General features: G+C 69.3%; 53 protein-coding genes and 1 pseudogene (2 of these 54 cut by a window edge). 29 read left to right on the forward strand and 25 right to left on the reverse strand.

Annotation, left to right across the window (positions count from 1 at the left end):
• Positions 1-508 carry the 5' portion of a CaiB/BaiF CoA transferase family protein gene (locus B141_RS0100510; protein WP_020573205.1) on the reverse strand. 743 nt of this gene lie to the left of the window's left edge, so the window shows 508 of its 1,251 coding nt (coding positions 1-508); it begins with the start codon at positions 506-508; its stop codon lies beyond the left edge, outside the window.
• A gap of 83 nt (positions 509-591) precedes the next feature.
• On the opposite strand from B141_RS0100510, the gene B141_RS0100515 reads away from it, so the two are divergent.
• The 3 genes from B141_RS0100515 (at position 592) to B141_RS0100525 (ending at position 3,718) form a co-directional block, all read left to right on the forward strand.
• Positions 592-1,485 carry an IclR family transcriptional regulator gene (locus B141_RS0100515; RefSeq protein WP_020573206.1) on the forward strand — a complete coding sequence of 298 codons (894 nt, stop codon included), beginning with the start codon at positions 592-594 and terminating at the stop codon, positions 1,483-1,485.
• Positions 1,486-1,868: 383 nt separating this feature from the next.
• Positions 1,869-2,084, forward strand: a complete 216-nt coding sequence (locus B141_RS0100520; protein ID WP_020573207.1) for a hypothetical protein — start codon at positions 1,869-1,871, stop codon at positions 2,082-2,084.
• Complete coding sequence (locus B141_RS0100525; RefSeq protein ID WP_202805604.1) at positions 2,081-3,718, forward strand: carboxylesterase/lipase family protein; 1,638 nt, start codon at positions 2,081-2,083, stop codon at positions 3,716-3,718. The genes B141_RS0100520 and B141_RS0100525 overlap by 4 nt, the downstream gene beginning before the upstream one ends.
• A gap of 104 nt (positions 3,719-3,822) precedes the next feature.
• On the opposite strand, the gene B141_RS0100530 is transcribed toward B141_RS0100525, so the two are convergent.
• Positions 3,823-6,084 (reverse strand): MMPL family transporter, encoded by a 2,262-nt coding sequence (locus B141_RS0100530; RefSeq protein ID WP_020573209.1) that lies wholly within the window; start codon positions 6,082-6,084, stop codon positions 3,823-3,825.
• A 163-nt stretch (positions 6,085-6,247) separates the two neighbouring features.
• Between B141_RS0100530 and B141_RS0100535 the strand changes: the two genes are divergently transcribed.
• Complete coding sequence (locus B141_RS0100535; RefSeq protein WP_020573210.1) at positions 6,248-6,880, forward strand: TetR/AcrR family transcriptional regulator; 633 nt, start codon at positions 6,248-6,250, stop codon at positions 6,878-6,880.
• 46 nt (positions 6,881-6,926) lie between these two features.
• Here the strand turns inward: B141_RS0100535 and B141_RS0100540 are convergent, their stop codons facing one another.
• Complete coding sequence (locus B141_RS0100540; RefSeq protein ID WP_020573211.1) at positions 6,927-8,408, reverse strand: MFS transporter; 1,482 nt, start codon at positions 8,406-8,408, stop codon at positions 6,927-6,929.
• Positions 8,409-8,511: 103 nt separating this feature from the next.
• Here B141_RS0100540 and B141_RS0100545 point away from each other — a divergent pair, with 103 nt between their 5' ends.
• Positions 8,512-9,381: a helix-turn-helix transcriptional regulator gene (locus tag B141_RS0100545; protein WP_020573212.1), complete on the forward strand. Its 870-nt coding sequence runs from the start codon at positions 8,512-8,514 to the stop codon at positions 9,379-9,381.
• A 118-nt stretch (positions 9,382-9,499) separates the two neighbouring features.
• Here the strand turns inward: B141_RS0100545 and B141_RS0100550 are convergent, their stop codons facing one another.
• The 5 genes from B141_RS0100550 to B141_RS38255 form a co-directional block, all read right to left on the reverse strand.
• On the reverse strand, positions 9,500-10,123 hold the full coding sequence (locus tag B141_RS0100550; RefSeq protein WP_020573213.1) for an energy-coupling factor transporter transmembrane component T family protein: 624 nt from the start codon (positions 10,121-10,123) through the stop codon (positions 9,500-9,502).
• Complete coding sequence (locus B141_RS0100555) at positions 10,120-10,776, reverse strand: energy-coupling factor ABC transporter ATP-binding protein (RefSeq protein ID WP_237742584.1); 657 nt, start codon at positions 10,774-10,776, stop codon at positions 10,120-10,122. Before B141_RS0100555 ends, B141_RS0100550 begins: the two co-directional genes overlap by 4 nt.
• 14 nt (positions 10,777-10,790) lie before the next feature.
• Positions 10,791-12,014 carry a thiolase family protein gene (locus tag B141_RS0100560; RefSeq protein WP_084678024.1) on the reverse strand — a complete coding sequence of 408 codons (1,224 nt, stop codon included), beginning with the start codon at positions 12,012-12,014 and terminating at the stop codon, positions 10,791-10,793.
• The gene (locus B141_RS38250) at positions 12,011-13,303 is read right to left on the reverse strand and encodes a class I adenylate-forming enzyme family protein (protein WP_020573216.1); all 1,293 of its coding nucleotides are present in this window, start codon (positions 13,301-13,303) and stop codon (positions 12,011-12,013) included. The genes B141_RS0100560 and B141_RS38250 overlap by 4 nt, the downstream gene beginning before the upstream one ends.
• A 90-nt stretch (positions 13,304-13,393) precedes the next feature.
• The gene (locus B141_RS38255) at positions 13,394-14,044 is read right to left on the reverse strand and encodes a biotin transporter BioY (protein ID WP_084678049.1); all 651 of its coding nucleotides are present in this window, start codon (positions 14,042-14,044) and stop codon (positions 13,394-13,396) included.
• Between the two features lie 487 nt (positions 14,045-14,531).
• Between B141_RS38255 and B141_RS0100575 the strand changes: the two genes are divergently transcribed.
• The 3 genes from B141_RS0100575 (at position 14,532) to B141_RS0100585 (ending at position 18,826) form a co-directional block, all read left to right on the forward strand.
• On the forward strand, positions 14,532-16,130 hold the full coding sequence (locus B141_RS0100575) for an ABC-F family ATP-binding cassette domain-containing protein (RefSeq protein ID WP_020573218.1): 1,599 nt from the start codon (positions 14,532-14,534) through the stop codon (positions 16,128-16,130).
• A gap of 338 nt (positions 16,131-16,468) precedes the next feature.
• Complete coding sequence (locus B141_RS0100580; RefSeq protein ID WP_020573219.1) at positions 16,469-16,687, forward strand: helix-turn-helix domain-containing protein; 219 nt, start codon at positions 16,469-16,471, stop codon at positions 16,685-16,687.
• A gap of 234 nt (positions 16,688-16,921) precedes the next feature.
• Positions 16,922-18,826: an ABC transporter ATP-binding protein gene (locus B141_RS0100585; protein WP_020573220.1), complete on the forward strand. Its 1,905-nt coding sequence runs from the start codon at positions 16,922-16,924 to the stop codon at positions 18,824-18,826.
• A 177-nt stretch (positions 18,827-19,003) separates the two neighbouring features.
• On the opposite strand, the gene B141_RS0100590 is transcribed toward B141_RS0100585, so the two are convergent.
• Positions 19,004-19,750 carry an SDR family oxidoreductase gene (locus B141_RS0100590; RefSeq protein ID WP_237742585.1) on the reverse strand — a complete coding sequence of 249 codons (747 nt, stop codon included), beginning with the start codon at positions 19,748-19,750 and terminating at the stop codon, positions 19,004-19,006.
• 182 nt (positions 19,751-19,932) lie between these two features.
• On the opposite strand from B141_RS0100590, the gene B141_RS0100595 reads away from it, so the two are divergent.
• The 5 genes from B141_RS0100595 (at position 19,933) to B141_RS0100615 (ending at position 28,221) form a co-directional block, all read left to right on the forward strand.
• Positions 19,933-20,745 (forward strand): SIR2 family NAD-dependent protein deacylase, encoded by an 813-nt coding sequence (locus B141_RS0100595; RefSeq protein WP_237742586.1) that lies wholly within the window; start codon positions 19,933-19,935, stop codon positions 20,743-20,745.
• A gap of 58 nt (positions 20,746-20,803) precedes the next feature.
• Positions 20,804-22,072: an alpha-L-fucosidase gene (locus B141_RS38260; protein WP_020573223.1), complete on the forward strand. Its 1,269-nt coding sequence runs from the start codon at positions 20,804-20,806 to the stop codon at positions 22,070-22,072.
• Between the two features lie 151 nt (positions 22,073-22,223).
• Positions 22,224-24,131 (forward strand): discoidin domain-containing protein, encoded by a 1,908-nt coding sequence (locus B141_RS0100605; protein WP_020573224.1) that lies wholly within the window; start codon positions 22,224-22,226, stop codon positions 24,129-24,131.
• Between the two features lie 255 nt (positions 24,132-24,386).
• Complete coding sequence (gene alaS, locus B141_RS0100610; RefSeq protein ID WP_020573225.1) at positions 24,387-27,137, forward strand: alanine--tRNA ligase; 2,751 nt, start codon at positions 24,387-24,389, stop codon at positions 27,135-27,137.
• Between the two features lie 361 nt (positions 27,138-27,498).
• Positions 27,499-28,221 carry a DJ-1/PfpI family protein gene (locus B141_RS0100615; protein ID WP_020573226.1) on the forward strand — a complete coding sequence of 241 codons (723 nt, stop codon included), beginning with the start codon at positions 27,499-27,501 and terminating at the stop codon, positions 28,219-28,221.
• Positions 28,222-28,244: 23 nt separating this feature from the next.
• Here the strand turns inward: B141_RS0100615 and B141_RS0100620 are convergent, their stop codons facing one another.
• Both B141_RS0100620 and B141_RS38265 read right to left on the reverse strand, forming a co-directional pair.
• Positions 28,245-30,044 (reverse strand): glycoside hydrolase family 15 protein, encoded by a 1,800-nt coding sequence (locus B141_RS0100620; protein WP_020573227.1) that lies wholly within the window; start codon positions 30,042-30,044, stop codon positions 28,245-28,247.
• A gap of 120 nt (positions 30,045-30,164) precedes the next feature.
• Entirely contained in the window at positions 30,165-30,992 is an 828-nt protein-coding gene (locus tag B141_RS38265) for an SURF1 family cytochrome oxidase biogenesis protein (RefSeq protein ID WP_063828550.1), read from the reverse strand.
• Positions 30,993-31,110: 118 nt separating this feature from the next.
• Between B141_RS38265 and moaA the strand changes: the two genes are divergently transcribed.
• The gene (gene moaA, locus B141_RS0100630) at positions 31,111-32,109 is read left to right on the forward strand and encodes a GTP 3',8-cyclase MoaA (protein ID WP_020573229.1); all 999 of its coding nucleotides are present in this window, start codon (positions 31,111-31,113) and stop codon (positions 32,107-32,109) included.
• Positions 32,110-32,125: 16 nt separating this feature from the next.
• Here the strand turns inward: moaA and B141_RS0100635 are convergent, their stop codons facing one another.
• Together B141_RS0100635 and B141_RS0100640 are read right to left on the reverse strand one after the other, a co-directional pair.
• Positions 32,126-32,356, reverse strand: coding sequence for a hypothetical protein (locus tag B141_RS0100635; RefSeq protein WP_020573230.1), 231 nt, complete (start codon positions 32,354-32,356; stop codon positions 32,126-32,128).
• Positions 32,357-32,643: 287 nt separating this feature from the next.
• On the reverse strand, positions 32,644-32,973 hold the full coding sequence (locus B141_RS0100640; protein ID WP_020573231.1) for a DUF3099 domain-containing protein: 330 nt from the start codon (positions 32,971-32,973) through the stop codon (positions 32,644-32,646).
• Between the two features lie 140 nt (positions 32,974-33,113).
• On the opposite strand from B141_RS0100640, the gene B141_RS38270 reads away from it, so the two are divergent.
• The 4 genes and pseudogenes from B141_RS38270 (at position 33,114) to B141_RS38285 (ending at position 35,276) form a co-directional block, all read left to right on the forward strand.
• Complete coding sequence (locus tag B141_RS38270) at positions 33,114-33,734, forward strand: ABC transporter ATP-binding protein (RefSeq protein ID WP_084678025.1); 621 nt, start codon at positions 33,114-33,116, stop codon at positions 33,732-33,734.
• Positions 33,635-34,060 carry an ABC transporter permease gene (locus B141_RS38275; RefSeq protein ID WP_084678026.1) on the forward strand — a complete coding sequence of 142 codons (426 nt, stop codon included), beginning with the start codon at positions 33,635-33,637 and terminating at the stop codon, positions 34,058-34,060. Before B141_RS38270 ends, B141_RS38275 begins: the two co-directional genes overlap by 100 nt.
• 33 nt (positions 34,061-34,093) lie before the next feature.
• Positions 34,094-34,678, forward strand: a complete 585-nt coding sequence (locus B141_RS38280) for a sensor histidine kinase (protein WP_020573233.1) — start codon at positions 34,094-34,096, stop codon at positions 34,676-34,678.
• Positions 34,675-35,276, forward strand: a pseudogene (locus B141_RS38285) (response regulator). Before B141_RS38280 ends, B141_RS38285 begins: the two are co-directional and overlap by 4 nt.
• Before the next feature lie 217 nt (positions 35,277-35,493).
• On the opposite strand, the gene B141_RS38290 reads toward B141_RS38285, so the two are convergent.
• Positions 35,494-37,077 (reverse strand): CocE/NonD family hydrolase, encoded by a 1,584-nt coding sequence (locus tag B141_RS38290; RefSeq protein WP_157180714.1) that lies wholly within the window; start codon positions 37,075-37,077, stop codon positions 35,494-35,496.
• 206 nt (positions 37,078-37,283) lie between these two features.
• On the opposite strand from B141_RS38290, the gene B141_RS38295 reads away from it, so the two are divergent.
• Together B141_RS38295 and B141_RS0100675 are read left to right on the forward strand one after the other, a co-directional pair.
• Positions 37,284-39,203 carry an ABC transporter ATP-binding protein gene (locus B141_RS38295; RefSeq protein WP_157180715.1) on the forward strand — a complete coding sequence of 640 codons (1,920 nt, stop codon included), beginning with the start codon at positions 37,284-37,286 and terminating at the stop codon, positions 39,201-39,203.
• Entirely contained in the window at positions 39,203-40,990 is a 1,788-nt protein-coding gene (locus B141_RS0100675) for an ABC transporter ATP-binding protein (protein ID WP_020573237.1), read from the forward strand. Before B141_RS38295 ends, B141_RS0100675 begins: the two co-directional genes overlap by 1 nt.
• A 118-nt stretch (positions 40,991-41,108) precedes the next feature.
• Here B141_RS0100675 and B141_RS0100680 read toward each other — a convergent pair whose 3' ends face one another.
• Complete coding sequence (locus tag B141_RS0100680; RefSeq protein ID WP_020573238.1) at positions 41,109-42,143, reverse strand: alpha-hydroxy acid oxidase; 1,035 nt, start codon at positions 42,141-42,143, stop codon at positions 41,109-41,111.
• A 237-nt stretch (positions 42,144-42,380) separates the two neighbouring features.
• On the opposite strand from B141_RS0100680, the gene B141_RS0100685 reads away from it, so the two are divergent.
• Positions 42,381-43,085, forward strand: coding sequence for a beta-ketoacyl-ACP reductase (locus B141_RS0100685; protein WP_026256771.1), 705 nt, complete (start codon positions 42,381-42,383; stop codon positions 43,083-43,085).
• Positions 43,086-43,088: 3 nt separating this feature from the next.
• A complete protein-coding gene (fabI, locus tag B141_RS0100690; protein ID WP_020573240.1) occupies positions 43,089-43,859 on the forward strand; it encodes an enoyl-ACP reductase FabI in 771 nt (256 codons plus the stop codon).
• 161 nt (positions 43,860-44,020) lie between these two features.
• On the opposite strand, the gene B141_RS0100695 is transcribed toward fabI, so the two are convergent.
• From B141_RS0100695 to B141_RS0100730, 8 genes are all read right to left on the reverse strand, one after another.
• Positions 44,021-45,181 (reverse strand): RtcB family protein, encoded by a 1,161-nt coding sequence (locus B141_RS0100695; RefSeq protein ID WP_020573241.1) that lies wholly within the window; start codon positions 45,179-45,181, stop codon positions 44,021-44,023.
• 86 nt (positions 45,182-45,267) lie between these two features.
• Positions 45,268-45,897, reverse strand: a complete 630-nt coding sequence (locus B141_RS0100700) for an SGNH/GDSL hydrolase family protein (protein WP_026256772.1) — start codon at positions 45,895-45,897, stop codon at positions 45,268-45,270.
• A gap of 99 nt (positions 45,898-45,996) precedes the next feature.
• A complete protein-coding gene (locus tag B141_RS0100705) occupies positions 45,997-46,776 on the reverse strand; it encodes a Stf0 family sulfotransferase (RefSeq protein WP_020573243.1) in 780 nt (259 codons plus the stop codon).
• Between the two features lie 118 nt (positions 46,777-46,894).
• Entirely contained in the window at positions 46,895-47,167 is a 273-nt protein-coding gene (locus B141_RS0100710) for a type II toxin-antitoxin system RelE family toxin (RefSeq protein ID WP_026256773.1), read from the reverse strand.
• Positions 47,164-47,457, reverse strand: coding sequence for a type II toxin-antitoxin system Phd/YefM family antitoxin (locus B141_RS0100715; protein WP_026256774.1), 294 nt, complete (start codon positions 47,455-47,457; stop codon positions 47,164-47,166). The genes B141_RS0100710 and B141_RS0100715 overlap by 4 nt, the downstream gene beginning before the upstream one ends.
• Positions 47,458-47,476: 19 nt before the next feature.
• Positions 47,477-48,580, reverse strand: a complete 1,104-nt coding sequence (locus B141_RS0100720; RefSeq protein ID WP_020573246.1) for an S-adenosylmethionine:tRNA ribosyltransferase-isomerase — start codon at positions 48,578-48,580, stop codon at positions 47,477-47,479.
• A 67-nt stretch (positions 48,581-48,647) separates the two neighbouring features.
• Entirely contained in the window at positions 48,648-49,370 is a 723-nt protein-coding gene (locus tag B141_RS0100725) for an SDR family NAD(P)-dependent oxidoreductase (protein ID WP_020573247.1), read from the reverse strand.
• A 23-nt stretch (positions 49,371-49,393) separates the two neighbouring features.
• A complete protein-coding gene (locus tag B141_RS0100730) occupies positions 49,394-49,648 on the reverse strand; it encodes a hypothetical protein (protein WP_157180716.1) in 255 nt (84 codons plus the stop codon).
• A 123-nt stretch (positions 49,649-49,771) separates the two neighbouring features.
• Between B141_RS0100730 and B141_RS0100735 the strand changes: the two genes are divergently transcribed.
• From B141_RS0100735 to B141_RS0100755, 5 genes are all read left to right on the forward strand, one after another.
• Complete coding sequence (locus B141_RS0100735) at positions 49,772-50,923, forward strand: GAF domain-containing sensor histidine kinase (RefSeq protein WP_020573249.1); 1,152 nt, start codon at positions 49,772-49,774, stop codon at positions 50,921-50,923.
• Entirely contained in the window at positions 50,916-51,569 is a 654-nt protein-coding gene (locus B141_RS0100740; protein ID WP_020573250.1) for a response regulator, read from the forward strand. The genes B141_RS0100735 and B141_RS0100740 overlap by 8 nt, the downstream gene beginning before the upstream one ends.
• A gap of 283 nt (positions 51,570-51,852) precedes the next feature.
• On the forward strand, positions 51,853-52,116 hold the full coding sequence (locus B141_RS0100745; RefSeq protein ID WP_020573251.1) for a phosphoribosyl-ATP diphosphatase: 264 nt from the start codon (positions 51,853-51,855) through the stop codon (positions 52,114-52,116).
• A gap of 209 nt (positions 52,117-52,325) precedes the next feature.
• Positions 52,326-53,171 carry an ATP phosphoribosyltransferase gene (hisG, locus tag B141_RS0100750; RefSeq protein ID WP_020573252.1) on the forward strand — a complete coding sequence of 282 codons (846 nt, stop codon included), beginning with the start codon at positions 52,326-52,328 and terminating at the stop codon, positions 53,169-53,171.
• Positions 53,168-53,665: a PH domain-containing protein gene (locus B141_RS0100755; RefSeq protein WP_020573253.1), complete on the forward strand. Its 498-nt coding sequence runs from the start codon at positions 53,168-53,170 to the stop codon at positions 53,663-53,665. The genes hisG and B141_RS0100755 overlap by 4 nt, the downstream gene beginning before the upstream one ends.
• 120 nt (positions 53,666-53,785) lie before the next feature.
• On the opposite strand, the gene B141_RS0100760 is transcribed toward B141_RS0100755, so the two are convergent.
• Positions 53,786-55,045: an asparaginase gene (locus B141_RS0100760; RefSeq protein WP_020573254.1), complete on the reverse strand. Its 1,260-nt coding sequence runs from the start codon at positions 55,043-55,045 to the stop codon at positions 53,786-53,788.
• A 214-nt stretch (positions 55,046-55,259) separates the two neighbouring features.
• On the opposite strand from B141_RS0100760, the gene B141_RS48895 reads away from it, so the two are divergent.
• Together B141_RS48895 and B141_RS45170 are read left to right on the forward strand one after the other, a co-directional pair.
• Positions 55,260-55,406, forward strand: a complete 147-nt coding sequence (locus B141_RS48895) for a hypothetical protein (protein ID WP_020573255.1) — start codon at positions 55,260-55,262, stop codon at positions 55,404-55,406.
• Between the two features lie 62 nt (positions 55,407-55,468).
• The gene (locus B141_RS45170) at positions 55,469-56,863 is read left to right on the forward strand and encodes a glycosyltransferase family 39 protein (protein WP_020573256.1); all 1,395 of its coding nucleotides are present in this window, start codon (positions 55,469-55,471) and stop codon (positions 56,861-56,863) included.
• 190 nt (positions 56,864-57,053) lie between these two features.
• Here the strand turns inward: B141_RS45170 and map are convergent, their stop codons facing one another.
• Positions 57,054-57,445, reverse strand: partial view of a type I methionyl aminopeptidase gene (gene map / locus B141_RS0100775; protein ID WP_020573257.1) — the 3' portion only. It continues 457 nt past the right edge of the window; the window shows 392 of its 849 coding nt (coding positions 458-849); the start codon falls outside the window, past its right edge; its stop codon occupies positions 57,054-57,056.

Consider the following 57,445-nt stretch of genomic DNA (forward strand, 5'->3'; position numbering starts at 1 on the left):
CGGCGATGTCGTTGATGGCGATCCCCACCTTGGCGGGCCGCCCGTCAGGATGGCCGGTCATACGGAGAAAGCCGACGGCGCCCTGCGCCATGATGTCGAACCCCGGCCGGTCGCGATAAGGACCGGTCTGGCCGAACCCACTGATCGAGCAGTAGAGAATGTCGGGCCGCCGCACGCGCAGGCTGTCGTAGTCGATACCCAACCGCTTGACCACACCTGGCCGGAAGTTCTCGATGACGAGATCGGCGTTCTCGGCCAGGCGGAGAAATGCCTCCTTGCCGCGATGGGATTTCAGGTCGAGTGACACGCTGCGCTTGCTGCGGTTGGGCATCGCGAACGGATAGCTCTCGCCGTTGACCTGCGGAGCGAGCCGGCGGGAGTCGTCGCCGGTGATCGGCTGCTCGACCTTGATGACGTCGGCGCCGAGTTCGGCGAGCACCATCGTGCAGTAGGGGCCGGAAAGGAATCGCGTCAGATCGAGGACCCGGAAATCGTCGAGGGGCAACATCGCCGGCCTTCCCGCTGCGAGCGCAATTACCACGAAGTGGGATAACATCCTGTAATTCAGGAAACACTAGGCAGGGAGACCGGGTGAGGTCAACGCATCGCCAGATTCCGAATGCGGCCGGTGGTGTTCAGGAGACGGCTGCCAGTGGCGAAACCGCCGAGCTTCCGGGGCGTCGGCGTGGGGTGCAGTCCATTGACCGTGCGGTCACGATCCTGCGGTGTTTCGATTCCCGACGGCCAGAGCTCGGCATCAGTGACATCGCGCGGATGACCGGCCTGTCGACGAGCACCACGCACCGGTTGCTGGCCGCCCTGCAGGACAACGGTTTGGTACGCCAGACCCGCGACCGCCGGTACGCCCTCGGCCCGCTGCTCGTGCAGCTGGCCCGCAGCGGCGCCGTACCCACCACCGTCCGCGAGGCGGCGCTCCCCGCCATGCATCGCCTTCGCGATGACGTGGACGAGACCATCGGTCTGCACGTGCTGCTGCCGACCCGCGAGCGAGCGGTCATCGACCAGGTCGAGAGCCGGCAGCCGCTACGTCGCACCTACACCGAGTTCGGCGCGCCGATCCCGTTGCCGTTGGGCGCTCCGGGTAAGGCCCTACTGGCGTACCTTCCCCACGACATGCAGGAGACGGTCCTCGCCCAGCCGATTCCGGCGGCCACCCCCAGCACGCCCACCGACCCGGCGTCGCTGCGGGCGCAGCTGGTCGAGATCCGCCGGCACAACATCGCGATGTCGTACTCCGAACGCACCTCGGGAATCCACACCATCGCCTCGGTGATCTTCGACGGCGCTGACCTTCCGGTCGCGTCCATCAGTATTTCCGCGCCCGCCGTCCGGATGTCCGACGAACGCATGCGGGAGCTCGGCCCGCGGGTCGCGACGGCTGCCTGGTCGATCTCGGAGGCGCTCGGTGCGACCCGCGACGGTGTGTTCGCCCAGATCACCGTCGCGGGTCTGCCGTCTGAGTAGCAGTAGCGTCAGACTCCGGTGGCCACACGCGGATCGCCGCAGGCTTGTGGGGTCCGCTCCGCGGGCGGCTCTCGTGCGGGTCGATGACTGACCGCCGACGGCCTCGCGTGACCGTCTTGGACCACGGCCGGCCAAGCCGCCGCCGGTGCCCGTGGTGCTGACCACAGAAGCGTAGACCGGTCTCGACGCCGGGCGCGTCCGCCGATCGGCGATACCACCCGCTACTTCCGTAGAGGTACGCCGGCACGCACCTGCATCCCACGGTGTAGCGGAAACAGCCTTCTCCCGCGCGATGCCCGTACGCCGCCTTCGCGGACACCATCGAGGGGTCAGTGCGTACCCGAGCGCCCGAAGCGCCATGCGTACCCGAAGGAGTGGCAACCGTGATCTTCGTCGAGCTGATGTCCGAGGAGGGCGCCGCCGAGGTCGTGATCGAGTCCGGCCGAAACCTCACCGACCCAACTGCGGAGGCCGCGGAGCTCCAAGCGATAGGAGAGGTAATGACGAGACCGCTGTCACATTCGAAGGTCCGGGCGCTGGGCCCGGTCCTGCCTTCCACTGGTGGATCGATCGGACTGACTAGGAGTGACCAGGAATGACACCAATGCAGCGTCGTACCTTCCTGCTCTCGTCGTTGGCAGCCGGATTCGGCACCGTCGCCGGTGGTGGCCTTCCGGGCCTCGGCCCGGTCGCGTCCGCCGCCGGGCCGGTCAAGGCGAGGCCCGTGGACAGCGCGCCAGAGGTTCGGGTGGGGAGTGGCCGGCTGCGGGGTCGGATGGATCGGGGTGTGGCAGCGTTCCTCGGGATCCCGTACGCCGCCCCGCCTCTCGGGGCGTGCCGCATGCGGCCTCCAAAGCCGCCCGTGCGGTGGGAGGGCGTGCGCAGTGCTACCGAGTACGGGCCGACCTGCCCGAAATACATCCCCGATTCGGAGGACCCGGTGCTCTTCCCGGAGGTCGTGATCCCCGGCGATGAGTGCCTCAACCTCAACGTGTGGACCCCCGATCCCCGGGGATCCGGGTTGCCGGTAATGGTCTGGATTCACGGCGGCGAGTTCAGGAAGGGGTCCGGATCCGCCCCGCCTTACCGGGGGACCTCCTTCGCCCGCGATGGGATCGTGTGCGTCACAATCAACTACCGGCTCGGTGCGGAGGGCTTTCTCTACCTCGATGACGGCACCGCCAACCTGGGGTTGCTGGACCAGATCGCGGCGCTCGAGTGGGTCCAGGACAACATCGCCGCGTTCGGTGGCGATCCCGGGAAGGTGACCGTCGCCGGCCAGTCCGCCGGCGCCATGAGCATTACGACCCTCATGGCCATGCCCCGCGCACGGGGCCTGTTCCGCCGGGCAATCACCCAAAGCGGGGCGGCCGCCCAGACCCTCACGACCCAGGCCGCCGCAGACGTCACCTCGAGGCTGGCTGGGAGGCTCGGAGTTGCCCCGACCCGTAGCGCCTTCAGCGAGGTATCAGTCGGACGGCTCGCGCGGGAGGTGTCCGCCCTCGTCGATGAGGCCCAGAGCGGCTCCGATCCCTCCAAGTGGGGGGAAAGCCTCCCCTTCGCCCCAGTCGTTGACGGCGACACCCTCCCCGACCACCCGCTCGACGCGTTGAGAGGGGGCGCCAGCAGCGACGTGCGGCTCCTGGCCGGGTGGAACCGGGACGACATCCGGATCGGCCTGGTCCCCAACGGCATGATCGACAGGCTCGACAGGCTCGACGAGACCGCCCTCGCCGCACTCGTGGGCGCCCTCGGCGCACCCGAGGGGACGGTCGAGCTCTACCGGGCAGCCCGGCCGGGAGCACCCAACGGGGACCTGGTCGCTGCCATGACCACCGACTGCTTCATTCGGATCCCGGCGATCCGGGTCGCCGAGGCACGCCTGGAGGCCCGCAGGCCCAACGGCAGACCCATCGGCAGGCCCAATACCTGGATGTACCGCTTCGACCACGAGTCGCCGAGCTTCGACGGCCGCCTCGGCGCCGCCCACGCGGTGGAGATCCCGTACGTGTTCGACCTCCTCGACGAGAAATCCGTGCGTGACCTCATCGGCGACCAACCACCACAGGTCGTCGCCAATACTGCCCACTGCGCCTGGGTCCGCTTCGTTGCCAACGGCGACCCGGGCTGGACCCGATACAACCTGGCCAACCGGCGCACCGCGCTGATCAACGAGCGAATCACCGTCGTCAACGACCCAGACAGTGCCGAGCGCCAGGTGTGGGCCCGCTGACGCTGATCGGGAGACGTCACTCGGTGTCAGCTGCGTGGTTCGACGAACGCCGCGAGGTCTGCGGCACGCCTGGATTTTCCAAGTGGAGTCCAGGCGTGCCGCCTTTACCGGCGTTGTCGGCCATCCGCGAGACGTTCTGGAGGTATCGCTGATACCGATCCGGCGCCCTGCGTCGCACTCCCGCCGGCGACATGCTGGACGGGCGGCTCTTCAGCGAGCCCGATCCGGGTGTGGAGCCGGCGGAGTGGTCCGGGCGCCCACCAGTTCGCCCGGCCGGCCAGGCGCATGAACGCCGGCACGAGCACGCCCCGGATCAGGGTGGCGTCCACGATCACCGCGAGCGCCATCCCGATACCGAGCTGCTGCAGGAAGACCACCCGGCCAGTGGCGTACGCGGCGAACGACACGGCGAGGATGGCCGCCGCCGCGGTGACCAGCGGCGCGCTCCGGGCGATGCCGAGCGGCACGGACCCGACCGCGTCACCGGTGCGGTCGTACTCCTCCTTGATCCGGGACAGCAGGAAGACCTCATAGTCCATGGACAGGCCGTAGGCGATACAGAACATCAGGATCGGAATGCTCGGCTCGATGGAGCCGGTCGGCGTGAAGCCGAGGAGGCCGGCGAGATTGCCCTCCTGGAAGACGAAGACGAGGGCACCGAACATCACCGACAGGCTCAGGCCGTTGAGCACCGACGCCTTCAGAGGCGCGACCACGCTTCCGGTCATGAGGTAGAGCACGACGAACGTCACCACCACGATCAGCCCGCCGATGAGGGGAAGCCGGCTGGTCACACCGTCGCGGTAGTCGGTGAGCTCGGCGGGGTAGCCGCCGACCAGCACCTCGAACGGCGCCGGCACCGCCCGCACGTCGCGGACCAGTCCGGTCGCGTCGGCCTCGAGGCGTTCCGAGGACGGTACGACAGACAGCCAGGTGGCGGCGCCCTCGCCGGTGAATCTCGCGCCGTCTGGCCCCTCCACCCGCTGCCCACCCACGTAGGAGCCGGCGGCGGAGTCCACCCGCACCACACCGCGCAGGCGCGAGAGGTCCGCGGCGTACGTGCCGGCAGCGGTGGCGTCCCCGTCCGGTGCGACCACCTGGATCGCGTCAGCCTCCTCTTGCGTGAAGCCGGCCCTGACCTGGTCGTACATCTGACGCGCCGGCGCCGAGCTCGGCAGGACCCGGTCGTCGGGCAGCCCGAAACGCACGTCGAGAAACGGCGAACCAAGCAGCAGCAGGACCGCGAGCGCCGCACCCCCGAGCAGGACCGGCCGGCGCATCACCTGGGTGGCCGTACGAAACCAGAAGCTCGCGGTCTCGTCCCGCGTCTGGACCCGTCCGCGACCAGCTACCGCACGTGGCGCGACCCGGTGGCCGAGCAGCGTCAGAGCCGCCGGCAGGATGACTGTCGCGCCGATCACCGCGGCGATGACGACGGCGATCCCGGCGTACGCGAACGAACTCAGGAACGGGAACGGGAAGGCGAACAGCACCGCGAGCGAGGCCGCCACCGTGCCACCGCTGAAGAGGACGGTACGCCCGGCGCTGCGGATGGTCCGGCGTACCGCGTCGGGCACAGCGGCGCCGGCGTGCAGCTCCTCCCGGAACCTGAAGGTGACGAAGAGTCCGTAGTCGACGCCGAGTCCGATGCCCATGACGAGGGCGATGTTGGACGCGAACGTCGACACGTCGGCGAAGCCGAGGACGCCGCGCAGGATGGCCAGCGAACCCACCACGGCGAAGAGACCGATGCCGACCGTGACCAGGGCAGCGGCCAGTCGCCGGTAGACCCACCACAGCAGGAGGAGTACGGCCGGAATGACGATGAGCTCGGCCCGGAGGAAGTCGGCGCGGGCTTGTTCCATGACCTGCCGGAACACCTCGTCGCCGCCACCGACCTCGACCTTGATGGTGGCGTCCTCGCGGGTGAACTCGGGGGCCAGGGCAGGGAGGACGGCGCGGCGTACCTCGTTGGCGTCGCCCGGCACCCACGCGAGCACCATCGCCTGGCGGGCGTTCTCGCCGCGGAGGGTGTCGGCGTGGCCGCGCGACCAGTACGACCAGGCGTCACGAACGCCCGGATAGGCGGCGAGCTCGCGGGTCAGCGCCTGGCCCGCGGCCGCGACGTAGGGACTGTCAACCGTGCCTTGCCGGGCGGTCACGAGCAGGGCGACGTTCGGGCTGCCGGTGTCGAACTCGCGGGCGAGGACGTCGCGGGCGCGCATCGACTCCGAGCCGGGCGCCTCGAAACGGTTGAGGGAGAGCAGGTTGATGGTGCCCGCGCCGACGGCACCGGCCAGGACGGTGACGAGGAGGCTCGCCACGACGATCCAGGCTGGCCTGCGGGTGACGAGTCTTCCGAGCATGCTGTCTCCTGCTAGATTTTTGCGAGCAAAGAGTCGCGTTTCGACTCGCGGCCAGAATACGAGTGATTGCTCGCATTCGGCAAGCGTTCGTCGAACCACGCGTATTGGCGGTTGGCGGCTGTAGGGGCTGGCGCACGTCTGGAGGTGGAGAGCGTTGGATGCGGTGAAGGGCGACCAACGTGGTGAGGAAGGGCCCCGGCCACGGCGCCGGCAGGCGCGCGGCGAGCGGCGGATGGTCGAGATCCTCGACGCCTCGGCCGGTGTCTTCGCCAGGGTCGGCTACGAGCACGCCACCACCAACGCGATCGCCGCGGCGGCGGGCATCTCGCCCGGCTCGCTGTATCAGTTCTTTCCCAACAAGGAGGCGATCGCGCAGGCCCTCGCCGATCGCTTCGCCGTCCAGATGCGCGCCGCCCACGAAGACGCGTTCGACTCGATCGACTTCGCGTCCCTCACCTTCCACGAACTCCTCGACCAGGTGGTCGACCCGATCGTGGCGTTCAATCTGGCCAACCCTGGTTTCAAGGCGATCTTCGCCCGCCCCGACATGCCGGCCGGTCTCGCGAGCGCGGCCCAGCCGATCCAGGCGGCGCTGCTCGGCCGGGTCGAGGCGCTGATCGCGTCTCGGGCGCCGGGGTTGCCGCCCGACGAGCGCGCCCGGACCGCGCGGGTCAGCGTCCAGATCTTCCAGGCGATGGTGCCGATGGTGGTCGCGGTCGACGAGGACGAGCGACCGAAGGTGATCGGGGAACTCAAGAAGGTGCTGAGCGGCTACCTCGCCCCGATCATCGGCTAGAGGCCTTTCCCCGGCGTGTCTGCTCCAGCAGCGATCCGATCAACAGTTAGCGACCTCTCGGCGCTGTGTCTGCTGATCTGGGGAGCCAGCGAAGAGCGACGATGCCGAGCGCCAGGTGAAGGAGGCTGGCCACGGCGGCGGCCACGTGCAGGCCGGTGACGAAGGCTGCCCTCGCATCTTCGACGACGGGGGCCGCTAGTTCTGGGAGCTGGAGCGTCTCGTCGAGGGTGGGTGCGAGCTCGGGGCCCTGGAGTCGGAAGATCAATGCGGCGAGTGAGCCGAGCAGTGCGATGCCGAGGGCGTTGCCGATCTCGTTGCTGGTCTCGGCGATCGCCCCTGCTGAGCCGGCTCGTGCGGCCGGAACGGCGCCGACGGCGGTGTCGGCGACGACGGCGAAGGAGATGCCGTAGCCGATGCCTGCGATGGTCGTGGAGGCGATGTACCAACCGATCCCGCCGGCGATCGTGGTCGGGAGAAGGAAGAGCAGTCCGGTCGCGATGGAGAAATGGCAGACGATCAGTGCGGCTCGCTTGCCGATGCGATCGACCACAACCGGCGTCACGATGCACGTGGTGGTGAGCGCCACGGCCCCAGGTAACGCAAGGAGCGCGGCCCGCAGGATTGGGAGGTCGAGGACGGACTGGAGGTAGATGCCTGCCAGGTAGGCCGCCGCGGACCACGCGGCCAATGGCAGCAGACCGGTGATGACCGCGACTGTGAAGACGCGGTCGCGGAAGAGCGAGAAGTCCATCAGCGGATGCTCCAGCGCCCGCTGTCGCCGAGCGAACCACACGAGCAGCGCTGCACCTGCCAGCCATGCAAGCACGGGAATTACCGAGAGACCTTCGGCCGCAGCGTGCTTGAGGCCGAAGACAGTGAGCAGAAGGCCGACCGCGGAGGTCACAACACTGACGACGTCGACCCGGCCCGGTCGAGTCGCGCGTACTTCGCCGAGTAGTGCCGGTGCGAAGATCAGGAACAGAGCGATGACGGGAAGGTTGACCAAGAAGACCGATCCCCACCAGAACCGTTCGAGCAGCATGCCACCAACGACCGGGCCGATCGCGAACCCGGCGGCGAATGCCGCGGCGAAGATACCGATGGCCTGCGCCCGTCGCCGCGGGTCTGAGAACAGCTCGCTCAGCACCGCCAGGGCCGACGGCAGCAGCGTCGCCCCGGCGATCCCCATGAGTGCACGGGCGGCGAGGAGAAGCTCCGGACTGGGGGCGAATGCTGCTGCTGCGGACCCGATGCCGAAGATCGTCGCGCCAAGCATGAGTAGCTTCAGCCGGCCGTACCGGTCGCCGATGTTGCCGAATGCGATGAGCAGGGAGCCGACGGCGAAGCCGTAGATGTCCAGGATCCACAGCGCCTGGTCTGCGGTTGGCGTGAGGGCTTGGCTGATTCGGGGCATTGCCAGGAACAGGATCGACCCGTCCAGAGACACCAGCAGTACGGGCCCAAGGACCACCAGGAGTCCGAGCCAGGCACGTAGACCGGGTGAGTTCTTCGCGTGCTGTTGAGACATGCCGTCCACGTTCCGGCGCGTCCCGTTCAGCAGCCATCCCTCTGCTCTGGGTATACCCAGCAGGTGCACCCACGCGCATGCCGGGCGGCTTACGCTCGATGTCGTGGAGAGCCTTGGAGCGTTCTTGAAGAGCCGTCGTGATCGGATCACGCCAGCCGAGATCGGGCTACGCACCTACGGGACCGCTCGAAGGGTGCCGGGCTTGCGACGGGAAGAGCTCGCCCAGCTCGCAGGAGTGAGCGCGGGCTACTACACGCGCCTGGAGCAGGGACAGGCAGACACCGCCTCCGAGCAGGTTCTCAACGCCCTCGCAAGGGTGCTGCAACTCGATGAGATCGAGACCTCACACCTGCACAACCTCGCGCGACAGCCCTGCAACCCCGGACTATCCGAGCCACCCCAGGAGGCACCGCATCCACGCGTCCTCGCACTCCTGGAGTCCCTTGACGACGCAACACCGGCGATCGTCTTGGGCCGCCGAGGAGATGTGCTCGCATGGAACCGCACCGGCCACGCACTCATCGCCGAGCACCTTGCCTTCGACGCGCCACAGGAGTCAGCACGCCGTCCTTCCATCCCACGGATGTTCTTCGTCGACCCGCTCACCCGCGACCTACACCGCAACTGGGACGAACTCGCCCGCGTCCACGTCGCCTACCTCCGACTCACCGCCGGCCGATTCCCCACCGACGCACGGCTGGCCGAACTGATCGGGGAGCTCACGATGCGAAGCGACGAGTTCGCGACCATGTGGGCAACGGGCGAAGTCGCTGATTGCACTGTCGGAGATATGCACCTGGAGCATCCCACTGTTGGTGCGGCGAGCGTCGCGTACCAGGTCTGGCTTCAGCCCGACAGCCCCGACCACCGGCTCGAGATCTACACCCCCAACGACACGAGCTCTGCAGACGCATTGCGAGTCCTGACTCATCAGGACTCAATGCCAGACTCCACCGCCATCCGACAACACTGAGCCCCGGCGGCGCGTGAGATGCCTCCCGGTCCGGCGTCACGAATGTCCTGCCCCGCAACAGTTAGAGGCTCCGGCAACAGGGAAGTCGCGGGCTGCGCGGCCCTATTGCCGGAGCCTCTCAGTCGTCGAGGCCACGGGCGGTGAGCGCTTCGCCGACCGCATCAGCCTTCTTCAGCAGGCGGATGACGAGGGGTACGACGAGCGCGGTTGGGCTGCGTTCGAGACCGCGGGCGCGCTGGGCTTCCCGGGTCTCCGCGTACGTCTGCGCGACCATGGGCACGCAGCGGACGGTGAGCGCCAGCACCAACGCCACTCGCGTGGGGCTCACACCGATGCGGGCGAAGGGACGCAGCACTGATTCGAAGCTGTCCAGCATCGCCGACACCCGGGTCGTGAGCGTCACCAGCGCGGCCAGCGTCACGAGCAGGATCAGCTGGCCCACCACGATGGTCCCGCGTTCCCAACCCGCCGTCACCCACTGGAACGCCAGGAGCGGACCCGCGAACCACAGCACCGGTCGCACCTGCCTGAGCACCACCCGCCACGGAATGCCTGCCGCCGCCGTGACGACCATCGTGACCGCCGCCGCGATGCCGACGGCGGGTACGGCGGAGATGCGGAGCATGACGACGGCCGCGACCGCGAGACCGGCCAGCTTCGCCCCGGCCGGTGCCCGATGCAGGAACGACCCGCCCGGCTGATAGAGCCCGAGCCCGAGCGACTGCCCGACCGAGGAGTTCATGCGAGCAGCTTCCGGTACGCCGCGACCGCGCCGGCCGGGTCCGCGTCGGCCGCGAGCCGCCCTTCGTGGATCACCAGGACGCGTTCGAATCCGGCCAGCAGATCGAGGTGGTGCGTCACGAGAACGACCTGCTGGGGGAGTTCGGCCAGCAGGCCGGTGACCATGGCGGCGTTGCGGAGGTCGAGCAGGGTCGTCGGCTCGTCGCACACCAGGATGCTCGGCTCGGTGGCCAGCACACCGGCAATAGCGAGCAGCTGCTTCTCCCCACCGGAGAGCAGATGGGCGGGGTGGTCGGCGTACTCCGCGAGGCCGTACCGCCGGAGCGCATCCTCCACGCGCCGCGCCACCTCGACCCGGGAGAGGCCTAGGCGACGCAGCCCGAACGCGACGTCCTCCGCGACCGTCGGCATCACGATCTGCGCGTCCGGATCGGTGAAGACGAACCCCACCTGCCGGCGTACCTCCCGCCCATCCGTCCGGGTGTTGAACCCGCCGACCTCGACCACCCCTTCGCTGGGGATGACCAGGCCGTTGAGCAGCCGGGCGAACGTCGACTTGCCCGAGCCGTTCGCACCGATCACCCCGACCCGGCGTTCGGTGAGGTCGACGTCGATCCCGCACAGCACGTCCCGCGTGGCGTACCGATGGCTCACGCCGCGAAGCCGGATCATCGGGCGCCCACCGGTGCGGCGCCTGTGACGCGTTCGCCCAGGACGGGTTCGCCCGGGACGCGTTCGACCAGGACGGCGATCCCCATCCCACCGCCCACGGCGACGGCCGCCAGGCCGAGCGAGGGCCCGTCCTCGCGCACCATGCGGGTGAACAGCCGGACGAGGGTGACCGCTCCGGTCGCGCCCCAGGGGTGGCCGAGGGCGAGAGCGCCGCCGTCGGCGCAGATGCGTGCGGGATCGAGGTGCAGCGCGTCCGCGCAGGCGAGCACCTGCCCGGCGAACGCCTCGACGAACTCGATCGCTCCCACCTCGGAGAGGTTCCTGCCCTGCCGGGCGAGCAGCCGCCGCACCGCCGTGACCGGACCAAGCCCGGGCCGGTCGGGGTCGGTCCCCGCACACTCCCAGTCGAGCAGGCGCAGTCCCGGCCAACCATGCTCGGCGCGCCGGCGTTCGGAGGTGACGGCGACGGCGGCCGCTCCGTCGTTGACACCGCAGGAGTTGCCCGCGGTGACAGTGCCCCCGTCGGCTTCGGGAACGAACGCCGTACGGAGCCGGGCCAGCCGCCACTCGTCGAGACCGGGGCGGGGTCGCTCATCCTGTTCGAGCCCGCCGACAGGGACGAGCTCGTCCACGAACCGTTTCGCCTCCATCGCCGCCATCGCGCGGGCGTGGCTGCGGGCCGCGTAGGCGTCCTGGCGTTCGCGGGTCACGCCGGCCTCGCGGGCCACCAGGTCGGCGGCCACTCCCATCTCGGGATCGGCGTATGGCGGAGGTGCGAACGGCGCGCGTTCGAAGGGCCGAGGCTCGCCGCTTGGGGTGCTCGGCCGCCAGGCCCGGATCGGTGCCGTCGACGCGCTCTCGGCACCGCCGGCGAGGTAGAGGTCGCCTCGCCCGGCGAGCACCTGACCCGCCGCCAGCGTGACCGCGTCAAGCCCGCTGCCGCACTGCCGGTCGATGGTCACGCCGGGCACGCTCGGCCCGAACCCCGCCGTCAGCGCAGACACCCGCGCGACGTTGCCGCCCGGGCCCATGCAGTTACCGAGGACGACGTCCGCGACCGCGGTCGGTGGCATCCGCAGGTCGGTGAGGAGCGTACGCAGGACCGGTGCGGCCAGCTGCTCGACCCGCAGGGTCGCCAACCCCCGGCCGGCAGTCGCGATGGGAGTACGTCGCGCGGCCACGATCACCGGCGAGGTCGGACGGGGTGAGTCGGGAGTCACGTGAGGGCCTGAACGCCAAGGGTCCCGTCGGCCAGGCCAGCGAGGACCCGCGCGCGGGCGACCTTGCCCGATCCGGTCCGGGGCAACCGGTTCACGGCGTACCAAAGCCGCGGTCGCTGCGCCCGCGCGAGTTGGGCGGCGGCGGCGCGGAGGGCGGTGAGGGGTACGTCGGTGCCGGCGGAAGGCTCGACCACCGCGACCACCACCTCGCCGAGCTGGGCGTGCGGGCGACCCACGACGGCGAGGTCGGCGACACCTGGAACCTGCCGGAGCGTGCTCTCGACCGCCTCCGGTGAGATGGTCGAGCCGCCGCTCGTGATCGCGGCGCCGGCCCGGCCGAGCACCGTGAGCGTGCCGTTGTCGTCGAGGACACCGTGGTCGCCGACGCTGGCGAAGCCCTCGGGGTCGCAGTCGAGGCCGAGCGCGAGGTACGGGCTCCGGGCCCAGATCACGCCGTCCCGCAGGTCCACCTCGACGCCGGGGAACGCGCGGAGTTGCCCGGCCGGTCGACCGGGTCGCCGGATCGCGACGAACGACAACTCGGCGGCGCCGTAGTAGTCGATGACCGCGAGGCCCGCCTTGCTGGCGGCCTCCTCGACGCGGGGATCGAGGTGGGCGCCGCCGCAGACGGCGAGTCGCAACCTGCTGTGTTCGGGCGCGAGTCGGTCGGCCAGGCTGGCGAGCATCGGGGGTACGACGTGGACCGCCGTACAGCTCGCCGCCGCGCGCACCGCGAGCTCGGGCGACCAGTGCGGCAGCGGATGGATGGCGGCGCCCATCGTGAGGGCGTGTAGCGCGCCGAACAGGAAGAGGCTTCCGGACAGCCGGCCGGGGATCAGCACGGTGTCGTCGGCGCCGATGCCGGTGAGGGCGGAGAACGTCGGGAAACTGAACGTCCAGGACTCGCGGGTACGTACGACCGGCCGGGGTGTGCGGGTGCTCCCGGAGGTGAAGACGGCGAGACAGGCCGACTTCGGGATGCGCTCCACCGCGCTCCGTGCCGCCTCGACCGCGCCGGTGCGAAGGTCCGCCGGCCAGGTGGCGTCGGTGACGACAGCCGCGGCCCCGAGCAGGTCGGCGGCCACGAGGTCGACGAGCAGTCCGGCCGCGTCCTCGTCGGTGGTGACGACGGCGTCCTCAGGCCCGACACCGCTCGCCGCCAGCTCCTCGGCCCGGCGGCTGGCACGGGCGGCGAGCTCGCCGAAGCTGAGCACACCGGCCGGCCCGACGACGGCGGGTCGGTGAGGGTCGGCGGCCGCGCGCCGGGTCACATCACGGGAGATGGCCATCGTGCCGAACCGTACCTCCTGCCAGGCAGGGCCGAACGCACCGCGCCTTTACCCGTGAGTAGTGGCGCGGCCCTGGTCGCCTCGCCCACATCACGCGTCGTCTTTCCCCATGCCGGGCGTGCCTCGCTCACCGGCGGCCGTACCTCGCTGAGCGGAGGCAGCCCGCCGTGCCGCGACCTCCCGACCGAGGGTGGGGTAGCCCGCGTGGACGCCACGGGCGACGAGGGTGGCGGCCGCTGCCTTGATGAGGTCACCGGGCAGGAAGACCGTCGCGGCGACCAGCGTGGCGACGACATCGGACGTCCCGGTCCTGAATGCCTGCACCGGGATGCCGAGCGCATAGACGCAGGCGATGCCGCCGACGACGTTCGCGATGAAGCCGTACGGCAGGGGATAGCGCGGCATCACCTTCTCGGTGAGCCAGCCGGTGACCCAGGCGCCCAGCGGGAACGCGAGGAAGTAGCCCGCCGAAGGGCCTGCCAGTGCCGCCATGCCGGTACGCCCGCCCGCCAACAGCGGGAGGCCGGCCAGGGCGAGCGCGCAGAAGACCAGGGCCGCGAGCAGCCCTCGCCGGGCGCCGAGGATCGAACCCGCCAGCATCACCCCCATGGTCTGGGCGGTGATCGGCACCGCGTTGCCGAAGAGTGAGAAGGACCCGGGCAGTCCGAGGACCGCGATAAGGGCGGCGAACAACGCGATGAGGGCGAGGTCCCGGGCGGTGAGGCGGCGGCTTGCGGGCATCGGGCTTCCCTTCGAAAGGAGTCCCCGTACGGGGTACGCGAGAACAACCGCGCTGATCGAGGGTAGGTCGCGGATCGCGGGCCTGCCTGCTCGCGCGCTGGCCAAGCTCTGGCCGGTCAGGTTGGTGTGATCCGACAAATTTCGTGCGGTCCTGGGGCCTCGGCGCGGACGCACGTGCCGGCCCAAGATCCACCTGGGCCCAAACCCGGAGGCGAACGGACGGACGGGTTCTCTACACTGGGGCCCATGCTTAGAGGTCGCGCGGACAGGCGCACGGGCTGCGCGTCGCCCGGCATCCACGCTGTCCGCGTTGTCCTCCTCGCCGATACAAACCCGGTATCGGCTCGTCGTCCGCCTTGCCATCATGGCGCCGGACGCCGCTCGCTATCCGCGCCCCTGTCCGCGCGACCTCTCATCCGGACCTCTTGATCGGACGCTCCGCCTCACGCGTGCCCTCTGTGTCCGATCAACCCCGGAGCGTGCTCTAGTGATTACCGCCAGCAATCTGGAACTCCGCGCCGGCGCGCGCCTCCTCCTTTCCGGCGTTTCCTTCCGCGTGTCTCCCGGCGACAAGGTCGGCCTCGTGGGCCGCAACGGTGCCGGCAAGACCACCCTGACCCGGGTCCTCGCCCGCGAAGGTCTTCCCGCCGCGGGTACCGTCACCCACGCCGGTTCGGTCGGCTACCTCCCGCAGGACCCCCGCACCGGCGATCTCGACATCACCGCCCAGGACCGCGTGCTGTCGGCTCGCGGCCTCGACCAGGTCGTCCGCGAGTTGCGGGCCACCGAGCAGGCGATGTCAGGCGCGACCGGCGACCAGCGGGACAAGGCGATGCGGAAGTACGCCCGGGCCGAGGCGGAGTTCCTCGCCCGCGGCGGTTACAGCGCCGAGTCGGAGGCCGCGCAGGTGACGGCGAGCCTCGGTCTGCCCGAACGCGTGCTCGCCCAGTCGCTGCGCACTCTCTCGGGCGGGCAGCGGCGCCGCATCGAGCTGGCCCGCATCCTCTTCTCCGGCGCCGACAGCCTGTTGCTCGACGAGCCGACCAACCACCTCGACGCCGACTCGATCACCTGGCTGCGGGAGTTCCTGCGGGCGTTCAAGGGCGGTGTGGTCGTCATCAGCCACGACGTCGGCCTGCTCGAGGCGACTGTCAACCGCGTCTTTCATCTCGACGCCAACCGCGCCGAGCTGGACGTCTACAACGTGGGCTGGAAGGCGTACCTCACGCAGCGTGAGACCGACGACCGCCGCCGCAAACGCGAGCGGACCAACGCCGAGCGGAAGGCGCAGGCGCTCACCGCCCAGGCGGACCGGATGCGGGCCAAGGCCACCAAGGCGACCGCGGCCAAGAACATGGTCCGCCGGGCCGAACGCCTGATGGCCGCCGTCGAACCCGAACGCCGTGCGGATCGCGTTGCCCGGATCCGTTTGCCGGAGCCGGCTCCGTGTGGCAAGACGCCGTTGACGGCCACCGCCCTGTCGAAGTCGTACGGCTCTCTCGAGGTGTTCACCGACGTCGACCTCGCGGTGGACAAGGGGAGTCGGGTGGTCGTCCTCGGCCTGAACGGCGCTGGCAAGACCACCTTGCTTCGGGTCCTGTCGGGGTCGGAGCAGCCCGATACCGGCATGGTGGTTCCCGGACACGGCTTGCGGTTGGGCTATTACGCGCAGGAGCACGAGACGCTCGACATCGGCCGGACGGTCCTGGAAAACATGCTGGCCGAAGCAGGTCATCTCTCCGACACCGAAGCCCGGCGCGTTCTCGGGTCGTTCCTCTTCACCGGAGACGACGTGGACAAACCCGCGGGTGTGCTGTCTGGTGGCGAAAAGACCCGATTGGCGTTGGCCCGGCTGGTCTGCTCCACTGCGAATGTGCTGCTGCTCGACGAGCCGACCAACAACCTCGATCCGGTCTCGCGGGAGGAAATTCTCGCCGCGATTCGCTCGTATCAGGGAGCAATTGTCCTTGTCACCCACGACGAAGGTGCCGTCGACGCGCTCGAGCCCGAGCGCGTGCTGCTCCTCCCTGACGGCGTGGAAGACCTCTGGAATGCCGATTACGCCGATCTCGTGACACTCGCCTGACGGCGAAATGATCATGATCAATCTGGCGTGCACATAACAGAGAAATCTGGGTATTGCACGTAACGACTCGCCGCAGGTTTTGCCGACTCTCGGCAGGATTGAGGGATTCGGTCGAAACACGCCCGATCTTCCGCTGGTCAGGAGGCATGGGGCGGCGGATCATGGGGCATTGGTGGATTGATCGAATGCTGTGGCTCGGTGACGAGTGAGCGGACCGGTCGGCATCTTGAGGCCGCCCGCGAGGCGAAGGAGTTACCACATGATGCCCAGCACGTGGTCTGGTTCGGTTAACCAGTAACCGAAGGCGCGACCATCGCACTCGTCAGCGGGAGGCAGGAGTGGCCGAGACTCTGAAGAAGGGCGTCCGGGTCACTGGAACGCAGCGGGACAAGCTCGCCGCGGACCTGAGAAGAAAATACGACGGAGGAAAGAGCATCCGCACGATCGCTCAGGAGACAGGACGGTCCTACGGGTTCGTCCACCGGCTCCTGAGTGAGTCGGGGGTGCGGCTGCGTAGCAGAGGCGGCGCCACCCGTACCAAGAAGGCGCGGGTCTAGAAGGCACCAGGTGCCTCTGACGACCAGAGGCACCGCGCGCACCTAGCGGCTCCAGGGCCTGGCCCATGACCTGGAGTCCTGGGGGCGCCGTCCGCGGGCCAGCTCGCGGAATCCTCTCCTTGGCGTACCCACGCCAGCCCCCGGCCGGGAAGACACAGCCCGGCCGGCGGGTTCATGCTGTGGGCGACAACCCCATCGGCGGCGTACGCGGACAAAGGAGACCCGGGCTTGGCTATGCACGGAGGAGGCTTCGGCGGCTGGGGGATGATGCGGTCCTTCAGCCGGGATCGCTCGCTTGCCCGCCGGCGGTTGGCGCCCGGCACGACCCGCCGGATCGTACGGTTTGCCAGGCCCTATGCCGGCTTCGTTGCGGCGTTGACCGCCCTGCTGGCGGTCGACGCGGCGCTCGGTGCGGCGATTCCGCTGATCTTCCGCGAGATCATCAACGAAGGCGTGCTCGGTAAGGACGCCAGCCTGGTCGTCCGGCTCGCCCTCGTCGTGGCCGGCATCGCGGTCCTGTCCGCGCTCTTCGGACTGGTGGAGAGGTACTGCGGCGCGCGGATCGGTGAAGGACTCATCTTCGACATGCGGTCGAAGGTGTTCGCGCACATCCAGCGGATGCCGATCGCGTTCTTCACCAGGACGCAGACCGGGGCGCTGGTTTCCCGACTCAACAACGACGTCCTTGGTGCGCAGCAGGCGTTCACCTCCACGCTCTCCAACGTGGTGAGCAACCTGCTGACAGCGGTGTTCACGCTGAGCGCGATGTTCGTGCTGTCCTGGCAGATCACGCTGGTCGCGCTCATCATGCTCCCGTTGTTCCTGCTGCCGGCCCGGTGGCTCGGGCGCAAGCTGCAGGCGATCACCCGCGAGTCCTACAACCTCGACGCCCAGATGAACGCCATGCTGTCCGAACGGCTCGGCGTGGCCGGTGCGTTGCTGGTCAAGCTCTTCGGCCGGCACGAGGCGGAGGACGAGGCGTTCCAGCAGCGGGCCGCTCGGGTGCGGGACATCGGCGTGACGCAGGCGATGTACAGCCGGATCTTCTTCACCGCCCTGATGCTGGTGGCGTCACTGTCCGTCGCGCTCGTCTACGGTTGGGGCGGGGTCCAGGCGGTGCGGGGCATCCTCGACGTCGGCACGCTGGTCGCGATGACGGCGTACCTCACCCGGCTCTACGGCCCGCTGACCGCACTCTCCAACGTGCACGTCGACATCATGACCGCGCTGGTCAGCTTCGAGCGCGTCTTCGAGGTGCTCGACCTCGAGCCGCTGGTGAAGGATCGGCCCGACGCGCGTGCGCTTCCGGCGGACGTTCCGGCGAGCATCGAGCTCGACCACGTGGAGTTCAGGTACCCCCGCGCCGAGGAGGTTTCGCTCGCCTCCCTCGAGACGGTGGCGGTGCTCGACCAGACGACACCGACGCAGGTGCTGCACGACGTGTCGCTGCGGGCGGAGCCGGGTCAGCTGGTCGCGCTCGTCGGGCCTTCGGGGGCTGGAAAGACGACCATCACGCAGCTCGTCACGCGGATGTACGACGTGATCGGCGGTGCCGTGCGGGTCGGGAGTATCGACGTCCGCGACCTGTCCCTGGAATCCCTCCGGTCGGCGGTCGGGGTGGTGACCCAGGACCCGCACATGTTCCACGACACCATCCGGGCCAACCTGTTGTACGCCAAGCCGGACGCCACCGAGGCTGAACTCGTGCGAGCGCTGGAGGGCGCGCAGATCTGGCCGCTGGTCCGCGGTCTCAGCGACGGGCTCGACACCGTCGTGGGTGAGCGGGGCTACCGCCTCTCGGGCGGGGAGAAGCAGCGCCTCGCGATCGCCCGGCTGCTGTTGAAGGCGCCGCGGATCGTCGTTCTCGACGAGGCGACTGCGCACCTTGACTCAGAGTCGGAGCTGGCGGTGCAGAGGGCCCTCGCGGTGGCGTTGCGCGGGCGTACGTCGCTGGTGATCGCTCACCGGCTGTCGACCGTGCGTGACGCCGACCTGATCCTGGTGCTGGAAGAGGGCCGGATCGCCGAGCGGGGTACGCACGAGGAACTTCTCGCCACGGACGGGTTGTACGCCGAGCTCTACCGCACGCAGTTCAGAGCGCAGGAGCCTGACGCCCCGAGTTCGGCTCCAGTCGCCTGATCACTGCGAGGTCGCACCTGGGATCCGCCATTCACGCCCAGGGCCCGCCCGAACCCGAAGCCCGGAATGATCACGTTTACGTGGTCATTGCCTGCCTCACACGGTGTCGGTGCCATGCAAGGCGGGGAATGACCACGTAAACGTGATCATTCCGGCCGTCCAGGACCGCCCTGGTGCCTAGAGCGCGCGGAGCGCCCCGCCGTCGATCGCGACCGTCGCGCCGGTGATGTACGACGCGACCGGCGACAGGACGAACGCCGCGATCCGGCCGAACTCCGGTGGCGATCCGTAACGTCGCAGCGGGATCTCGGCCTCGCGGCGGCGGCGGTAGGCCTCGGGGTCGACGCTCTGCGACGCGAGTTCGCGAGTGCGTTCGGTGTCGAAGCTGCCGGGCAGGAGACCGTTGACGCGGACACCGGCGGGGCCGAGTTCGTCCGCCAGCGTCTTGGCCAGCCCGGCCAGCCCCGGGCGCAGGCCGTTGGAGATCGCGAGGCCGGGGATGGGGGAGCGCACCGAGCTGGAGAGCACGAAGGCGATGGATCCCCCGTCGCGGCAGGCCGCCGCGACCGCCCGGGCGAGCCTGAGCCCACCGAGGAAGACCGACTCGAACGCCGCGCGCCAGTGTTCTTCGTCGGAGTCGAGCGCCGTGCCAGGCGCCGGACCACCCACGCTGATGAGGGCACCGTCGAGGCGACCCCACTTGGCCATCGCCGTCGCGACCAGCCGCTCGGCCGATGCCGAGTCGGCGTTGTCCGCCGCGACGCCAACGGCCCGGGCGGTGCCCAGGCTGGCGGCCGCGCGTTGGACGCCGTCCTCGCCACGGGCGGAGATCACGACATAGGCGCCTTCGGCCACAAGGACCTCGGCAGTCGCCCGGCCTAACCCTCGACTCGCTCCACTGAGTAGGAACACACGGTCCCGCACGCCAAGATCCACGGTGCCTCATCCTGCCGCATGCCTGTCACGCAATGCATGCAGACACGGTAAGTGGCGGACGAAATTTGTGGCCCGGGAAGGGAGCTCGGCGGCGTATCAAAGTGGCCGATGTCAGATCGCGCCTGGGTCCACGCTGCTCGCCTGCCGCGCGGTGGCGTACGGTCGGGCCCATGGCGGACGACGCTCACGTGGCGACGGCGGCGGGGGTGGGCCCCCGTCAGGTGGCTGGGATGAGCAAGGTCGGTGAGTGGTTACGCGCTGCCAACGGAGTCACGGTGCTGACCGGCGCGGGTGTCTCCACCGATTCGGGCATCCCCGACTTCCGCGGGCCGCAGGGGGTATGGACGCGTGACCCCGAGGCCGAGCGGCTCTCCACGTTGCAGGACTACGTCGCCGACCCGCGGGTCCGGGTGGAGTCGTGGCGGCGCCGCCACGACCATCCCGCCTGGACCGCCCGCCCCAACGCCGCCCACGAAGCGCTCGCCACCCTCGAACGCGCCGGGATCATCAGAGCACTCGTGACCCAGAACATCGACGGCCTCCACCAGAAGGCGGGTTCGTCGCGGGTGATCGAGATCCACGGGACGATGTGGTGGGCGGAATGCCTGTCGTGCGGGCTGCGGACGCCGATGGCCGACGTCCTCGAGCGGGTGGCCGACGGTGAGGCCGATCCGCTGTGCCTTTCGTGTGCCGGCATCCAGAAGTCGGCGACGATCTCGTTCGGCCAGTCCCTCGACCGGGAGGTTCTCGCCGCCGCCGAGCGCGCGGCGTCCGAATGTGAACTCTTCCTCGCGGTCGGTACGTCGCTGCAGGTGTTCCCCGCCGCCGGGCTGTGCGACGTCGCGCTGCGGGTCGGCGCCCGCCTGGTCGTCATCAACGCCCAACCCACGCCCTACGACGAAGTGGCGGCAGCGGTGATCCAGGCGCCGGTTGGCGTCGTACTCCCTCAACTCGCCGCCGCGGCTGGACTTGACCAGGCGTAACCCGCGGCCGGACCGACCACCCCACCCCCCACGTGATCGCGGCTGGACAGGAGTGCCCATGACTCGCCACCTCACGCCCACAGCTGGTCAACTGGCCTGGCAGCGCGCCGGGTTCGGGATGTTCTGCCACTTCGGCATCAACACCTACTTCGGTAAGGAATGGAGCGACGGAACGCTGCCGCCCAGCGGCTTCGACCCCACTGACCTGGATGCCCGGCAGTGGGTCGCGACGGCCGCGGCGGCTGGGATGAAGTACGTCGTACTCACGGCCAAGCACCATGACGGGTTCTGCCTGTGGCAGACCGACACGACGGCGTACTCCGTCCGCTCGGCCCCGTGGCGGTCCGGTCGCGGGGACGTGGTCGAAGAGCTCGCGACGGCCTGCGCGGACGCCGGGCTCGGACTCGGGCTCTACCTCTCGCCGTGGGACCGCAACGCCGCCTGCTATTCCGATCCCGCGGCGTACGACGACTTCTACGTACGCCAGCTGACCGAGCTGTGCACGAGGTACGGGCCGTTGTTCGAGGTGTGGTTCGACGGCGCGGGCTCAGAGGGCCGGGTGTACGGCTGGGAACGCATCATGGCCGTTGTCGAGGAGCACCAGCCGGGCGCGATGATCTTCAACATGGGCCGGCCGACGATCCGCTGGGTCGGCAACGAGGACGGCCTGGCCGCGGACCCGTGCGCCTATGTCGTCGACCAGGCCGAAGGTGACGTGGGGAGCGCACAGTGGGCCGGTGGGCGCTACCTGCCGCCGGAGTGCGACGTGCCGATCCGGCGGCATTGGTTCTGGCAGCCGGACGACCTGCACACGCTGAAGAGTCTCGAGCACCTGCTGGCCATCTACTACCGGTCCGTCGGCCTTGGCGCGGGGCTGCTGCTCAACGTGCCACCTGACCGGCGAGGCCGGCTCGACGACCACGACCGGCCACGGTTGCTCGAGCTCGCGGCGGAGCTCGAGCGGCGGTTTGGTTCGGGCGTTGACGCGGACCTCCAGGTCACGGCGGACGGGCAGGTCGGGGCGAGACTCGGGGCGGCCACGACGTTCGATCACCTTGTCCTGGAAGAGGAGTTGGCTGATGGGCAGCGGGTGACCGGGCACGAGATCGTGGTTGGCGGGCAGGTGATCGCGCGGGGAGGGACGATCGGCGTACGCCGGTTCCACGCGTTCCCGGAGGTGACGGCTGACCGGGTGGAGGTGCGGCTCACCGGTGACGGGGCAGGTCTGGGTGCCGTGACAGCGCACCGGACGGGCAGCCCGCGCTGTCCCGCATTGGAAGAGCAGCCGGCGGCGATGGCGGAGAAGGTCGACGCGAAGGCTCCGTAGCGGGCCTGACTCCTGGCGTTGCGGGCATGCTGGCAGCGCCCGCGGTTGCGGGCGGGCCGGCCGGCAGGACCGCATATTGTCGTACTTTTCTCCGTCCGGAACAGGACTCGCGCATTGCTCCACGCGCGAAACTGCAGTCTGGTAAGACGTTGTGCGACGTCTGCTGCTTCTCGCCGTCATCCTCGCCTCGGTCACGCTCTCCGCCACACTCCCGGCCGCCGGCAGCACCGGTCAGGTGGTTCGTGCGGACGCTTCGGTCAACACGATCACATTCGCGCTGTCGCGTACCGTCGATCCCTTGCCCAGAAGGGCGTTCGACGTCCGACTCGCCTGCGCCGGCAGGACGGCGGCGCGGGCGACCGTGATCGACCCTGGCCGGCCAACCGCCACCAGCAAGCATCGTGCTGCCGGGAGAACCTGCACGGTCACCCACGTGACGGCGCCGATACCGGGACGCGTCGACGAGGTCACCTACACCGTGACCCAGGGAACGGACGTGCTGGCGCGACGAACGCTCTACGCGCGCGACGGGCGAGGACGGTCCACGGAGTTCGTGCTCCCGGCCGGTGAGACCCGGCTCGAGCTCTCGGTCGAGTCCTTGCCGAAGGGCGAGGTGGGCGTGCCGATCCGGGCGATGGCGTTCAACATCTGGCGCGGTGGCCTGATGTCGGGCGCGCCCGGTGGCCCTGCGAACCGCGAGCAGTTGATCGAGTTCATCCGGTCGGAGGATCCCGACATCCTTTTCCTGGTTGAGGTGGAGGGGTCGGGTGAGGAAATCCTCGACGGACTGAACGCCGGACGACCCGGCACCTACCAGGGACTCATGGTGACCCGCGAGCCAGGCCAGCCGGAGAACGCCGACCGGCTCTGGCTGTACAGCAGGTTCCCCATCGACAAGGTGTATCCCGTGGGGAGCGGCGGCGACCTCACGTCGTTCAATTTCGGTGGTGCCCGCCTGAAACTACCCAACGGCACATTCGTGAACACCTTCTCGACCTGGCTCTACCACGCGCCCAGTGCCGGCGATCCGCTGAATCAGTCGGCGCTCGAAACCCAACTCGGCATTCGCCGCACCTATTCCGATCAGCAGATCATCGACACCGACCAGCCACGGCGGCTGGTGATGGCGACGACGCTTGTCCAGCAACGGCTGCGGGAATACATCGGCGACGATCCTTCGCCGATCATTCTGGGCGGCGACTTCAACACGATGTCACATCTGGACTGGAGTGGGCGGTTCGCGGACGCGCCGGGGCACAAGGGCCTGGTGCTCGAATGGCCGGTGACGAAACTGTTCACCGACGCGGGATTCACCGACGTCTACCGATACGCCCTTCCCGACGCCGGTCGCTATCCCGGCCAGACCTGGAGTCCCGAACTCGGTTGGGGATTCGCGCCGTTGCGGGTTGACTACCTCATGAGTCGCGGCGACGGCGTTCGCGTGCTCGGCGCCCACACACGATCGCGCCGGCTGCCCGCGCATCAGGGCACGCCGATGGATCAGATGTATCCCTTCTACTCTGACCACGCGCCGGTTGTCAGTGAGCTGCTGATTCGAGGCAAGGGGCCTGGTCCTGCCGGCGAGGCGGAGGTCGACGCGGCGGTCAGCCCTCCTTCCTGGCCTGATTCCCCGCCTGGCAAGGCGATTCCGCCGGCGGAGCTGTCGGCGGTGGCCAGCAGCGAGAACGCCGGGTACGAAGCCAGCCGGGCCGTCGACGGTGACCTCGTGACGATGTGGCATTCGGCCTGGCAACCTACAAAGGTCTGGAATCCGCACGACATCACCATTGACCTGGGCAAGGTCCGGACCCTGACCGCTGTCCGTTACCAGCCACGCATCGTCAGCACCGGGAACGGCATCATCGTGCGCGCGACCGTCCAGGCGAGTGCGGACGGCGTGACGTTCCACGACGTCAAGGACGTGACCCTGGCCCGCGACTATTACCCGAAGAACATTTCTCTCGACGGGCTGCGGGCGCGCTATCTCAGACTGCAGGTGTGGAACGGATCTGACGGATTCTCCTCGGCGGCCGAGATCATTCCCTTCGAGTCCGACTGATGTCGGGCCACCCCTAGGGAGGGAAATCGGTGGACCCGCGAGGACCGAGGTGGGTACCTTGCTGGCACACCCGTCACCGTCTGCCGGTGGGTGATCAGGACACGAGGAGAGACGCGAGCGCGATGTACGACGCGAGCCAGCGAGCTAGGTGCGCCGAGCTGGGCGCGGGGTCCTAGGGACCTCGACGGCCCTTCGGGTCCGGCTCGGCGTTCGCGTGATGACCAAGCTCGCCGTTCCGTCCCGAAAGAGGCCCTCGTGCGTTCCGTCGAGATCCGTCGTACCTTCCTGGAGTTTTTCCGCCAGCGCGACCACCTGATCATTCCGTCGTCCTCGCTGGTCCCCGACGATCCCACCCTGCTGCTCACCACCGCGGGCATGGTGCAGTTCAAGCCGTATTTCCTGGGCGTCACCAGCCCGCCCCATCCGCGCCTGACGTCGGTACAGAAATGCGTGCGTACCGTCGATATCGATTCCATCGGCCAGACCGACCGGCACACGACGTTCTTCGAGATGCTGGGCAATTTCTCCTTCGGCGACTACGGCAAGGGCCAGGCTATTGCGTGGGCGTACGAACTCCTGACCGAAGGGTTCGGGCTCGATGCCGGGCGGCTCTGGGCGACTGTCCATCCTGACGACGACGAGGCCGTCGCCTTGTGGCGCGAGATCGGGATACCCGCGGAGCGGATCCAGCGCCTGGAGGAGAACTTCTGGGATACCGGCGGACCTGGGCCCTGTGGTCTGTGTTCGGAGATCTTCTACGACCGGGGACCTGAGTTCGGCGAGGTTGGCGGCCCTGCCGTTAATCCCGAGCGCTACCTGGAGGTGTGGAACCTCGTCTTCATGCGCTACCTCCGCGGCGAGGGAGGCGACGGTGGGGCCGGCGGCATTGGCGCGGTCCCGATCGTGGGGGAGCTGCCGCGGCCGTGTATCGAGTCCGGGCTGGGCCTGGACCGGTTGGCCGTCGTTCTGCAGAACGTCGCGAACGTCCATGAGACCGATCTCCTCGCGCCCACACTGGAGCTTGTCGCGGAACTGGCTGAGAGTGGCCGGAGTGCAAAGGTGTCCCGCTCCTCGGGGGAGTTCGACCGCTCTGTGCGGGTGGTCGCGGACCACGTGCGCGCGGCGGCGTTCCTGCTCGCCGACGGAGTGCTGCCCTCGAACGAGGGGCGCGGATACGTGGTGCGCCGGTTGGTACGCCGGGCGGTGCGGCAGGCGCGGCAGCTCGGCATCGACCAGCAGGTGCTCCCCGAACTCGCGGCCAGCGTCATCGACCACCTCGGCGACCGCGGTGGGGGTGGGCCCCAACGCAGTTGGGGACCGGAACCAGATATGTGGCCGGAGCTGCTCGAGCATCGATCGCTGATCGAGCGGGCGCTGGGCCAGGAGGAGGAGGCTTTCGACCGCACTCTCCGCCAGGGTTCGCGGCTGCTCGCCACCGCGCTCGGGCGTACCCGCGACGAGTCCGCGCCGGCGCTGTCGGGCCAGACGGCGTTCGACCTGCACGACAGGTACGGCTTCCCCATCGACCTCACCGTCGAGATCGCCCGGGAGACTGGCATCGAGGTCGACACCGAACGCTTCGCGGCGCTGATGGAGGACCAGCGCCAGCGGGCGAGGCGGGCGGGCGCGGCCGCGCGGGAAACCGGTGGTGGCCGTGCGTACCAGGAACTGGCCGGAAGGCATGGCACCAGCAGGTTCGTCGGTTACGAACACCTTTCGGCGGAAGGGATTGTCCGCGGCATCCTCGACGACGGGGTGGTGGTGCCGGCCGTTGCCGAGGGGCAGCGGGCCGAGCTTGTGCTGGACCAGACGCCGTTCTATGCCGAGTCTGGTGGCCAGGTCGGCGATACCGGGACCATACGGACCGCCGGTGGTGCGGAGGTGCGCGTCCTCCAGACGACGTACGGCGTAGAACGGCTGCACGTCCACCTCGTCGAGGTGGTGCGGGGCGAGGTACGCGCGGGCGAGATGGTCGAGGCGGTCGTCGACCGGGACCAGCGGGAGGCGACCGCGCGTTCGCACAGCGCGACCCATGTCCTCCACGCGATGCTCCGTCAGGCGCTCGGTGAGCACGCCCGCCAGCGGGGCTCGCTGGTGGCGCCGGGCCGGCTGCGGTTCGATTTCACCCACGTCGCGGCGCTGGATCGCGAGCAACTCGGTGACATTGAGGAAGCTGTCAACCACCGCTTGCTGTCCGATCCAGAGGTGCGAGTGTGGGAGACCAGCCGGGCCGAGGCGCGGGCGGCGGGCGCGATCGCGTTGTTTGGTGAGAGGTACGCCGAGACGGTCCGGGTCGTCGACATCGGTGACTTCTCCCGTGAACTCTGCGGAGGCACCCACGTTGGCCATGGCAGCCAGGCGGGACCGGTTCGGCTGTTGGGGGAGACCTCTGTCGGTGCGGGCGTACGCCGGATCGAGGCGCTCACTGGGCTTGACGCGTTGCGGTACGCCGATCACGAACGCCGGCTGCTCGAACAGCTAGGGTCCTTGCTGGGTGTGGATTCGGGTGCTGCCCAACCCGACCAGCTGCTCGGCCGGCTCCAGCAACGTCTTACCGCGTTGACGGTCGCGGAACGAGAGCTGGCCGGGCTGCGTCAACGCAACCTTGCGGTGGCGGCGGAGCGGCTGGCCGGCCGCCGGCGCGACCTTGAAGGTGGCCGGGGTTTGGGGTGGCTGGTCGCGGAACGCCTGGGCCCTGCCGATGGGCAGGATCTGCGGACACTGGCCGAGGCGGTGCTCGAGCGGTGCCCGTCGGATCGCCCCGGCGGCGTCATTCTCGGCCAGGCCGATGAAGGCAAGGCGCAACTTGTCCTTGCGCTCGGCCAGCTGCTCGTCGACCAAGGGGTGCGTGCCCGCGACCTGCTGGCGTCCGCGGGTCGGCGCATCGGCGGAGGTGCGGGCGGCAAGGGATCTCTTGCGCATGCGGGGGGACGCGAGGTTCGTCAGCTCGATGCGGGCCTCGCGCTCGCGGTCGAAGAGCTGACCGCCCGGTGCGATGGGGGATGACTCGGGAGAATCGATCGGCTCCCACGGCCATTGCCCTTTTGGTCTTGCTCGCAGCCCCGGTGCTTGGTTGGGGAGGGAGTTGATCACGTCTACGTGGTCATTCAGGGGGCTGGCCTCCACCGGAAAGCCTGATCTACAGGACACGCCCCAGCCTCACGGCGGCGCGGGGTGTCTGACAGACAGGAGTCCCAGGAAGTCGGACGGGGTGTGGCCGGCAGGGCTTGCCGGGATCGCCGGTGCGGTGAGCATGTAAACCCCACCGGTTTCCATCCGCGGGCTGGTGAGCCCTCCGATCCGCAGCGTAGGCACCAGACATGCCACGACAACCGAGCGGTTTCCCATCGCTGGAAGGGATTTGGCTATGCAGATCGCCATCGTGCTCTATCCGGGAGTGACCGCCCTGGACGCCGTCGGACCATACGAGGTCCTGCGGCTGCTGCCCGACGCCGAGGTGCGGTTCGTTGGCGAGGAGCCCGGACCGGTGCTTGCCGACAGCGGCGTGCTGTGCCTCGGCATCACCCACAGCTATGCGGAGACGCCGGAGCCTGACATCGTGCTGGTACCCGGCTCCGGTCCGCGGACCGCGACGATGATGGCCGACAAGCAGCTCACCGACTGGTTGCGGAAGGTGCACGCGACAACGAGCTGGACAACGTCGGTCTGCACCGGGTCGATGATTCTCGCCGCCGCGGGCATCCTTGACGGACTACCGGCGACCACGCATTGGCTCGTGCAGCCTGGGTTGGCGGCGATGGGTGCGGAGGCTCGGCGCGGAGAACGAATCGTGCACGCCGGCAAGGTCGTGACCGCGGCCGGTGTCTCGGCCGGAATAGACCTTGCGCTGTGGCTCGCGGGTGAGATCGCCGGGCGGGAACGCGCGGAGATTATCCAGCTGTTCGTCGAGTACGACCCGCAGCCGCCGTTCGACGCCGGACACCCGAGCAAGGCGAGCAAAGCAGTCCTGGACAACGCGGCAGCCCTTGTCCGCAAGGGCGCGATCAACCGGTCTGAGATGCGCGCGATCCCGACGATCGCCTGGCAGCGCACACTGGCCGTGGTACGCAGGCGAAGGAAAGCACGGTGAAGGACGCGCGCCGCTCAGAGAAGTCAGTCGCGCTCGCAGCGGACCGCGGACTCCGTGCCGCCGAGGTGCAAGGCGGAGTTGACAAGGGCGATGTGGCTGTACGCCTGGGGAAAGTTGCCCACCATCCGGCCATACCTCGGGTCGTACTCCTCGGCGAGCAGGCCGACGTCGTTGCGCAGGTCGAGGAGGCGTTCGAAGAGCGCCCGGGCGTCCTTGGGGCGTCCGATGAGATGCAGGTCGTCGGCCAGCCAGAACGTGCACGCGAGGAACGCGCCCTCGGTGCCCGGTAGCCCGTCAAGGTTTTCACCGTCACTCGTGTCGGTGGAGTAGCGCAGGACGAGACCGTCGTGGGTCAGCTCCCGCTCGATCGCCTCGACCGTGCCGACCACCCGCGGGTCGGAAGGCGGGAGGAACCCCACCTGCGGGATGAGGAGGAGCGCCGCGTCGAGCTCGCGGGAGCCGAAGTACTGCGTGAAGGTGTTGCGGTCGGCGTCGAAACCCTTCGCGCACACCTCACGGTGGATCTCGTCGCGCACCGCCTTCCACTCGGCGGCGGGTCCGCTCAGACCGAAGCGTTTCACCGCCCGGACCGCGCGATCCAGCGCCACCCAGGCCATCACCTTGGAATGGGTGAAGGGGCGTCGCGCTCCTCTGACCTCCCAGATCCCCTCGTCCGGCTCGCCCCAGTGCTTGATGAGGTGGTTGATCAGGACGCACTGAAGGGACCAGGACTCCTTGTGGATGCCGAGCGGTCCGCGAGCGACGGCGAGCGCGTCGATCACCTCGCCGTAGACGTCGAGCTGGAGTTGGTCGACCGCGCCGTTCCCGATGCGAACGGGCACCGAGCCCTCGTAGCCCGGCAGCCAGGGGAGTTCGTACTCGGGCATCCGCCGCTCGCCGGCGACACCGTAGACGTTCTGCAGGTCAGGCGCCGACCCAGCGATCGCGCGGAGGAGCCACTGCCGCCACGCGGACGCTTCCTGGGTGTAGCCGCTGCGGATGAGGGCCGCCAGCGTCATCGTGGCGTCGCGCAGCCAGCAGAAGCGATAGTCCCAGTTGCGGACCCCACCCAGGTCTTCCGGAAGCGAGGTGGTGGGCGCCGCGACGATGCCGCCGGTCGGGTCGTACGTCAGAGCCTTCAGGGTGAGCAGCGACCGGAGGACGGGCTCGCGCCACTTGCCGGAGTACCAGCACTGCTCCGACCAGTCGTTCCAAATCGCCTCGGTCTGCGAAAGGGCAAGCTCGGCGATGACCGGCGACGGAGGTGGGAGGTGTGAAGGGCTCCAGGTGAGGACGAACCGCACCCGGTCGTTCGGGCCGACCTCGAAGTCGGAGTACGTCGCGAAGTCCCGGCCGTGGGAGGGTACGTCGGACCGCAGCCACACCGAGTCGGGCCCCGCGACCGCGGCGATCTGGTGGTCGACGCGGCGGACCCACGGGATCACCGAGCCGTAGTCGAACCGCAGCCGCAGGACGCTCTGCATCGGCACCCTGCCGGAGATGCCTTCGACGATCCGGACCACATCGGGGGCCTCATCGCGTGGTGGCATCAGGTCGATCACCCGGACGGACCCGTCAGGGGTGTCCCACTCGGTCTCGAGGATGAGCGTGTCGCCGCGGTACCGCCGCCGGGTCGCCCGGCCGGTGCCGCCCCGTGGGGCGATCCTCCAGTGGCCGTTCTCAAGCGTCCCGAGGAGCGCGGCGAAGCAGGCGCCAGAGTCGAAGCGCGGGAGGCACAACCAATCGATCGACCCTGACCGGCTGACCAGCGCCACGGTCTGCATGTCGCCGATGATCGCGTAGTCCTCGATGGGAGCACCCATCCCGTCCTACCTCCTCCGCTCGGTAAAACACCGGGGTTCGTGGCGGCGTTCCCGTCCAGTGTTCTCCGCCGAGGCGAATCTCGCCGCCTCCTTGAGGTCGCGGGACCTCTCAGAGGTCGGTTATCGCGGCCGGGCCCGGGTGTCGCGGCGGCCGGGCGAGCCGGCGGGGGAGCGTCGCGGGCGGGAACCCGCGGCCTCGTCGGCGCTGCGCAGGCGCTGGCGGAGCCGGCCGCCCTTCGCCTCGTCGTACGCGAGGAACCCCAACCCGCCGACGGCGACCGCGGCGAAGAGGTACCACTGGAGGGCGTACGCCAGATGGGGCCCTTCGGACAGCTCCGGCGCGGGCAGGGGCCGCGGCGCGCCGGCGGCGGTGGGGACGGGCTCGACGAGTTCGAGGTAGCCGCCGAGGACGGGGTACGGCAGCGTGCCGGCGATCTGGGGTACGTCGATGAAGCGCACCTGTCCCCGCTCGGGCCGGCCCCGTCCAGGATCGGCGTGCTCGCTCTGGCGCACCCGACCGGTGATCGTGACGTCACCGGACGGCGGAGCCGGTGACGCCGGGGCGCGCACGGAGCCGGAGCTTGGGATCCACCCGCGGTTGACCAGGATGGTGTTTCCATCCGTGGTGACGAGCGGGGTGAGGACGTTGTACCCGGGTTCGCCTTCGAGCGGGCGATAGCGCACGAGGATCTGATGCTCCGCGTCGTAGGTGCCGCGGGCGCTGAGCTGGCGCCATTGGTCCTGGCTACGGGCAGGGCGATCCGGCGCGAGGATGGTCCCGACCGGGCGGCTGGGGGCGCCGTCGTTCGTTGTGATGACCGCGTTCAGTGCACGGCGTTCGTCGAGACGCTGCAGTTGCCAGCGGGCAAGCAGGACGAACGTCGTGACCAGTACGACGACCGCGACCATCAGCGCGATCCAGCGCGGTCGCAGCAGAAAGCGGTACACGAGCAGTGACGCTAACCGAGTCCCCCGCCCGACGCGCCGGTCGGGGTCGGGGATCCCGGCCGGCATCCAACCCGGCTCCGCACTCGGCCCTGTCGGATGGGCGGCCTAGGCTGAACGCGTGGGTGCGCAACTTGTCGACCGTTTCGGGCGGATCGCGACAGATCTACGGATCTCGTTGACCGACCGATGCAACCTCCGCTGCAGCTACTGCATGCCCCCGGAAGGGCTGCCGTGGCTTCCGTCACCTGACGTCCTCACCGACGACGAGGTGGTCCGCCTGACCGGAGTCGCGATCCGGCTCCTCGGCGTGCGGGAGGTGCGGTTCACCGGCGGTGAGCCGTTGATCCGGCGCGGGCTCGTCGACATCGTGCGCCGCACCAGCCAGTTGGACCCGCGCCCGGAGATCTCACTCACCACCAACGGCATCGGACTCACCCGCCTGGCCGGACCGCTCCGCGAGGCGGGCCTGGACCGGATCAACGTCTCCCTGGACAGCCTGAGCACCGAGACGTTCCGGGAGCTCACCCGGCGCGACCGCTGGACGGACGTCGTGGACGGTCTCGCCGCGGCGGAGGGGGCCGGGCTCACGCCGGTGAAGGTGAACGCCGTCCTGATGCGCGGCGTCAACGAAACCGAGGCGCCTGACCTCCTGGCCTGGTGCCTCGAACGCGGGTACGAGCTGCGGTTCATCGAGCAGATGCCGCTGGACGCCCACCACCGGTGGAGCCGCTCCGTGATGGTGACCGCCGACGAGATCCTGGAGCGGCTGCGCGAACGCTTCGACCTCACGCCTGCAGACCCGCGGCAGCGAGGGAGCGCTCCCGCGGAGTCGTTCCTGGTCGATGGTGGGCCCGCGCGAGTGGGGATCATCGCGTCGGTGACGAGGCCGTTCTGCGGCGACTGTGACCGGGTACGCCTCACCGCCGACGGTCAGGTCCGCAACTGCCTCTTCGCACGGGAGGAGTCCGACCTGCGCGGCGCTCTGCGGGCGGGCGCCGATGACGCGGACCTCGCCCGGCGCTGGCGGGCGGCCGTGGCGACGAAGCAGCCGGGTCACGGGATCGACGATCCGACGTTCCTCCAGCCGACCCGGCCGATGTCGGCGATCGGGGGCTGAGGCGCGCCGGCCGGGCTCAGCGCTCGTCGAGCGGCGCGGTCGGGTCGAACGGCACGACTTCGCGCAGGAAGTTCCGTGCCGTCAGGAAGTCCGTGAGGTGGGCCCGGTGCTGGTCGCAGGCGAGCCAGGTCTTGCGCCGCTCGGGCGTGTGCAGGCGGGGGTTGTTCCAACGCAGCGCCCAGGTGGCCGGCGCGGAGCATCCCCTGGCCGAGCAGATGGCGGGCTCCGGATCGGGCTGCTGGGTCATCGTGAGTGCTCCGCAGCGGACGGTGAGGGGGATAGATGAGGTGTCCCGCTATGCGGGACGGCGGGCCCGAACGTCGTCACACATCGAAGGTGGATGCGGAGCGTGATGAAAATGCGCCATATCCGCCTGGTTTGACTGCGGTGCGTGATGCTGTGACAATCCGGCCCCACAACAAGAAGCGATGCCGGGCAGCCACGGGGGAAGCCGCCCGGCATCGCATCACGTCGCACTCCGACGGGGGAAGCGGAGCGCGCAGAAAGAGTTTGGCATGAACGCCCCGGCCAGGTCTAGACGGGCCTGCCGTTATTTTGCGAGGGGACGCTGGCGTCGGGCCCGCTCGGGAGTTGCCGTTCGTGATCGGGGACGTAGGGCAGGGGAGCCTCCGCACGGCGCTCGCGACCCGCGTTCGCGATCACCACGGCGATGTAGGGCAGGACGAAGGCGGCCACGATGAGCAGCCATCGAAGAATGCCCTCCGTGACGAACGCCAGCACGAAGCACACTGTCCGTACTCCCATGGAGAGCAGATAGCGCACTTCACGCGAGCGAATGTCTTCCTTGAGGCTCTTGGGCGCCCCGGAGATGCGGAAGACCGGTTGGACCGGCTTCTGATGCATCAGACCCTCCTCCACTCCTCTTGCCACCGTACGCCCGTTCGACCCTCGACGGACCACCGCAGAGGGCATGACGGATGTCATGCTCCGAACACGACTCACGACGGGGGAGCCGCGGCGCCCGCCGCGGGAGCGTATGTCCCATGACAACGTCAAACAGTGCCAACCCCGGCATGGCGGTCCGACTCGACGGACTGGTCAAGCGGTACGGAACCATCCAAGCGGTCCGAGGGATCGACCTCGACATCGCGCCTGGTGAGGTGGTCGCCCTGCTCGGGCCCAACGGCGCCGGCAAGTCGACCACCATCGACATGCTGCTCGGACTGGCTCGACCCGACGAGGGATCGGCCAGCATCTTCGGTAACCCGCCCGAGCAGGTGGTCGCGCAGGGACTCGTCGGAGCGATGCTCCAGTCCGGGTCGCTGCTCCCAGACGTGACGGTCGGCGAGATCGTCGCGATGTTCGCGGCCCTGCACCGCAAACCGCTCAGCGTGGGGGAGGCGCTCGAACGCGCCGGTATCGCCGACCTTGCCAAGCGCCGGACGGCCAAGCTCTCCGGTGGACAGGCGCAGCGGGTCCGGTTCGCCCTGGCCGTCGTTCCCGACCCAGACCTGCTGGTGCTCGACGAGCCCACGCGTACCTCCTCGCCAAGGGCGCCGTCGCGATGCTGGTGGCGGCCCCGGCGATCCTCCTCGTCTTTGCCGCGGGCGGGGTGCTCGCACATGTCGACCTGTCGGGGTCGCAGTGGCTGGCCTCGGCCGTGAGCACCTGGCTGGCGATCGTGCCGTTCGCGCTCATCGGCCTGCTGATCGGGTACGCCTCCTCGCCGGACAGCGCGCAGGCGATCTTCTCCGCGACGTTCATGACCATGTCGCTGTTCGGCGGCATCTTCATCCCGGTCGAGGTGATGCCGAAGGTGATGGCCAACCTGGCGCAGGTCCTGCCGTCGTACTGGCTCGGAATCCTCGGACGCAGCCCGCTGGGGACCGGGGGGTTCGAGTGGCGAGCGGTGCTGGTCCTCCTCGCGTGGACCGTGGCGCTCGCCCTGGTGGTGGCCCGCAGGTACCGCGTCGACACGGCCCGCGCCTGAGCGGCCCCGCTGCCTCTAAGGTCCCAGCTTGCGGTGACCAACGAGCGGCTGCGGTTCTCCCGCGACCTTCACGACATCCTTGGCCACAGCCTCACGGTGATCACCGTCAAGGCGGAGTTGGCGGGGCAGCTTGTCCAGCGGGCTCCTGACCGGGCGTTGGCCGAGATCAACGACGTCGAACGCCTCGCCCCGGAAGCGCTAGCTGACGTTCGGGCAACTGTCGAGGGCTATCGCGGCGCCAGCCTGGCCGCCGAGATCAGCCGGGCCCGTCGGGCGCTCACCGCGGCGGGGATCGCCTCCACCCTGCCCAACTCCATGGATGAGGTGAGCGGACCGCAGCGTGAGGTCTTCGGGTGGGTGATCCGGGAGGGCGTGACGAACGTCCTGCGGCACAGCAAGGCCCGCGTCTGTCACGTCCGGCTCACCCCGACGAGTGTCGAGGTCACCGACGACGGGATCGGTGCGGGAGCGACCGGCCGCCCGGAGTTCAGGGATGGGCACGGACTGAACGGCCTTCGTGAGCGGGTGGCGGCAATCGGTGGCACCCTCACCGCGGACTCCGTGCGCGACGGGGGCTTCCGGCTGCACGCGATGATCCCGGACGGAGTCACTGAATGACCGAGCCGATCCGGATCCTGCTCGCCGACGACCAGCACCTGGTGCGGGGTGCGATGGCCGCCCTCCTGTCCCTGGAGTCCGACATCGCCGTCGTCGCCGAAGTGGGACGTGGCGACGAGGTGGTGGCGCGGGCGACGGAGACCAGGCCGGACGTCGCCCTGATCGACGTCGAGATGCCGGGTGCGGACGGGATCACCGCCACCCGCGAGCTGCGGACCGCACTGTCGACCTGCCGGGTGCTTGTCGTCACGACGTTCGGGCGTCCGGGGTACGTCCGGCGGGGGCGAGTGGGTTCGTGGTCAAGGACACCCCGGCGTCCCAGCTTGCCGACTCCATCCGGCGGGTACATCAGGGCCTGCGGGTCGTCGATCCCTCGCTCGCCATCGAGTCACTGGCGGCCGGCGACAGTCCTCTGACACCACGCGAACGCGATGTCCTGCGGGAAGCGCGGGCCGGCGGGACCGTGGCCGACCTCGCGCGGGCGCTCGTGCTGTCGGAGGGGACGGTACGCAACCACCTGTCCAGCGCGATCGGCAAGACAGGTGCGCGGACCCGCGCCGAAGCGGTCCGGATCGCTGACTCCCAGGGTTGGCTCTGAGCAACGTCTGCTCTGTGTGCCGCGGGGCGCGCCAGGGGGTGCTGGCGTAATGATCACGTATACGTGGTCATTGCATGCCTCACATGGTGTCGACACCACGTGAAGCTGGTAATGACCACGTATACGTGATCATTCGGCACGGTGGAGGCAGTCGGCAAGGGATTTGCCGGCGGGGCTCGAGCGGTGTGGCGGTGGCGGGGGCGAGCGTCAGCTCTGCTCAGGTCCAGATGGGGAGCACCAGGCGGCTCGCGGCCCGTCCACCGTGGTGGACCGTCTGGTCGGCCGCCTCGCAGGTGTCGAACCTCGGATAGTTGGACGACGCGATCTCGACCCGGATCCGGTGGCCCGCCGAGAACGTCTGTGCCGTGGAGCCCACCTCGACCTCGACCTCCACGGCGTTCCCGCCCGGCGTAGGAACGCGGCGGATCGAGTCGACGACCAGCATCGCCGTCCCGTCCGGGTGGACGTCGACGAGCTTGACCGTGACGTCGGCGAGTGGGGCGGTGGACTCGAAGACCACGTGCGCCCGGACCATCCCCACGATGGTGAGGTCCCGCTCCAGGACATCGCTTGTGTAGACGAGGACGTCGGGGCGTTCCTCGAGCGAACGCTGGTCAAGCGGCCCGGCCTCGGGTGGCACCGGATGGAGGGTGCGGCCGCCGTTGGTGGGTACCGGATCGCTGGGGTCGTGGCGGTAGTGGTCGGTCCCCGACTCTGCCGGCGCCGACCAGGACAGGCGCCCGCCCTCGGCGAGGTACAACGGGACCGCCTGGGTGGGCGGCGGCCAGTCAGCCAGGTCCAGCCAGCGGTTGGCTCCCATGACGAAGACGCGTACGCCGGATGGACCGTCCCGGTCGGCGATGGTTTCGCTCAGGAAGGCGATCTGCTCGTCGAGCAGGCCGTTGAAGTCGCCTTGCGCGCGGACGCCGAAGTCGAGGTGACCAGTGGTGCGTCTCAGCATGGTCGCGTGGGCCCACGGACCGATGACGAGTCGCTGCCGCCGGTGGGAGTGGCCGTCGTCGGCGGCACGTCCGGCGAGCTGGGTGTACCCGCGGATGGTGCTCTCGCAGAAGAGGTCGTGCCAGCCGGCGAGGTGGTAGCCGGCGACGCCGAGATGGCCGGGAGCGGCGCCGGCGTCGAGCGGGTTCCAGAGTTCGGTGTCGTCCGTGTCCAACCAGCGCGACCAGTCAGGGCTGATCCGCGTCAGGGTGGGGGTTCCTGGCAGCCCGTCGAGGCTCGCCGGCCACCGGTCGAGCTCGTCGATGGCCGCGTCGACGAGTTCGGTGTCGAGGTTGCTGCCGAGCGCGCCGATGCCGAGGGTCCACGAGGAGAAGACACCGAGCTGCAGTGCGCCGCCTTCGTACACCGCGTCCCGGATGGTCGGGCCGGCAACGGCTGGGGCGATGGCGCGCAGGGCCGCCGGGCGTTCGGCGGCGGCGAGCCACTGGGTGAAGCCGTTGTACGAACCACCGGCCATGGCGACCGCGCCGTTCGACCATGGCTGGCTCGCGCACCACGCGATCGTCTGCGCGCCGTCCATGCGTTCGGCCCGGAACGGCGAGAACGTTCCGGGCGAGTCCCAGCGTCCGCGCACGTCCTGGGTGACGACCGCCCAGCCCAGCCGGGCCAGCCCGATCGCGTCGTAGGCGCCACGCACCGAGGCGCGGCCGTACGGCGTCCGGACCAGCAGGACCGGGTGGCGTTCCCCGTCGTCGGCGACGGTCACGTCAGTCGCGAGGGGTACTCCGTCGATGGTCGTGACATCGGTATCAAGGCTGACGATGCGTGCGGCTCGTCCCACGATGGCGAGCCTACGTTTCGATGACCGCCGCGTGCCGCTGTCTGCCGGCCACCCTCGGCCACGGATGACGTCACCCGACGTCATCCGACATCACCATGCCGTTGACATGATGCCGGTATGACGTCATGATCGCCCGCATGCCTTCTTCTGGAAGCCCTCACCCAGCCGCGCCGCCGAGGCGTCGCTCGCGGCTTGGGGGATGGAGCATGCCGCCCTCAGTGCGTGGGATTGTCGCGCTTCTCCGGATCCTGCCGCAGGTGAACTCTCGTACGCCGGCCCTTCTCGTGGTTGGTGCTTTCCTCGCCGCGGCCCTCCCGGTCGCGGTCGCGGTGGTGACAGGTCTGTTGATCGGGTCGATCCCGGCCGCGGTGCGGGACGGAGCGGACTCGGCCGCCACGCAACGGACCTGGACCCTGCTCGTCGTGGTGGGTGGCCTGATCGTCGTGCAGCGGGCCCTGAGCCCCGTCCTCGACGCGCTGGCAAGGACGCTCGGACGCGAGACCGACCGCTACCTCCAGGAGCGGGTGATCGCCGCGGTCGGTCGTCCAGATGGCGTCGCCCACCTGGAGGATCCGGCCGTTCTCGACGAGATCCGCGTCGTACGCGGGCTCGGCGCGGACACCAACCGCCCCGGCCGTGCGGTCGAGGCGCTGGCACGGGTGTTGCCCGCCTGGCTGCAGGCGCTGGGTTCGGCCGCGGTACTACTGGCGTTCGCGTGGTGGTTGGGGCTGGCCTGGCTGGTGGCCTGGCCGCTGATCGTCTTCTTCATGCAGCGGGAGTACGTCCGGGTCGGCCAGGTTGGCTACGGGCAGAGCAGCGCGTTGCGGCGGGCGGAGTACCTCCGCGACCTCGCACTCAACCCGCCGGCCGCCAAGGAGGTGCGGGTCTGGGGCATGCTCGGCTGGCTCATCGAGCGGTTCGAGGTGACCTGGCGGAGCGCGATCGAGCCCGTGTGGAAGGTGCGGCGCCCCCGCCCGGGCGTTCTCTTCGGTTCCAGCGGCGCGGTGCTCCTGATCAACCTCGGGTCGTACGGCGTTCTCGCCTGGGCCGCGACCCGGGGCGATCTTGGTCTCGCGGCGCTGGCGGTCTATACGCAGGCGTTGGGAGGGACCAACTCCTATGCGGCGTTCGACGACGACAACGCCTACCTCTCCTTCGCCGCGGTCTCGGTGCCGAAGGTGATCGGGCTGGACCAGCGGCTTTCCGCGGAGGGGCAGGCCGCGCGCCCGGAGGCGGCGGCCGCGGTCGGTGTGGCCGGCGCCGTTGGTGTGGCCGGCGCCGTTGGTGTGGCCGCCGCCGTTGCCCCGCTGGCGGCGGACTCGCCGCAGACCGAGATCCGCTTCGAAGGGGTGCGGTTCCGGTATCCGCGAGCCGACCGCGAGGCGCTGGCCGGGCTCGACCTGGTGATCCCGTCCGGCCGCTCGCTCGCCATCGTGGGGGAGAACGGCGCGGGCAAGACGTCCCTCGTCAAGCTGCTCTGCGGTCTGTACGACCCGACCGGAGGCCGGATCTCTGTGGGCGGCGTCGGGCTGGAGCACCTTGACGTGGATGTGTGGCGGTCCAGGGTCGCGGTGTTGTTCCAGGACTTCGCCCGCTATCACCTGCCGGTGCGCGACAACATCGGCCTGGGGGCGCCCGCCCTGGCGGACGACCTCGACCGGCTGCGGAGCGCGGCCGCGAAGGCAGGCGTCCTGGAGCTCATCGAGTCTCTGCCGCAGGGCTGGGACACGGTGCTGTCCCGCGAGTACACCGGTGGGGTCGACCTGTCGGGCGGCCAGTGGCAGCGGGTCGCGCTGGCCCGGGCGATGTTCGCGGTCGAGGCGGGCGCTCGGGTGCTCATCCTCGACGAACCCACGGCCGCGCTCGACGTCCGTGCCGAGGCGGAGTTGTACGACCGGTTCCTCGAGCTCACGGCCGGCCTCACGACCTGCCTGATCTCGCACCGGTTCTCGACGGTACGCCGCGCCGACCGGATCGTCGTCCTCGCTGACGGAAAGATCGCCGAGGACGGTACGCATGAGCGGCTGATGGCCATGGACGGCCGCTACGCGAGGATGTTCACGTTGCAGGCCGCGCGCTTTCTCGACGATGCCGTGGCCGGCAGCCCGCGAGGGGATGACCAGTGATGCGTGAGGTGTTCCGTGCGTACCGCATGACGATCGCGATCGGGTTCCGTGCGGCGCCCTGGCACGCGACGTTCCAGCTGCTGACGGGTATCGCGATGGCGCTGGGCGCTCCGGTCCTCGCCTACGGCGGCAAGTTGTTGGTGGACGCGGCGGTGGCCGCGGACCTTCGGCTCGGCCTGGTCGCGACGGGTGTGCTCGCCGCTGGCATGGCCCTGGTCCTGATCGCGGTCTTCTACTACGTCGACTGCGTGTTCGGGGTGATCGAGCGGGCGCAGGCGTTCGCTGACCGGCGCCTGATGGATCTGGTCGGTGGCGCCGACGGGCTCGCGCACCACGAACGCCCCGACTACCTCGACGAGGTCCAGCGCATCCGCGAGGAGCGAGTGGCCCTCGCGCTCATGACGAACGCGACCGCCGGCATCCTGCGTGCGTCAGTGTCGCTCGGCGCCACCGGGTTCCTGCTCGCCCAGCTGCATCCGGCGCTGTTGCTCCTGGTGTTGGTCGCCGCCGTCTCGGTCCTGGTCGGCAAGCGCAGCAACGACCTCGACGTCGCGGCGCAGGAGGAGACGACCGAGCCCGAACGCCTGCGCCGCCATCTCTTCGAGGTCGCGACCGCTGCCTCGTCGGGCAAGGAGCTACGGATCTTCGGACTTACAGACGAGCTGGTGCGCCGACACCATGACGTGTCGGAGACGGTTGTACGCGGGCGCAACCAGGCGACCTGGCGCGGTGCGCGCCTGCAGGTGGTCGATGCGCTGGTCTTCGCACTGGCGTACGTCGCAGCGATCGCCTTCGTGCTGTACCGCGCCGTCTCCGGGCTCGCGACCCCCGGAGACGTGGTGCTCGCGATCGGACTGGCCTCGCAGTTGACCAACGTCGTGGCGGTCGGGGTGTCGTACGGCACCGCCTTCTTGTGGGTGTTGAAGATCGCCCGGCGGCTCGTGTGGCTCGAGGATCACACCCGCAAGGCACGGTTGACGCCGGTAGATCCGGCTCCGGTGCCCGACCGGCTTGAGCAGGGGATCGACATCCGGGGAGTGTCGTTCGGGTATCCCGACACGTCCCGGCCGGTGCTCGACGGGCTGTCCCTGCACCTGCCGGCGGGGAAGGTGGTCGCGCTGGTCGGCGAGAACGGCGCCGGTAAGACCACCTTGATCAAGCTGCTCTGCGGCTTCTACCAGACTGACGAGGGGCAGGTCCTCGTGGACGGGGTCGCGCTGGGCCGTTTTCCCGTGGCCGCGTGGCGCTCGCGGGTCAGCGCGGCGTTCCAGGACCATGTGGCGTTCGAGTTCCTGGCGCGCGAGACCGTCGGTGTCGGCGACCTCGCCCGGATCGACGACCCTGCGGCCGTGACGGGCGCTCTGGAACGCGCGGGTGCGACCGGCGTACTCGACATCCTGCCGAACGGCCTGGACACCCAACTCGGCAAGGCGTGGGAGGGCGGCGTCGACCTGTCCGGCGGGCAGTGGCAGCGGCTCGCCCTCGGGCGGGGACTCATGCGGCCCGACCCGCTGCTGGTCGTCTTCGACGAGCCGACGGCCGCGCTGGACGCGCAGACCGAGCACGCGTTGTTCGGGCGGTTCGCCGAGGCGGCGCGTGCCGGCCAGAGTCGCGGGACGGTGACGCTGCTGGTCTCGCACCGCTTCTCGACGGTACGCATGGCCGATCTCATCGTCGTTCTCGAGAACGGTGCGGTGCTCGAGCAGGGCGACCACGCCGAGCTCATGGCGGTCGGCGGGTTGTACGCCGAGCTCTACACCCTCCAGTCCAAGGCGTACCAGCACTGACGGGCCCCGGAATGATCACGTAAACGTGGTCATTCGCCACCAGGCAAGGTGAATTTGCCGCGTGTCGTGGGGAATGACCACGTAAACGTGATCATTCCCCACGACACCAGCGTGGCGGTCAGGGGTACCGCACGAGGTCGGGGGTGACCTCGGCGACGGAGCGGCACCCGCACAGGGCGAGTGCCTCGTCAACCTCTTCGTGCAGCGAGCTCAGCAGGTCGCGGACGCCATCGGACCCGCTGGTCGCGAGCGCCCACAGCGCGGGCCGTCCGACGAAGGCCGCGTTGGCTCCGAGCGCCAGCGCGCGTACGACGTCGCGACCGGTACGGATGCCGCCGTCGACGTACACCTCGCACTCCTCGCCGACGGCCGCGCGGACCTCGGCGAGCGCGAACGCGGTCGCCAGGGCGCCGTCCAGCTGGCGGCCGCCGTGGTTGGAAACGTAGAGCGCGCTGGCGCCGGCCTCGACGCACGAACGGGCGTCATCGCCGCGCAAGACACCCTTGACGACGACCGGCAGCCCACCGGAAACCTCCCGCAGCCAGCCGATGTCGTCGAACGTCACCGACGGGTTCTGCCAGGTGCCCTCGTCATCGCGGGCCACCAGCTCAGGGATGAGGAACCGCGCGCTGCCGCCCACCGGCACGTTCGCGGCCCGCGCCTTCGCCGCGACGTACGGCGTGTCGGCGGTCAGCACCAGCGCCCGGGCACCGCATGCCGCTGCCCGCTCGACGATGCGGGCGCTCAGATCACGGTCCCGGAGGACATAGACCTGCAGCCACCAGGGCCCGGCCACCGCCGCCACCTCGTCGAGGCTCGCGGTGGCCCGGGTCGACAGGACGTACAGCGATCCGGCGTCCGCCGTTCCCTTGGCGACCCCAGCCTCACCGCTGGCATGCGCGAGCGTCTGGTAGCCGGTCGGTGCGACGTGCACGGGCGAGGCCACCGGCGTACCCAGCAGTGTGGTGCCGGTGTCGACGCGCGCCACGTCGCGCAGGATCCGGGGCCGCAGCGGAAACTGGCGCCAGGCCGCGTCGTTGGTGGCGAGCGTCTCCTCGACTCCCGAACCCGTCGCGAGGTAGCCGAAGATGTCAGGGGGCAGGATTTCGCGGGCGCGTCTCTCCAACTCGTCGTAGGTCGTCACGAGCGGCATTGTCGACCGGGATGGGGTTCCCGGCAACGGCGGTTGGCTGGCCGCGGACTCCTTGATTTCCCGGCCGGCTCCGGCCGCGCCAGCGTTTTGGCGACCCGGCACGCCGGGGACAAACCTCTCACCGGTGATCGAGTTCCAGGCTGCTAGCGTGCCTGGTGTGTGGATCCGGCCCCGGACGGTGTCTGCCTGTCAGGGCCCACCACCTCAGCTACGACCAGCACGAACAGGGGAGGCGTCGTGGGTCGATCAGTACTCGTGACTGGCGGGAACCGTGGCATCGGACTGTCGGTCGCGCAGGCGTTCCGTGATGCGGGCGACAATGTGGCCATCACCTACCGCGGTGGCGAGGCCCCCGAGGGCTTCCTCGCGGTCAAGTGTGACGTGACCGAGCCGGAGACCGTCGAAGCGGCGTTCGCCGAGATCGAGGAGAAGCAGGGCCCGGTCGAGGTCCTGATCGCCAACGCCGGCATCACCCGCGACACGCTGCTCCTCCGGATGTCCGAAGAGGACTGGTCGAGCGTGATCGAGACCAACCTCACGGGGGCGTTCCGGGTGTCCAAGCGCGCCGCGAAGGGCATGCTTCGGCTGCGCCGCGGCCGGATCGTCTTCGTGTCGTCCGTCGTCGGGCTGTTCGGCGGCGCCGGCCAGGTCAACTACGCCGCCAGCAAGTCCGGCATGGTCGGGATGGCCCGCTCGATCGCCCGCGAACTCGGGTCGAGGGGCATCACCGCCAACGTCGTGGCCCCAGGTTTTGTCGAAACCGCCCTCACCGACGAGCTGTCTGACGAGCTAAAAAAGCAGTATCTGGCTCAGATCCCGCTCGGCCGGTACACCTCCACCGAGGAGGTGGCTCGGGTGATCCGCTGGGTGGCAAGCGACGAGGCGGCGTACATCACCGGCGCGGTCATCCCGGTCGACGGTGGACTTGGAATGGGGCACTGAACAATGGGCGGAATCCTCGAAGGCAAACGGATCCTGGTCGCCGGCGTGACCATGGACACCTCGCTCGGGTTCGCGGTGGCCAAGGTCGCCCAGGACCAGGGTGCGCAGGTCATCATCACCAACTTCGGCCGGGCGCTGTCGATCACCCGACGGATCGCCAAGCGGCTGCCGGTCGAGCCCGCGGTGATCGAGCTCGACGTCACCAACGAGGAGCACCTGGCCGGACTTGCCGACTCGTTGCGGGCCCACGTCGACGGGCTCGACGGAGTGGTGCACTCGATCGCGTTCGCGCCGCAGGAGGCGCTCGGCGGTAACTTCCTCAACACGTCGTACGCCGACGCGGCTACGGCGTTCCACGTCTCGGCCTACTCCCTCAAGGGCCTGGCGATGGCCGCACTGCCCCTGATGAAGGAGGGTGGGTCCATCGTCGGGTTGACGTTCGACGCGAGCGTCGCGTGGCCGGCGTACGACTGGATGGGCGTGGCCAAGGCCGGCCTGGAGTCGTGCGCTCGCTATCTCGCGCGCGACCTCGGCCCGAAGGGCATCCGGGTCAACCTGGTCTCGGCCGGCTACACCAAGACCATCGCGGCTGGCGGCATCCCCGGCATCGAACGTGTCGAGAACGTCTGGAGCGAGCGGGCGCCACTGGGCTGGAACCCAACGGACAGCGATGCCACCGGACGGGCATGTGTCGCGCTCCTTTCGGACTTCTTCCCGAAGACGACCGGCGAGATCGTGCACGTCGACGGCGGCTACCACGCGATGGGCGCCTGAACGACCCGAACTCCGGCCGACCGTTCCTCTGGCCGGCCTCCGTTCCGCTGACTATTGCGTCGGGGGGACCCTTGTCCAGCTCTATTGGACAAGGGTGCCCCCGACGCATGCACGGCCCGCGTTGTAGTCGCGGTCCGGACTCCCCCGACGCGTGCACGAGGCTAGTCGCCCTTGACGTTGACGATCTGGTGGAGCGTGTGCCGGATCTCCACGAGGTCGCGGGCGTCAGCCATCACCTGGTCGACGTCCTTGTACGCCTGGGGAATCTCGTCGAGGAAGGCGTCGGTGTCGCGGTACTCGATGCCCTTCATCGCCTCCCGGAGTTGCTCGCGCGAGAACGTCTTACGGGCCGCCGACCGGGAGTACATCCGCCCCGCGCCATGCGGTGAGGAGTGCAGGGACACCGGGTTTCCCTTGCCTGTCACCACGTAGCTCGCGGTGCCCATCGACCCCGGGATCAGCCCCGGCTTACCTTCGGTCGCCTCGATCGCGCCCTTCCGGCTGAGCCAGACCTCCTTGCCGAAATGGCGTTCCCGCTGGGTGAAGTTGTGGTGGCAGTTGATCCGCTCGGCTTCGTCGACACTCGAGCCGTACCACTCCTCGAAGCAGCTGACCACCCGGTCCATCATTTCCTCGCGGTTGAGCAGTGCGAACTCCTGCGCCCAGGTGAGGTCGCGGATGTACGCCCAGAACTCCTCGGTGTCCTGGACGAGATAGGCAAGATCCTTGTCTGGCAAGGAGATCCAGTACTTCTCCATCAGCCGTTGGGCAACCTTGATGTGCTTCATCGCGATCTTGTTGCCAATACCTCGGGAGCCTGAGTGCAGGAACAACCAGACGCGGTTCTCCTCGTCGACCGTCACCTCGATGAAATGGTTGCCCGAGCCGAGCGTGCCCAGCTGGAACGGCCATTTCCCGGTGATCTGGTCGTAGTCGAAGCGTGCCTTGCCTTCCAGGTGGGCGATCCGCGCCTTCGCGGTCTCGGTGAGCGTGGTGTTGTAGACGCCCGCGGACAGCGGAATCGCGCGTTCGATGGAAAGCCGCAGTGCCCGGCGGTCGAGCCCGTCGAGTTCGTCGACAGTGACCTGCGTACGCACGGCGATCATCCCGCAGCCGATGTCGACGCCAACAGCGGCGGGGATGATCGCGCGCAGGGTGGGAATCACCGAGCCCACCGTCGCGCCTCGACCAAGGTGTGCGTCGGGCATCAGAGCGACGTGCGGAAAGATGAACGGCATTGTCGCCGTCATCTCGGCCTGCTGGCGGGTGCTGGGCTCCAGAACCGAAGCCCAGTTGAAGAGTCGCTTGCTGATCTGCTCCATGATCACTGCTCCTTTGTCGCCTGGGACGGTAACGAAGGACCCGGTGGTCAGGGAATCGAATTAGCGGTGGAGCGGCCGCTCATCTTTCAGGTTGTTGTCGCCGCCAGCCATGTGCGCGCGATGAACACGTGCCCCTCGGGTGTCGGGTGTACGCCGTCGTGGGCGAGTTTGGCCGGGTCGCGGGTCGCGGCCGCCTGCGTGATCAGCGTGTCGAGCGAAACCAGCGTCGCGGAATAGTCGGCGGCAAGCTGGCGTACGACTGCGATCTTCGGATCGAGGTCTTCACGCCAGGATTCCTGGCCGTCGCGCACCGGCAGGAGGAACGGCTCGACCAGGACCAGCGCCCCCGAGGAGCTGTCAACCGTTCCTTGCAGGATCGCGCGGTAGTCGCGTTCGAAGGCGTTTACGGGCGTCTCGTCGTCGCTGTCGTAACGCCGCCAGGTGTCGTTGATGCCGATCATGATCGAGACCACGTCGGGTGCGAGGTCGAGGCAGTTGGCCTGCCAGCGGGCCCGCAGATCGCGGATGCGGTTGCCGCTGATCCCGCGGTTGAGGAACCGAACGCCGTCCGCGGCGTGGATGCCGGCGGCGTACGTCGCCGCCACGACGGACGGATAGCCACCACCGAGGTCGTCCGGATTGGACCGGTCACGCCCGGCGTCGGTGATGCTGTCGCCGATGAAGAGCACCCGGTTTCCTGGCTTCAGTAGGCTCACGGCCTTGGACCCTAGGCGGTTCCGGCGTTGTGCGGCAGGCGACGTCCAGGACTGGACGTACCCGGTCTGGTCAAAGGTTCACGAATCATGCAGCCGCGCCTAGACGCTCTGCGCGCGCCCGCGGCGAAAGCGCTGGTACCAAGCTTCGGAGGCCTCGTCGGCCAGGCGGTCGAAGGCTGGGCGCGGGATGGCGATGTCGGCGTGCCCGGGAATCTCGAGAAAATCGAGCAGGTGGCGCACCGTCGCCTGGTAGTCGGCGACGAGATCTTCGTAGACCACGGTGTACGGGACCACGCCCCAGCGGTCGAACTGATCCTGCATGTCGGCCTCGCGCTGGTTGGCGCCGATGAGCAGGAATTCGAGCGCGTCGTGATCGTAGCGGTCAATCACATCGGCGGCGCTGGTGCGCGGCGGCGCCTCGCCCACCACGGTGTCGGCGCGGTTGGGCCGGTGCCACTCCTGTGATCGGATCGCGCGCAGCCACGAGACTGCCAGGCGCAGCTTGTTCCGCCGGGTCATGAACACGTGTTTGCAGGCGGGAAAGACCGCTGCCCAGGCATTGCGTCCATCGGGATCGGCCACGTCCGGGCTTACACCCGCGAACAAAGCCGTCAGTTCCTGGTGCAGGCCGGCGCTCATGCCGTATTTGGCGCCCATCACACCGTTGGGCGTGGCAGCCTCGCGCCAGAAGAAGTCGCGCAGCTGAACGGCATCGGGGACGCCATATTTGACCGGCAGCCCGTGGCCCGCCGGGTCCTCGAACCACTCGCGCGGACGCCCGGCGATGCCGGTGTCCTCCAGCGCTTGGGTCAACATGGTGCTGCCCACGCGCTGGCTGAACCAAATGAGATACGACTGTCGGGGCGCTGCGACCGCCATGCGCGGAGCTTAGCGCCCGGCGCACGGCGCCGCGTGGGCGCGAGCGGGCTGGTCTTGATGTGCCCGGCGTCCACATCCTTCGCGGCGTTGCCAACAACTCCGCTCTCGGCCCTCGCTCTCAGGGCCGGTAGGCGTCCGCGCGATGCTGAATATCCATCACGATGATCGTGCGGCTGTCGTCATCGATCCGATAGCGAATGCGATAGGTCGAGCGTCGGGCGACCCAGTAGCCGGCCAGCGGCGCACGCAGCCTTTTCCCGATGCGCTGGGGTTCGTCCCGAAGCGCTCCGTTGATGAGTTCCCAGGCCGCCATCGCCACTTTGGGAGGTAACTCCTGGCTGAGTGCGCGACGAGCCGGTCGGTCGATCTCCAGTGCGTAACGGTCGCTCACGCCGCTCCGGCCTCGCGGCGCAGGCGCTCACGGAGAAGCGCTTCCATCTCTTCACCGGTGAGGGTGTCGCCGGAGGTATGGGAGGCCTCAGCCTCGGCGAGCCGACGAAGGCTCTCGGGATCGCCGAGTAGGTCCAGGGTCTCCATGATCGATTCATAGTCATCGGCGGAGAGCAGGACGGCGGAGGGTACGCCGTTTCGGGTGATCGTCACAACGTCCTGAGTGCGAGCTACCTCTTCCACCAGGGCTGAGAGCCGGTTACGGACTGTGGCAAGCGGAAGTGTCTGCATGGCTAGAATTCTAGCCACTTCACGGGAGGAGGAGGTTGAGGTCGCCGAACTCGTGCCACAGGTAGCCCTCCTCCAGCGCGGCGGCGTAACAGCGGTGGACCAGCTCCGCTCCGGCGATCGCTTCGAGCATCAGCAGGTGCGAGGCCCGGGGTTCGTGCAGGCCGGTGAGGAGGCCGGACACGACCGAGACGCCCCGGTGCGGGGTGATCACCAGATCGGTCCAGCCCTCCGTCGCGGTCACCACCGGCGTTCCGCCGTTCGCCGCCGCCGCGTCGGGGGCTACGGCCGACTCGAGCGCCCGGACGGCCGTCGTACCCACCGCGACCACCCGCCCACCCGCCGCCAATGCGCCATTGACAACCCGCGCGGTCGGCTCGGGTACCTCGAACCACTCGGCGTACGGCGGCTCGTGGAACTCCGGTGACGCCACCCCCGTGTGCAGCGTCACTGGTACGACGAGCACGCCCCGCGCCACCAGCCGGGTCACCAACTCGGGCGTGAACGGCCGACCCGCGCTCGGCATCTCCGCGCTGCCGGGCACCGTCGCGAACGCCGTCTGGTAGTCGTCGAGCGGCCATCTCTGCGCGACGTAGCCGTACCTGATCGGCCGGCCGAACTCCGCGAGGTAGGCGGGTACGTCCGTCACGGTGACCCTGGCGTGCCACAGGCGCCCGGAGACGTGGCGCTCCCTCAACACCACCTCGGCCCCGCCGGGCAGCCCGATCCGCTCGCCTGGCTGCCCGCTGGCGTCGGGCTCGGCGTCGCGGCGGAGTTCCACCAACCAGGATCCGTCGGGCGCCAGGGTCGAGAAGTGCACGGTCCGGTGCCCGTCCGGCAGGTCGATGGCCGCCGGCAGCGTGCCAGACCGGTTGACGACGAGGACGTCGCCGGGTTCGAGCAGGTCGGGCAGATCCGCGAACCTCTGGTGGCGGATCACGTCCGGTGTTGTTCCGGCCCCGTCCGGGCCCATCCCCAGCCCGGCCTGCCCGACCAGCAGCCGTACTCCGTCCCGGCTCAGCCCTCGTGCCTCCGGCGGCTCGTGCGCCTCGAGGTCTGCCGGCAGCTCGAACTCCAGCGACGGTGCGATGGCCTGGCTGACTGACTCGGTCCGCAACGCGCTCATGCGCGTCCTCGCTTCGCTGCGGGCGCGCATGAGGCACCCAGGGCGCTGTGCTTGGTGATTCGCTCGCTCATGCGGGCACCTCGGAGAGCAGGTCGGCGGCGCGGTAACGACCGCTCGGGCGTCGTTCCCCGATCAGGCGCAGGAACGCCGGCACCACGGTGTGGGGGAGCGGCCGGTCGGAGATGTCCTCGCCCGGGAACGCGTCCTGGTGCATCTGGGTCCGCAGGTCGCCTGGATCGACCCACCAGACGCGAACGTCCTCCCGCGCCTCGCTGAGCTCCACCGCCAGGACGCTGGACCACTGCTCGAAGGCCGCCTTCGCCGAGCCGTACCCACCCCATCCGGCGTACGCCTCGACCGCGGCGTCGCTGGTGATGTTGACGATCGCCCCCTGCCGCCCGCGGAACTCGGCGAGGGCGAGTTGGGTCAGCGCGAGCGGCGCCACGACGCCGACCTCGAGGATCTCGCGGTACGCCGCCAGGCCGAGCTTTTCCATCGCCGGAAGGGGACTCGGGCCGAGCGTGCCCGCGTTGTTCACCAGCAGATCGAGCCCACCGAGGTCGCGGGCGGCCCGAACCAGCGCGGCCCGGTGGTCAGGGTCGGTGACCGAGCCGGCGAGCGCCACCACCTCGCCGGCGGATCCGACGCGTGCGCCGTGCTCCGCGGCGGCGTCGCGCAGCGGTTCCTCGCTGCGCGCGTCCACGACCAGCGACCACCCGTGGTCGGCCAGCCCCCCGGCGAGGGCGAGGCCAAGACCACGGGACGCGCCGGTGACAAGAGCGACAGGCATGGATTCCTCCTTGGGGACGCTGCTCAGCAGCAGTGCGGAGCGGGCTGGGAGTTGCTCGAGACGCGCTGGCGGGGTACGGCGATCGAACGCCGTGCCCGCAGGCGCGGGAAGTTCGGTCCCCGGCGCCCGGTTTGGGCACCCTTCTGGTTACCGGCCTGGTTGGGGGTCTGGTGCGCTGCCTGGCGCGCGGTCCGGCGCAGGCGCCTCCACTGCGCCTCCTGGTGCAGGTCGGCGATCCGCGCGTGGGCCAGGTCCCGGATCAGCTGGTCGTTCATCATGATTTCGACCTTAGGAACGCGCGTGTCGCCGGCCATCGGACCGCGGTTCGGTCGGGCCTAGGCCATTGGACCTACACCTCGCGCCCGGTCCGCCGCGGCCGGCGGGCGGGTACCGTTTCGAACGTGTCAAGCACGGATCAGCCCGCCTGCCGCGACGACCTCGGCGCGTTGTCGCGCGCCCTCCTCGCCGTGACGGAGCAGACCTCCACCCGCGAGGTCCTCCAGATGATCGTGGAATCGGCGCGCAGCCTGGTCGGGTCGGAGTTCGCCGCGCTCGGCGTACCCGACGAGCAGGGGAGGTTCGCGGAGTTCTACGCGGCCGGCGTGAGCGACGAGCAATGGCGGGCGATCGGGCCAGTGCCACGTGCCCACGGCCTGCTCAGCCTGATGATGCGGGAGGACCGGGCGTACCGCACGCGGGACGTCCAGACCGATTCGCGCTTTTCCGGCTGGCCGTCGGCACACCCGGACATGCGCGGGTTCCTCGGCGTACCCATCGTCGACTGCGGCACCATCCTTGGCTCGGTGTACGTCGCGAACGGGCCCGACGGCGGCGACTTCACCGCCGAGGACGAGCGCCTCCTCGGCATCCTCGCGGCGCACGCGGCGATCGCGCTGACCCGGGCCCGGATGTTCGAGCGCGACCGCGAGCTGACCCTGGTCGAGGAGCGGTCCCGGATCGCGCGGGATCTCCACGACGCTGTCGCGCAGAAGCTGTTCAGCCTCCGGCTCACGGTGGGTGCCGCGGAGGCGCTGGCGCTGAAGGGGGATCACGAACGCGCCCACGTGGAGTTCACCAGCGTGAAGGAGCTGGCCGGTGCGGCCCTCGACGAGTTGCGTGCCGTCGTCACCGAACTCCGTCCGCCGGCTGTTCGGGAGGACGGACTGGTTCCGGCCCTGCGCAAGCACGTCGCGGTGATCAGCCGCGCGCATCCGGTCGACGTGCGGTTCCGGTCGGACTGCGACGGGCGGTGCGCACTGCCGGAGGCGGTCGAGGACGCCGTGTTCCGGGTGGCGCAGGAGGCTCTGCACAACGCACTCCAGCACGGCCAGCCCGCGGTGGTCGACATCAGTCTGAGCACGCCGCGGGGCAAGGTGCGGCTCACGGTGTCTGACGACGGGCGGGGGTTCGACGAGGCGCCCGCGGTCGAAGGCGGGCACCATCTGGGTCTGGCGTCGATGCGTGAGCGCGCCCGCCGAGCCGGCGGGCGGTTGCGCGTGGAATCGCGTCCTGGCGTGGGTACGACCGTGGAGCTGGAGGTGCCCGTTGAGTGAACCTGCCGAACGCGCTGCCGCGGGACCGATCCGGGTCCTCGTGGTCGACGATCACCAGGTGGTCCGCCACGGGTTGCGGACATTTCTTGACATCCAGGACGACATCGAGGTCGTGGGGGAGGCGGGTGACGGGAGCGAGGCGGTCGAACAAGCCGAAGCCCTCCGTCCCGACGTCATGCTCCTCGACCTGCAGCTGCCGTCGGTCGATGGCGTGGAGGCGCTGCGGATGCTGCGCGACCGGGGCAATCCGACCCGGGTCCTCGTGCTCACGTCGTTCACCGAACCCGCGAAGGTCGTCCCGGCCCTGCGGGCCGGAGCGTCGGGCTACCTCTTCAAGGACGTCGACCCCGATGCGCTGGCCCAGTCGATCCGGGCGGTCCATGCCGGACAGGTCCTGCTCGAACCCGAGGTCGCGGCCGCCCTCCTGAAAGGCGAGGCAACGGGCGACCGGGTCGACGCCCTGACCGAACGCGAGCGCGAGGTACTCGCCGAGATCGCCCGCGGTCGCTCCAACCGCGAGATCGCGCGGGCCCTGGTGCTGTCGGAAAAGACCGTGAAGACCCATGTGTCCTCGATCCTCGCCAAACTCGGGCTCGCCGACCGTACGCAGGCCGCGTTGTACGCCGTTCGCTCCGGTCTGATCTGATCCTTGGGGACTTGCCCGCGTGCAGGCGCGCCGCACCAGACGGACCTGGACCGCGCCGTACTTGGGGTTGTCAGAGGTCCCCTGCGCCTCTGCCACGTCAGGGTTACGTCGGTTGTCGATCTCGCATGGTGAGCGATCTTCGGGTCGGTTCATGATCATGAACTAGTCCCGAGGCTCGGCTACTTCCAGAGACCGCGACCTGGGCCCGCCGGCTGATCGGTACGGGTGGGGCCCCTAGGCTTGGGGCGACCGCGCACGATCCCACTCCGATCAGGACCCGCGCATGAAGACGTTCGACGAGCTGTACGCCGAGCTGGCCGCGAAGGCCGCGACGCGCCCGGAGGGTTCGGGCACCGTCGTCGCGCTTGACGCGGGCGTCCATGCCATCGGCAAGAAGCTCGTCGAGGAAGCCGCGGAGGCCTGGATGGCCGCCGAGCACGAGTCGCGGGAGCGCGCCGCGGAGGAGATCTCGCAACTTCTTTACCATGCTCAGGTGCTCATGCTCGCCCTGGACCTCGACCTCGACGACGTTTACGCCCATCTGTAGGCCGTGGTCCGTCGGTCAGGCTCGCGAGCCGAGCAGGATTTACGGGTCACGGCCGTGGGGTGCCTTCCGGAGGGAGCACCGCCGGGCCGCCGCGCGGACGTCGGCCGTCCGTACCCCTCAACCTCCGAAGCGGGCCCCGCATCCGTCGACGTGTTTGTCCGCCGCCAGGCCGAGGAAGAGACCAAGGTCTGAGGAAGAGAGCAGAAAGCATGCTGCGTGTCGCCATTCCCAACAAGGGGTCATTGTCCGAGCCCGCCGCCGCGATGCTGCGCGAAGCGGGCTACCGCCAGCGCACCGACTCCCGCGATCTCGTACTCATCGACCCTGACAACCAGATCGAGTTCTACTATCTGCGCCCCAAGGACATCGCGGTCTACGTCGGGGAAGGCACTCTCGACGTCGGCATCACGGGTCGCGACCTGCTGCTGGATTCCGGATCCCCCGCTGAGGAACTCCTCCCGCTCGGTTTCGCTGGTTCGACGTTCCGGTTGGCGGCCCGTCCTGGTACGGCGAGCCGGGTGGAGGACCTCGAGGGTCTGCGGGTGGCCACGTCGTACGCCGGTCTGATGAAGAAGTTCCTCGCCGAGCACGGCGTCAATGCCCAGGTGACCCGCCTTGACGGCGCGGTCGAGACGGCGATCAAGCTCGGTGTGGCTGACGTCATCGCCGATGTCGTGGAGACCGGTGCGACCCTGCGGCAGGCCGGCCTGGAGCTGTTCGGCGACCCGATCCTGCGTTCCGAGGCTGTCCTGATCAAGCGGGACGGTGTTGCCGACCCGGGCGAACTCGAGCAGTTGGTACGCCGCCTGCAGGGCGTCATCGTGGCCCGCGACTACGTACTCATGGACTACGACATCGAGGCCGACCGGATCGAGGACGCCGTCCAGGTCACCCCCGGCCTGGAGGGTCCCACGGTCTCACCCCTTCATCGAGCGGGCTGGGTCGCCGTGCGGGTGATGGTGCCGCGCGTCGATGCCCAGCGTCTGATGGACGAGTTGTGGGAGCTTGGTGCCCGGGCGATCCTGGTCACCAGCATCCACGCCTGCCGGCTATGAGTGAGGCCGCACTGATGCCCGACGACCGCGCGCCCGAGTCCGCGCTCCCTGCGCTTCCGCACACCTGGCGGCCGCGGTTCGTGCCGGTGGTCGCGGTGACGGTCGCTGTCCTTCTGGTGGTCGCGGCGGGTGGCATGTGGATCCTGCTGCCGGCCGACGCCCGCGCACAGTTCACCTGGCCGCAGACGGCGACGCTGGGATTGTTCCTGCTCGTGCTGTTGTACGGGCTGTATCGCCTGGGCCGCCTCAAGGTGCGCGCGGACGCTGGCGGCCTCACGATCGTCAACCTGATCCGCACCCGCAGGCTGGAGTGGGCCGAGGTGCTGAGGGTGAACCTCCGCCCCGGCGACCCGTGGGTGCAACTCGACATTGACGACGGTACGACCGTGCAGGTGATGGCGATCCAGTCCGCCGACGGGGCCTGGGGGAAGGCCGCCGCGCGGGAGTTGGCGCAACTGGTCGCGGTGCAGACGCACACCTCGCGCAACGACTGAACGACCGACGTCAAGGACGCTGGGTTGCTCGCCGTGGCAACCGTGCGACCTCTGGAGCCGGGGCGTTCCCGCTCGCCGGCATGCCGCGGCGAGCGGGAACGCCTCATGTCGCACCTCACATCACCGGGTGGGTTGGACTTCCTGGACGCCGTACTTCGTGAACCAGCCGCGGATCTGGTTGACGTCCTTGCTGACGGCGAGCGAGGTCAGCAGGAGCAGCCGGGCCTTCTGCGGAAGGAGATCCTCACCGGCGATGACGTTGCCGGAGCCGCCGTACACCGAGCCGGAGCCGGTTCGCGTCGTACTCACGAAGACGACACCCTTGGCCGCCGCGTCGGTCCGGGCCGCGCTCTGCTTCGGCGAGATACCACCGGCGCCGGTGCCCGCCGTCACGATGCCCTTGACGCCGGCGTCGGCGTACGCGGTGATGGCTTCTCCGCCCGCGTCCTGGTAGCTGTAGGCGACCTCGACCCGCGGTAGCGCGTCCTTGGAGACCTTGCTGAGGTCGAACGGCGTGGCCCATTCCTTGGGCTTGTCGCACAGGCTCGCCCGGGCAGGCGCGCGCAGGAGCCGGATCCTGGTTTCGTCCACGACTCCGAGGACGCCGTACTCCCTGGTCTGGAAGGTGTCCATGCGCAGGGCGTTGGTTTTGGTGACGTCGCGGGCCGGGAAGATTTCGTCGTTGAGCATGATCACGGAGCCATAGCAGGTGGTCCGTCCGCTTGCGGCCAACGAGATCGCGTTGTAGAGGTTGGCCGGCGCGTCAGTGCCGATGACGGTCCAGGGTCGCATCGAACCCGTGAGAACGACCGGCTTCTGGCTGCGCACCGTGAGGTCCAGCCAGTACGCGAACTCCTCCATCGTGTCCGTGCCCGTGGTGACCACGATCGCGTCGACGGTCTCCAACTGCTTGTCCACCAGGCGGGAGAGGTCGTAGTAGTCACCGATCGTGTAGCCGCTCGAGCCCTTGTTTCCGAACTGCACTGTCGAGACGTCGGCGACCTTGCCGATCTCTGGCTGCAGGAACTTCACGAGGTCGGCGATCGGGAGTTGCCCAGCGCGGTACGTCTGGAAGCTCACGCGGGTGTCTGATACCCCGGCGATGGTGCCGCCGGTACCGATGACGGCGACCTTGGGGGTGCGGGTGGGCGCCTTGGCGGGAACACCTCCCGCGGCGGGGATCGGCGCGGCGGCCGCAGGTGCGGCGGCAACTGGTGCGGCTAATGGCGCCTGGGCCGCGGGTGGTTGCGCGGCGGCGACCGCGGTGGTGCCGGCGGCCGGCTGGTTCGCGGCGGCCACCATCGGAACGACACTGCCTCCCCCGAAGAGCGCGGCGGCCAGGGCGAGTCCGACCGGCACCTGGATACGCAAGGATCTCATTGCTCTCCTCCCTGTCGCGGACGACCGGACGTCCGCGACGAGCGCACTCTGGCCTTGTCTTGTTACGAAACATCGGTGGCGTGTTACAGCGGCGATGCCCGTCGTGGGGTTTCGCCGGCCGTCGACGGTCGTCCCTGCTCGGTGGTGGACCATCCCCTTGCGGTCGAACATCTGTTCGATATCCTGGGTTGTGAGGTCAGGGAGGGGCGAACCCGTGGCAGAGCGATTCGTGGTACGAGAGACCGACTACGGTTACGGCGTCTGGGATCTGGTGAACGACGACTGGTGGATTCCGCGCCTGGACATGACCAGCCGAGACGCCAAGCTCATCGTCGACGAGCTCAACCGAGGCATGGCATAGGCGTGCGGACCAGGTGAGATCCCCGGCGGAGAAGCACAGCGCAGAGAGCAGGAGGTACGCGCGTGGCGGACGTCACCGCTTCGGCGACCGCGACGGACCAGGGTGGTGGGCAGGTCACCGCTGGTCCGGGTCGCCGGTGGTGGCGGGCCGCCACGTGGAGGTCATCCGCGGCCGGGAGTGTGTTGGTCCCGGTGGTCGTGGCGTTGGCGTTCTTCCTGTGGCGGCTTGGCCGTCCGGCCCTCTGGCTCGACGAGGCGGCGACGGTCCAGGAGTCCGGGAGGTCGCTGGGCAGCCTGCTCGCCTTCTTGTCCGAACGCGACGCCGGGCTCGGCGCCTACTACCTCGGCATGCACGTCTGGACCCGCGTCGGCGACTCCGAATGGTGGCTGCGGTTGCCGTCCGCGCTGGCGATGGCGGCGGCTGTCGGACTTGTCGCCGACCTTGCCCGGCGCTGGTGGGGGAGTGCGAGCGCGCTCGGGGCCGGCCTGATCCTCGCGCTCTCACCGATGGCGTCGCGGTACGCGCAGGAGGCGCGGCCGTACGCGTTCGCTGTCGCGTTCGCCGTTCTGAGCACCTGGCTGCTCTGGCGAGCGGTCACGGAGCGGCGGCGGTGGTGGATCGGTTACTCCGCCGCGCTCGCGGCGCTCGGACTCACGCACCTCGTCGCACTGCTCGTACTTCTTGCCCACCCCGCGTTCCTCATGGCGGCTTGGCGGCGATCGGGAGACGTCCGTACTTTGCAGCGGTGGTTGCTCGCCGGCCTTGCCGGTCTTGGCCTGCCGGTAGTGCTGGCGGTGATGGTGTTCGCCCAGCGGGGCACCGTTTCCTGGATCCCGACACCGGAGCTTTCCGATGTGGGCGATGCCTACGTCGCAATGGCCGGGTCAGTGGCGTACCTCGCCGTGCTTGCCTTGCTCGCGGCGTTCGGCGCGCGGCTCGACTCGCTGACCGCCGCCCTTGCCACCTGGTGCGTCCTCCCTCCCGCGATTCTGGCCGCTGTCGGCCTCCTGACTCCGGCGTTCCTGCCGCGCTACCTGGTGGTGTGCGGTCCCGCGCTGGTCCTGCTGGCGGCTGGTGCGCTGCGAGAGAGTGCGCGCTGGCGGGTGCTTTTCGTTGCTGCTGTTGCTCTGGCGGTCGCCTGGACGCCGCTCGTCCGGATGCGCGCGGTCGACGGGCACGGCGGCGACATCCGGTCTGTCGCGAACGTCATCGCAGCCGACTGCCGAGCCGGCGACGCCGTTCAGTCCAACCTCTCGACCGTCCAGACCCTGCCCTACTACCTTCGTCGAAGCGAGTGCGATCCCAGCTGGGTGAGTGGCGGCCTGCCGCCACAGGTGAGGCGAGTGTGGGTGGTGGTGCCCAACTGGCAGCGCGGGCGCCCGTCAGGAGTGACCGGCCTCGCGGAAGTGCGTACGGTCGCGGTCCCCGGCCTGCGCGTCAGCCTGTGGCGGCGCTGACGCGGTGACGCTGTGCTCGGCTCGCGGCCGCCATGTGAGACGGGCCGGACCTCACGCAGCATTTCGCCACGATGCACACTCAATTTGCCTTGTGTGGTGACGACTTGCCGTGCAAGGCATGCAATGACCACGTATACGTGGTCATTCGGCCCCTCACACAGCAGTGCGGCGACCAGGAGTTTTGAATTGCTTATGGCAGCGTCAGGATCTCGGCGCCGGTCTCTGTCACCAGCACCGTGTGCTCGAACTGCGCCGAGCGCTGGCGGTCCTTGGTGACGACGGTCCAGCCGTCTTCCCACATGTCCCATTCATGGGTGCCAAGGGTCAGCATCGGCTCGATCGTGAACGTCATGCCGGCCTCGATCACGGTGTCGAACCGCGGCTCGTCGTAGTGCGGGATGATCAGCCCCGAATGGAACGACGTACCGATCCCGTGACCGGTGAAGTCGCGCACCACGCCATAGCCGAACCTCTTGGCGTACGACTCGATCACCCGGCCGATCACGTTGACCTGGCGACCCGGACGGACCGCCTTGATGCCGCGCATCATCGCTTCATGGGTGCGTTCGACGAGCAGCCGGG

The organism is Actinopolymorpha alba DSM 45243 (genome assembly GCF_000373925.1).
Lineage (GTDB): Bacteria > Actinomycetota > Actinomycetes > Propionibacteriales > Actinopolymorphaceae > Actinopolymorpha > Actinopolymorpha alba.

Bases quoted from the DNA above. Each gene is read 5' to 3' on its own strand.
- B141_RS0100525 (WP_202805604.1), top strand. From the start codon at position 2,081: ATGACACCAATGCAGCGTCGTACCTTCCTGCTCTCGTCGTTGGCAGCC.
- B141_RS0100530 (WP_020573209.1), bottom strand. From the start codon at position 6,084: ATGCTCGGAAGACTCGTCACCCGCAGGCCAGCCTGGATCGTCGTGGCG.
- B141_RS0100540 (WP_020573211.1), bottom strand. From the start codon at position 8,408: ATGTCTCAACAGCACGCGAAGAACTCACCCGGTCTACGTGCCTGGCTC.
- B141_RS0100550 (WP_020573213.1), bottom strand. From the start codon at position 10,123: ATGAACTCCTCGGTCGGGCAGTCGCTCGGGCTCGGGCTCTATCAGCCG.
- B141_RS38250 (WP_020573216.1), bottom strand. From the start codon at position 13,303: ATGGCCATCTCCCGTGATGTGACCCGGCGCGCGGCCGCCGACCCTCAC.
- B141_RS38255 (WP_084678049.1), bottom strand. From the start codon at position 14,044: ATGCCCGCAAGCCGCCGCCTCACCGCCCGGGACCTCGCCCTCATCGCG.
- B141_RS0100585 (WP_020573220.1), top strand. From the start codon at position 16,922: ATGCACGGAGGAGGCTTCGGCGGCTGGGGGATGATGCGGTCCTTCAGC.
- B141_RS0100595 (WP_237742586.1), top strand. From the start codon at position 19,933: ATGGCGGACGACGCTCACGTGGCGACGGCGGCGGGGGTGGGCCCCCGT.
- B141_RS38260 (WP_020573223.1), top strand. From the start codon at position 20,804: ATGACTCGCCACCTCACGCCCACAGCTGGTCAACTGGCCTGGCAGCGC.
- B141_RS0100615 (WP_020573226.1), top strand. From the start codon at position 27,499: ATGCAGATCGCCATCGTGCTCTATCCGGGAGTGACCGCCCTGGACGCC.
- B141_RS0100620 (WP_020573227.1), bottom strand. From the start codon at position 30,044: ATGGGTGCTCCCATCGAGGACTACGCGATCATCGGCGACATGCAGACC.
- B141_RS0100635 (WP_020573230.1), bottom strand. From the start codon at position 32,356: ATGACCCAGCAGCCCGATCCGGAGCCCGCCATCTGCTCGGCCAGGGGA.
- B141_RS0100640 (WP_020573231.1), bottom strand. From the start codon at position 32,973: ATGCATCAGAAGCCGGTCCAACCGGTCTTCCGCATCTCCGGGGCGCCC.
- B141_RS38270 (WP_084678025.1), top strand. From the start codon at position 33,114: ATGACAACGTCAAACAGTGCCAACCCCGGCATGGCGGTCCGACTCGAC.
- B141_RS38275 (WP_084678026.1), top strand. From the start codon at position 33,635: ATGCTGGTGGCGGCCCCGGCGATCCTCCTCGTCTTTGCCGCGGGCGGG.
- B141_RS38295 (WP_157180715.1), top strand. From the start codon at position 37,284: ATGCCGCCCTCAGTGCGTGGGATTGTCGCGCTTCTCCGGATCCTGCCG.
- B141_RS0100675 (WP_020573237.1), top strand. From the start codon at position 39,203: ATGCGTGAGGTGTTCCGTGCGTACCGCATGACGATCGCGATCGGGTTC.
- B141_RS0100680 (WP_020573238.1), bottom strand. From the start codon at position 42,143: ATGCCGCTCGTGACGACCTACGACGAGTTGGAGAGACGCGCCCGCGAA.
- fabI (WP_020573240.1), top strand. From the start codon at position 43,089: ATGGGCGGAATCCTCGAAGGCAAACGGATCCTGGTCGCCGGCGTGACC.
- B141_RS0100695 (WP_020573241.1), bottom strand. From the start codon at position 45,181: ATGGAGCAGATCAGCAAGCGACTCTTCAACTGGGCTTCGGTTCTGGAG.
- B141_RS0100705 (WP_020573243.1), bottom strand. From the start codon at position 46,776: ATGGCGGTCGCAGCGCCCCGACAGTCGTATCTCATTTGGTTCAGCCAG.
- B141_RS0100715 (WP_026256774.1), bottom strand. From the start codon at position 47,457: ATGCAGACACTTCCGCTTGCCACAGTCCGTAACCGGCTCTCAGCCCTG.
- B141_RS0100720 (WP_020573246.1), bottom strand. From the start codon at position 48,580: ATGAGCGCGTTGCGGACCGAGTCAGTCAGCCAGGCCATCGCACCGTCG.
- B141_RS0100725 (WP_020573247.1), bottom strand. From the start codon at position 49,370: ATGCCTGTCGCTCTTGTCACCGGCGCGTCCCGTGGTCTTGGCCTCGCC.
- B141_RS0100730 (WP_157180716.1), bottom strand. From the start codon at position 49,648: ATGATGAACGACCAGCTGATCCGGGACCTGGCCCACGCGCGGATCGCC.
- B141_RS0100745 (WP_020573251.1), top strand. From the start codon at position 51,853: ATGAAGACGTTCGACGAGCTGTACGCCGAGCTGGCCGCGAAGGCCGCG.
- hisG (WP_020573252.1), top strand. From the start codon at position 52,326: ATGCTGCGTGTCGCCATTCCCAACAAGGGGTCATTGTCCGAGCCCGCC.
- B141_RS0100755 (WP_020573253.1), top strand. From the start codon at position 53,168: ATGAGTGAGGCCGCACTGATGCCCGACGACCGCGCGCCCGAGTCCGCG.
- B141_RS0100760 (WP_020573254.1), bottom strand. From the start codon at position 55,045: ATGAGATCCTTGCGTATCCAGGTGCCGGTCGGACTCGCCCTGGCCGCC.